We start from the raw sequence: 57,671 nt of genomic DNA, 5'->3' as shown, positions 1-57,671 counted from the left end.
ATGTTGCAGACGCTGGATACATTGTGGAAAGAGCATTTGGCTGCAATGGATCACCTTCGTCAGGGTATCCACCTTCGCGGCTATGCGCAGAAGAACCCGAAGCAAGAGTACAAGCGTGAGTCGTTCGAACTGTTTGAAGAGCTTCTACAGTCACTGAAATCAGACGTTGTACTGACGCTGAGTAAGGTGCGTGTTCAGCAGCCAGAAGAAATCGACAGAATGGAAGAACAACGTCGCGCACAAGCAGAAGAAGCAGCGCGTCGTCAGCAAATGAGCCATGCCAATGCTGAAAACCCATTGGCTGATGGCCAGACGGGTGAAGGTACCGTGACTCGTGACGCCCGCAAGGTTGGTCGTAATGAGCCCTGTCCGTGTGGTTCAGGCAAGAAGTTTAAGCAATGCCACGGCAAAATCGGCTAAGTAATATAACATTCAAAGAAAAAAGGCCGCTAAGCGGCCTTTTTTATGGCAAGTAAATGACAAAGGACAAGAACATGGAAAAGAAACGTGTTCATATTGCTGCAGGTATCATTCTAAACGCCGATGCGACACAGGTGTTTATTACCCAGCGAGAGGCAAAGGCACATAAAGGTGGCTTTTGGGAGTTTCCTGGCGGCAAAGTCGAAGAGAACGAGAGTGCAGAACAAGCAGTTATTCGTGAGTTGGAAGAGGAAGTTGGGATCAAGGTATCAGCACCCGAGTTATTCCTTTCCATGAGTCACGATTACCCGGAGAAGGCACTGAGTTTTGATTTCTATTTAATTCAACACTTTGAAGGTAAACCTTTCGGCAATGAGGGACAAAAAGGCGAGTGGACAGAGCTCTCGTCACTTCCCTCTTACGACTTTCCTGAAGCCAATCAGGTCGTGTTAGAAAAACTGTTAGCGCGATTTCAGTGAGACTTGAAAATAAATAACGGAGGCCTCGCCTCCGTTTTTCTATGAACGACTCGCTGAGCTAGTGATCTTCAGACCAGCCGTCACTGTCCGACATATCCGGTGCGCCTGCAATGCGCTTTTCTTCTTCAGCCCATTCTCCCAGATCAATAAGCTGGCAGCGTTTACTGCAAAAAGGTCGATAAGGGCTGACTTCGCCCCATACAACAGCATTACTGCAAGTTGGGCATTTTACGATTGTCGGTGGTGGGTTGTTATTGCTCACGATACGTCTCAACAGATAGCTATTTTTAATGCCATATTCTCTGCAACTTCCACGGTTTCGTCAAACGGCATAAAGCGCATTGCAAATCGACTTTTATGTGCGGAAATCAACGGATAACATTGATGCTCCGGTGATATGAAAATTCGCAACAAACTCGCATTTTCAATATCTTGCTGGAAAAAACCATTTCGGACATTGCTACTTATAGGCCCTACACTCTCTCGAGTAATCGATAACCACAAGCCAAGCGCATTTTTTAATGAGCGTAAGCTATCTTGCCATCGTTGGGTGTCTGATTGCCTTTGCACCAGCGGCAGGCTTTGCCAGTGATGCAGTATCGGCAGGTCAAAGCTGCATGTGCCGCCCGGTATATTAAAGCGTTGACGAATACCAGAGAGAAACTTATCGGCTTTCAGTGATTGTCCTAATCGAGGGCTTTGCAGCAGACTTTGCTGCAATTGCGCTGTGCGGGTGATCAAAATGTCCAAACGTTCACGGTCAACACCAGGCACGCCTGCCCAGTTTTCGAGTTTGATTTTTAGCTTGTCGAGATCTTTTGCCAGATCGCCTTTGATTTGCACCTGCTCAAGGATTTCCATCAGATCGAACAGACTTTTAAAAAAGACATAGGCATCGTGAGGAGACAACATTTCGCCTGCTTGATCGAGTTGATTAAGCAGGTGCTCAAGGCGCAGGTAAACGCGTACCTGCTCATTTAAGGGATGTTCGTAAAGAGTATCGCTGCTCATTATTGACCGTCTTCCTGTGTGGCGAGTGTCAAATACTTGTTATGCAAAACAACGACTTGCTCTTTGAGTGTATCACTGTTGTCTTCATTTGTAATAAGGTCATCGGCCGCTTTTTTTCTTGCGTCACGGCTCGCTTGCGAGGCGAGAATATTTTCGACCTGTTGGCGTGAAACGCCATCGCGCTGCACGGTACGTTTTATTTGGGTTTCTTCGCTTACATCAACAACCAGCAAGCGATCAATAAGCGAAATAAGATTATTCTCAACCAGCAAAGGCACCACGAGCAAGCAGTATGGCGAGGTTGCCTGCTGGCAATCGTCTTTCATCTTTTGGCGGATTATTGGGTGCAATAACTGATTCAGCCATTCTTTATCCTCAGGGTGAGAAAAAATGTGCTCTCTCAGTGCTGAGCGATTCAATGTGCCTTCATCGGTGAGCATGCCGCTACCAAACTTATCGGCGATTTTATTCAGGCCTTCGGTGCCGGGTTCTACCACCTGACGGGCAATAATATCAGCGTCAACAACATCTACGCCCTGTTCTGCAAACAAGTCAGATACGGTTGTTTTCCCGCTACCAATACCGCCAGTCAGGCCAATTACGTATGTCATTTTACAGGCCAATATAGTTATTCAGATACCAATCGATTATTTCAGTTCCCCACAATAACGATATCCACCCCGCTACCGCAAGATAGGGGCCGAAAGAAAAAGGCTGATCTTTTCCTTTGCCTGAAACCCGCATCATAATTATTCCGCCGATAGCACCAGCGAAAGAGGCAGAAGAATCACCAATGGTAGCGGTTGCCAGCCAAGCCATGCGCCCAGCGCGGCAAGCAGTTTGAAATCGCCAAAGCCCATGCCCTCTTTACCTGTAATGAGTCTGAATATTTGATACACAGACCACAGCGAAAGGTAGCCTGCCATTGCGCCAATCACTGCACTCTCGAGGGAAACCGGTGAGTAGCCGAGCAGCGCCATCAAAATACCTGCCACATCAAGGGGAGGGTTATCTGGTCGGGCAGCAGCATGGTGTCAAAATCAATAAAGAACAGGGCAATCAAAGCAAATGTGGCAAACACAACCGCCAAAGACCACCATGAACCGGGAATCACCCATGCTGTAACACCAACAGTAGCAGCGGTTAAAAGTTCAATCATCGGATAGCGAGCGCTTATCTTGGCGCTGCAATGTTTGCACTTACCACGAAGCAGTAGCCAACTTAATACCGGAACATTGTCGATTGGCTTCACAGGCTTTTTGCAGGATGGACAATGCGAGCCGGGGATGCTGAGGTTAAATGCTTTTTGCTCAGTGGGCGCTGGAAACTCCTCGAAACATTCATGGCATTCTTGTTTCCACTGTTGTTCAAGCATTTTTGGCAGGCGGTAAATGACTACATTGAGGAAACTGCCCACGATCAGGCCGAATAGCGCGATGATGCCGATATAAAGACCGTGAGATTGAAAAAGAAAATCCATGAGATTGTCCGGTTTAAGAGATTGACGTCATGATAACGCCAACCGTTGGTGTCGACTATGGGCAGGCTTCGCTTTTGTTGATTATCCGATCACGCTCATCAGATCAAAGATAGGCAGATACATACCGATAACCAGTGAGCCTATTACGCCACCTAATACGAGAATAATCATGGGTTCAATGATCTTGCCAAGGTTGTCGACTGTGTTATCGACGTCTTCTTCGTAAATGGCCGCGACTTTGTTGAGCATGTCGTCTAGCGAACCTGATTCTTCACCGATCATCACCATCTGGGTCAATAGCTCTGGAAACTCGCCGCTTTCGCGAATCGCTATGTGCATAGGCTGACCCGCCGCAGTTTTCTTTTGAATATCTTCAACCACGCGCTGCAAATGAAGGTTACCCGCCGTTTTCGCAGAAGACTGAAGCCCCGTTAACAAGGGGATACCTGCACTAAACGTAGTGGCAAGCGTGCGAGAAAAACGGGAAATACTGGCCTTAGTGAAGATATCGCCGAATATCGGTATCTTTAATGAAAAGTGACTGATTTTGAGCCTAAAGTGCATGTACTTGACGTATGCTTGTCGAAATAAAAGTACCGCAACTAAAGATAGCAGTCCGACAGCAACGCCGTGCTGAGTAATGAAGTCAGAGGCTTTTAGAATTTGTAAGGTAAACCATGGAAGTTCTGTATCAAACGATGAGAAAACCTCTTCAAATTTAGGGATAACAAAGATCAGCATGAAAATTGTGACCCCCAGAGCGATGAAGGATACGATGCTTGGATAGATCATCGCTTTTTTGACTTTGCGGCGCATGTCTTCCTGTTTCTCACGTTGAAGACTAATGCGGCCAAAAACTTTATCAAGCTGACCTGTCATTTCGCCAGTAAACACCAAATCACAAAAAAACTCATCGAATAGCGGCGAGCTGGTGCGCAAAGCCTGAGAAAATGACGAACCCGCTTCAATTTGCTGGCAGACCTGCGAGATGATGTGTTTCATCCCTGCTTTCTTGCAGCTGCTGCGCACCAGTTGCATTGCCTGAATCAGTGGGACACCAGCGGTCAGCATGGTGCACATCTGGCGGCTGAATAAGGTAATATCTTCTGGCTTTGCTGTATGTTGACGAAGTTGTAAGGAGGATGCGCCGCGCTTGCGGATTTTCTGGATTTTGATTTGTTGATCAGCAAGCGCTGCGCGAACAACAGATTCTTCCATGGCCAGCATCTGGCCTTTGACTTTTTTACCTTTGAGTGTGGTGCCACGCCAATGAAAGGCGCTGAGCTTCTGCTTCTTATTGTCGTCTTTCATTGTTGTGCTCCTACAACTGGGTGACCCGCATCAGTTCACTGAGGCTGGTGACACCAAGGTTCACTTTGGTAATACCAGACTGGATGAGACTATCCATGCCCTGTTGGCAAGCTTTGTCTTCAAGGTTGAGGGCGCCTTCCCCTTCTTCAATGGCAATACGAAGCTCTCTACTGACAGGCATGACTTCATAAATACCGACACGGCCAAGGTAGCCATGGTTACAATGGTCACAGCCATCGGGATTAGCCTGCTGTGCTTTGCTTATATCGATTGAGGGATAGTGACGTAGCAAGCCTTCAATTGTCGGGTCGCTGGTTTGTTGAGGCTGCTTACAATGATTACACAGCCGCCTCGCTAAGCGCTGAGCGATAATCAGCGATAACGATGCTGACAAGTTATATCTTGCTACGCCCATGTTTGCGAGGCGAGTGATGGCTTCGGCTGCGGAGTTGGTGTGCAAGGTGGACAGCACAAGGTGGCCTGTTTGCGAGGCCTTGATCCCGATTTCAGCGGTTTCAAGGTCACGTATTTCGCCCACCATCACTACGTCTGGATCCTGACGTAAAAATGAGCGCAGGGCAGTGGAAAAGTCGAGTCCGATATCGTTGTTTATGTTGACCTGATTAATGCCCTGTAGGTTTATCTCCACCGGGTCCTCGGCAGTTGAGATGTTGCGCTCTGTGGTATTGAGGTATTTAAGACCAGTATAAAGAGAGACCGTTTTACCACTGCCTGTTGGTCCGGTGACCAGTATCATTCCCTGCGGCTTGTCCAGCGCTCTCAGGTAATGCTTTTGCTGAATCACATCAAAGCCAAGCTCGCTGATATCAAGTGCGATATTCCCACTGTCGAGCAGACGGAGTACCACTTTTTCTCCCCACAATGTTGGTAGGGTGGAAATCCGCATATCAATACTTTGTCCGTTACCGATATCGAGTTTCATTCGGCCATCCTGAGGCAAGCGGCGCTCTGCGATATTCAGCTTGGCGAGAATTTTTATCCGTGTTGATAAGCGACGAGATATACCGACGGGTGGTGTGCTATAGAGTTGCAAAATACCATCTAGACGAAAGCGAATCTGATAGCTGTCTTCAAAGGGTTCAAAATGAATATCAGAGGCGTTTTTACGCACTGCATCCATCAAGGTGCGTTGAATATAGCGGCTTACGGGCGCGTCGTCATTCAGTGCGGTTTCCGATTCGTTGCTTTCATCAATTGCAGCGAGTTCTGCCAGCTCATCTTCACTGACACTAGCTGAGGAACTTTGTTGCGCTATCGCGTTACCATAGAGTTTCCTGATAGCTCCCATTAGCTGGGAGTGATCAACGAGTATCGGCTTTATTAATCGGCCAGTTGCGAAGCGGAAATCGTCTTGGGCTTCTAGGTTGGTTGGGTCACTTATCGCAAGTGTTACTAGGGTGTCTGTCTGCTCAAGAGGAAGTATTTCATGCCGAAGTACTAAGTCTTGTCTATCTATACTTTGCACAGTTTTTTCGTAGGCAAAGTCCTCAATAGAGTAAACCTTTTGATTGTAAACTTGGCTTATAAATTCTGTAAGACTTGAAGGCGTGACAGCGCCTACATGGAGATTTGAGGTAAGGCATGAGTTACCACTTTTCTCCATGTAGACTTGTATCGCCGTTGTTTGCTCCGAAGTTATAAAGCCATTTTCGTTCAGAGCATTTAGGCAATCAAACTGCACGCTTAAGGTCTTGCTGAACAGCCATCAATCGTAACGCCAGTGATTGTTTTGTCGTAGTCACACTTCCAAATAGTGCCAGCTTGAGAATATTTGATATCTTTTCCAGAAAAAGTACCGTCTGAAATTACTATTTTTATTCCCGGGACATTACCAGCCGTTGCATCTTGGATTGTACCTATACCATTTATAACAAGTGTTGTTGATGCAGTCCCATCAAGGCCAGTGACGTATGAGGCCACTGTCTGTCCTTCATGAACAGCCAGTGTTGCACCAGCCAGCAAACTTTTTAATGATGCCATTGCTGCCGCCACATCTGACTTATCTTTTTGTGCAGTATAAGCCGGTACTGCAATGGCTGCGAGAGTTCCGATGATTGCCACCACGATAAGCAGCTCAATCAAACTAAATCCTTGTTGCTTCCTCATTACTATCTCCTAGGTATAAACACGTAAACAGTGTGTGGCGTCAATTTACTGGCAGTGAAGAAATCTAGACAGTAAAGAAACTGTGAACTTCGAGTAGTAAACAAGAAATGCAAGTAATTGATTAGGTGGTTAGTTTCATTGTGAGAGTGAATTAGCAAAGAAATGTTCAGCGGCGCGAAGTGCGCCGCAAATGCTATCACTTCAAGCGCATAGAGAGGTCCATGGCGCGGATATGCTTGGTAAGTGCACCGACCGAAATATAATCAACACCAGTTTCGGCAAACTCGCGTAGCGTTTTTATTGTGACATTACCCGAGACCTCTAGTGCAACCTTACCTTTGTTAAGGTCAACAGCTTGACGCATCATGTCTGTAGAGAAGTTGTCGAGCATCACAATATCGGCACCGGCCGTGATCGCTTGCTGAAGCTCATCCAGCGACTCCGTTTCAACCTCTACAGGTTTACCGGGGTTGAGTGATTTAGCGGTCTCGACGGTTTGCTTAATGCCGCCACAGGCGATGATGTGGTTTTCTTTGATCAGGTAGGCATCATACACACCGATGCGATGGTTGAAGCCACCACCACAGGCCACGGCATATTTCAGGGCATTACGCAGGCCGGGAATAGTTTTTCGGGTATCCAGCAGGCGGGTGTTAGTACCTTCCAGCTCAGTCACATAGCGCGCGGTTTCGGTGGCGCAGCCAGACAGGGTCTGGATAAAGTTCATCGCATTACGCTCACCAGTTAACAGAGTGCGTGCAGGGCCAGAGAGTTCGCACAATACCTGATTGGCACTCACTTTATCGCCGTCTTCAACCTGCCATGTGATAGTCACTTCGCCACCGAGCTGGCGGAACACTTCGTCAGCAAACAACTTGCCACAGAACACACCGTCTTCACGGGTAATGATGGTCGCGGTTGCCTGATTATCAGCCGGTATGAGGCTAGCTGTGATGTCAGCGGCTGCATCCAGTGTGCCACCAAGATCCTCTTTCAGGGTGTCTGTTACGCAGCGTATTACATCATCTGCCAGTTGCGCTTTCAGCGCGGTAAGGCGGGCTTCACTGTCGTGTACGCGGGGTGTCGGTTGTTCTGTCATTGTCATTCCGTCACAGGTCAAGCGATAAAGGACCAGTCGTAACTGGCGCGAATGAGCAAGATTTTACCTTTTGGCCACGTCAGGTGCCAGAGAAAGGAGGGATTAGCATCGCACAGAGGCTCTTAAGGGGTTATTCTTGCTGTAGGCCACAATCAATTGAACCTTAAAATGGATATAACCCGTCACCTTTTGCAGTGTGCACAATATATACCTTCCCCCCATTGTGATGATCGTGAAGAAGACGATATTTCGCTTCTGGTGATCCACAACATCAGTCTGCCGCCGGGTAAATTTGGTGGCCCTTTTATCACTGACTTTTTTCTTGGTCAGTTAGAGAGTGATGAAGATCCCTTTTTTGATACAATCCGAGCGGTTAAAGTTTCGGCACACTGTCTTATACGACGTGATGGAAGTGTGACCCAATATGTTCCCTTTCATAAGCGCGCGTGGCATGCAGGCGTTTCGTGTTTTGATGGACGAAGTAAATGCAACGACTTTTCGATCGGTATCGAGCTGGAAGGCACGGACGACTTACCTTACACCGATCAGCAGTATCAGGCGTTACAGCAAGTAACCAAAGCACTGATGGCGCACTATCCGGCGATCACGCCGGCGCGGATTGCCGGGCACCAAGAGATTTCACCCGGCAGAAAAACTGACCCAGGACCGTCATTTAACTGGAACAAATATCGCGCATTATTGGAATAGCTGTTTTTTTGACCTAAATTCCAATGGTCAGACCAATGAGCATTTGTCGTGTAATTCTTCATTGGTACGTCAGAATATTGTCAATACCCGGTACCAAGTAAAAGTGGACAAATTCGCCTCTGTCTGGTAACTTTTTCCACGTATTCTATAATTGGTATTACCAATTTACCGATGTAGTGCGTTCTGGTTGTCAGGCGCCAAAAATAAAATAAGAAAAGATGGCATATCAACGGATTCGTCAACCCAAGCTTTCAGATGTGATTGAGAAGGAATTGGAGAGTCTGATTCTTGAGGGGAGCCTTTCACCGGGGCAGAAATTGCCACCGGAGAGAGAACTGGCAAAACAGTTCGATGTTTCCCGGCCTTCCATACGGGAGGCGATTCAAAAGCTGGAAGCCAAGAAATTGCTGAACCGTCGACAGGGAGGCGGTACCTTCGTCAGCGATAAGTTATGGCAGCGATTTTCAGACCCATTGTTTGATTTGCTGTCAGAACACCCTGAATCCCAACTCGATTTGTTGGAAACCCGTCACGCACTGGAGGGGATCTCTGCATACTTTGCGGCGCTGCGTGGAACGGATGAAGATTTTGAACGAATTTGCCGTTTTCACGACCAGATTCGTCAGGCACAACAACAAGGTGATTTAAAAGCTGAAGCCGAAGCCGTGATGCATTATCTGATTGCGGTGACTGAAGCGTCTCACAATGTTGTGCTGCTGCATATTATTCGCAGCCTTGCTCCGTTGCTGGAGCAAAACATTTTAAAGAACTTTGAATTACTTAATCGCCGCCCGCAGGTGGTGGATAAGGTGAGTAAACATAGGGCCGATATTGTAGAGGCGATTACTGCCGGAGAGCCAGAACAGGCTCGGCAAGCGTCGCACGCACATCTGGCTTTTATCGAGGAAACCCTGTTGGACCTTGGCAGAGAGGAGAGCCGAAGAGAGCGCTCTTTACGCCGAATTCAACAGCGCAAGGACTAGTTGCAATTGGCGCGTCCTGATAGCTTGCAGAAGCTGTCGGGATGCGCTTTTTCAGCTGCAAAAAATTTTTGTTTTGTATGAGTCAATCAACGAAAGGATAGATCGCCATGTCTGAAGTCATGAAAAATGACGTGGACGCACTTGAAACCCAAGAGTGGCTAGAAGCTCTGGAATCAGTCGTTCGTGAAGAAGGTGTAGAACGTGCACAGTTCCTGCTTGAGCAAGTCATGGAGCAAGCGCGCCTTGAAGGTGTTGATATGCCAACCGGCATCACCACCAACTATGTAAATACCATCCCAGCTGATAAAGAACCGGCTTACCCAGGTGATGTAAACCTGGAGCGTCGTATCCGCTCTATCATTCGTTGGAACGCGATCATGATCGTGTTGCGCGCCTCGAAAAAAGACCTTGAGCTGGGTGGCCACATGGCGTCATTCCAGTCCTCTGCTGCTTTCTACGAGACTTGCTTCAACCATTTCTTCCGTGCGCCTAACGAGGTGGACGGCGGTGACTTGGTTTATTATCAAGGTCACATCTCTCCGGGTATCTACTCGCGTGCTTTCGTTGAAGGCCGTTTGACTAAAGAGCAACTCGACAACTTCCGTCAGGAAGTAGACGGTAAAGGTCTGCCTTCTTACCCGCACCCGAAATTGATGCCTGAATTCTGGCAATTCCCAACTGTTTCTATGGGGCTTGGTCCTATTTCAGCTATTTATCAGGCGCGTTTCCTGAAATATCTTGATGGCCGAGGTCTTAAGCAGACGTCTAACCAGCGTGTTTACGCCTTCTTGGGTGATGGCGAGATGGATGAGCCAGAATCACGCGGCGCGATCTCTTTCGCTGCTCGTGAGAAGCTGGATAACCTGTGCTTCCTCATTAACTGTAACCTGCAGCGTCTTGATGGCCCTGTGATGGGTAACGGTAAGATCATCCAAGAACTGGAAGGTCTGTTCAAAGGCGCTGGCTGGAACGTTATCAAGGTGGTTTGGGGCAGCGGTTGGGACAAACTGCTGGCGAAAGACACCTCAGGTAAACTGCTGCAGCTGATGAACGAAACCGTTGACGGTGATTACCAAACGTTGAAAGCGAAAGATGGTGCCTACGTTCGTGAGCACTTCTTCAGTAAATACCCTGAGACAGCTGCACTGGTTGCAGACATGACTGACGACGAGATCTGGGCACTGAAACGTGGTGGTCACGAGCCGTCTAAACTGTACGCTGCATTCAAGAGCGCGCAGGAAACCTCTGACCGCCCAACTGTTATCCTGGCGAAAACCGTTAAAGGTTACGGCATGGGGGCAGCGGCAGAAGGTAAGAACATTGCGCACCAGGTGAAGAAGATGGACATGAGCCATGTTCAGCATCTGCGTGACCGTCTTGGCCTGCAAGATCTGGTTTCTGACGAAGACATGGTTAACCTGCCTTACCTGAAACTGGAAGAAGGTTCTGCTGAGCACAAGTACCTGCATGCCCGTCGTGACGCGCTGCACGGTTACACGCCACAGCGTCTGCCTAAGTTCACTGATGAGCTGACTTTGCCTGAGCTGGATAGCTTCAAGCCTCTGCTGGAAGAGCAGAAGCGTGATATCTCGACCACCATGGCATTTGTCCGTGCCCTGAACGTGCTGCTGAAAGACAAAGGCGTTGGTAAGAACATCGTTCCTATCATTGCTGACGAAGCACGTACTTTCGGTATGGAAGGTCTGTTCCGCCAAATCGGCATTTACTGCCCGCATGGCCAGAACTACACGCCAGAAGACCGCGGTGTAGTTTCTTACTACAAAGAGTCGACGTCTGGTCAGGTACTGCAAGAAGGTATCAACGAACTGGGTGCGATGTCTTCATGGGTTGCTGCTGCGACGTCTTACAGCACCAACAACCTGCCAATGATCCCGTTCTACATCTACTATTCTATGTTCGGTTTCCAACGTGTTGGCGACATGGCATGGATGGCGGGTGACCAACAAGCGCGCGGCTTCCTGCTGGGTGCAACGGCTGGTCGTACAACGCTGAACGGTGAAGGTCTACAACACGAAGACGGTCACTCACACGTTCAGGCAGGTACTATTCCTAACTGTATCTCTTACGATCCAACCTTCGCATTCGAAGTTGCTGTGATCATGCAAGACGGTATCCGTCGCATGTACGGCCCTGATCAAGAGAACGTGTTCTACTACCTGACGCTGATGAACGAGAACTACGCACAGCCGGCAATGCCTGAAGGCGCTGAAGAAGGTATCCGTAAGGGTATCTACAAGCTGGAAACTGTAGGTTCAGCACGTCGTAAGAAGAAAGTTCAGCTGATGGGCTCTGGTACCATCCTGAATGAAGTTCGCAAAGCAGCAGAAATTCTGGATGCTGACTTCGGTATCACTTCAGACGTATACAGCGTGACCTCATTCAATGAGCTGACTCGCGATGGTCAGGATTGTGACCGTCACAACATGCTGAACCCAATGGATGAAGCGAAAGTTCCATACATTGCACAAGTCATGGGTACAGAGCCTGCTATCGTTGCTACTGACTATATGAAGAACTACGCCGAGCAAGTGCGCGCGTTCGTTCCTGCTGAGTCTTTCCGTGTACTGGGTACTGATGGTTTCGGCCGTTCTGATAGCCGTGAAAACCTGCGTCGTCACTTCGAAGTTAACGCTGGCTACGTGGTTGTAGCAACGCTGACTGAGTTGGCGAAGCGTGGTGATGTTGAGAAGTCTGTGGTAGTTGAAGCTATCAAGAAATTCGACATCGACACTCAGAAAGTGAACCCACTGTACGCGTAAGAGGCAATTAGACATGGCTATTGAAATTAATGTTCCTGACATCGGTGCAGATGAGGTTGAAGTTACTGAGATCCTCGTCAGTGTTGGTGACAAAGTAGAAGAAGAACAGTCGCTGATTAATGTTGAAGGCGACAAAGCATCAATGGAAGTGCCTGCTTCTCAAGCGGGTATTGTTAAAGAGATCAAAGTAGCGGAAGGCGACAAAGTGTCGACTGGCTCTTTGATCATGATCTTTGAGGCTGAGGGTGCTGCGGAAGCGGCACCTGCTCCAGCAGCAGAAGCGCCTGCCGCTGCGCCTGCGCCAGCTGCTGCCGCTGAACTGAAAGAAGTTCACGTGCCAGATATCGGCGATGACGAAGTGAAGTGACTGAAATCATGGTTGCTATTGGTGACAGCATCGAAGAAGAGCAATCTCTGATCACTGTTGAAGGCGACAAGGCTTCAATGGAAGTGCCAGCGCCATTCGCGGGTGTGCTGAAAGAGCTGAAAGTGAACGCGGGTGACAAAGTGTCTACCGGTTCTCTGATCATGGTCTTCGAAGTAGCGGGTTCTGGCGCTGCGCCAGCGGCTGCTCCGGCTCCTGCAGCTGCACCAGCGGCTTCTGCAGCAAAAGACGTTAACGTTCCTGATATCGGTGGTGACGAAGTAGAAGTTACCGAAATCATGGTAGCGGTTGGCGACACGGTTGAAGAAGAGCAATCTCTGATCACTGTTGAAGGCGATAAGGCTTCAATGGAAGTACCAGCACCATTTACAGGTACTGTGAAAGAAATCAAAGTAGCAGCGGGCGATAAAGTATCGACTGGCTCTCTGATCATGGTATTCGAGGTAGCGGGTGCTGCACCTGCCGCGGCGCCTGCGCCAGCAGCAGCTGCTCCGGCGTCATCTGCGCCAGCTAAAGCGGCGGCTCCAGCGGCGTCTGCACCAGCAGCGACTGGTGAGTTTGAAGAAAACAACGAGTACGCACACGCGTCTCCGGTTGTTCGCCGTCTGGCTCGTGAGTTTGGTGTTAATCTTGCCAAAGTGAAAGGCACTGGCCGTAAAGGTCGTGTCGTGAAAGAAGACGTTCAAAACTTCGTGAAAGATGCGCTTAAGCGTCTTGAATCAGGTTCTGCTGGCGCGGCTGCATCTGGTAAAGATGACGGCGCTGCCCTGGGTCTTCTGCCTTGGCCGAAAGTTGATTTCAGCAAGTTCGGTGAAACAGAAGTTAAGCCTCTGTCTCGCATCAAGAAGATTTCTGGCGCGAACCTGCATCGTAACTGGGTAATGATCCCGCACGTAACGCAGTGGGATAACGCTGACATCACTGAAGTGGAAGCATTCCGTAAAGAACAGAATGCAATTGAAGCGAAGAAAGACTCAGGCATGAAGATCACCCCGCTGGTGTTCATCATGAAAGCAGCAGCGAAAGCGCTTGAAGCCTTTCCTTCGTTCAACTCTTCACTGTCTGAAGACGGTGAGAGCCTGATCCTGAAGAAATACGTGAACATCGGTATCGCTGTCGATACACCAAACGGTCTGGTTGTTCCTGTATTCCGTGACGTGAACAAGAAAGGCATCCATGAGCTGTCTCTTGAGCTGATGGAAGTCTCGAAGAAGGCCCGTGCTGGTAAGCTGACTGCGTCTGACATGCAAGGCGGCTGCTTCACTATCTCAAGCCTGGGCGGCTTGGGTGGTACTGCATTTACACCAATCGTGAATGCACCGGAAGTAGGTATCCTTGGTGTGTCTAAGTCTGAAATGAAACCAGTATGGAACGGTAAAGACTTCGAACCACGTCTGATGCTGCCTCTGTCTCTGTCTTACGATCACCGCGTGATCGACGGTGCAGAGGGTGCGCGTTTTATTACTTACCTGAATGGCGTAATGTCTGACATTCGTCGTCTGGTACTGTAACGCACCACCCGTTTGCGCCAGTGGCAAGCCTGCGACAGCGTTTCAGGTTTGCTAAGACCGGGGGTCTAACTGGCGCGAATTGATGTATTGGTCACAGGCTAACTGGATTAACATTTTCTGCTCGCACTGTCGGCGCTAGAATGACGGCCCCAACTGGGATAGCCCTCATAACGGCACTCGGCACAATAAGCAGCAAATCAAAGCATAAAATCCGTGATTAGCCTGTTAGGGACAAAAGATTACAATGAGGTCAGAATGAGTAAAGAAATCAAAACCCAGGTCGTTGTCGTGGGTTCAGGCCCTGCTGGTTACTCAGCGGCTTTCCGTTGTGCCGATTTAGGTCTGGAAACCGTACTTATCGAGAAATTCAGCACACTGGGTGGTGTTTGTCTGAACGTGGGTTGTATCCCATCGAAGGCCCTGCTGCACGTTGCAAAAGTTATCGAAGAAGCGAAAGCAATGGCCGAGCATGGTGTTGTTTTTGGCGAACCACAAACTGATCTGAGCAAGATCCGCGTATGGAAAGAGAAGGTTGTTAATCAACTGACTGGCGGTCTTGGTGGCATGGCGAAGATGCGTAAAGTTAGCGTAGTTAACGGTTACGGCAAATTCACTGGCTCTAACACCATCGTGGTTGAAGGCGAAGACGGTCAGACAACTGTTAACTTCGACAACGCGATCATCGCAGCGGGTTCACGTCCTCTTGAACTGCCATTTATTCCGCATGAAGACCCACGTATCTGGGACTCAACTGATGCGCTGGAACTGAAAGAAGTGCCAGAGAAGCTGTTGGTTATGGGTGGCGGTATCATCGGTCTGGAAATGGGTACCGTTTACCACGCGCTGGGTTCTGATATCGACGTTGTTGAGATGTTCGATCAGGTTATTCCAGCGGCAGATAAAGACATCATCAAAGTCTTCACTAAGCGCATCAATAAGAAATTCAACCTGATGCTGGAAACGAAAGTGACCACGGTTGAAGCGAAAGAAGATGGTATCTACGTGACGATGGAAGGCAAGAAAGCACCTGCTGAGCCTGTTCGTTATGACGCTGTTCTGGTATCAATCGGCCGTATCCCTAACGGTAAGCTGCTTGACGCTGAAAAAGCGGGTGTTGAAGTTGATGAGCGTGGCTTTATCAACGTTGACAAGCAACTACGTACTAACGTACCGCACATCCACGCTGTGGGTGATATTGTTGGCCAACCAATGCTGGCACACAAAGGTGTGCACGAAGCGCACGTAGCGGCAGAGGTTATCTCTGGTAAGAAGCACTACTTCGATCCTAAAGTGATCCCTTCAATTGCATACACTGAGCCAGAAGTTGCATGGGTTGGTAAGACTGAGAAAGAAGCGAAAGCAGAAGGTCTGAACTACGAAGTGGCGACATTCCCATGGGCAGCATCTGGCCGTGCAATCGCGTCTGATTGTGCTGATGGTTTGACGAAGATCATCTTCGACAAAGAGACTCACCGTGTAATCGGTGGTGCTATCGTTGGTACTAACGGTGGTGAACTGCTGGGTGAAATCGGTCTGGCGATCGAGATGGGCTGTGATGCAGAAGACATCGCACTGACTATCCACGCTCACCCGACTCTGCACGAGTCTGTTGGTCTGGCTGCTGAAGTGTTTGAAGGTTCAATCACTGACCTGCCAAACAAAAAAGCGGTGAAGAAGAAGTAATTCTTCTGGCTGATTTAGCACCGTAAGAAAAGCGTCCAGTTGGGCGCTTTTTTTTTATGCCCAACGATCGCGCGTGCAACCTTTGGTTGCTTGCAGAATATCTCTCCCTCTCAAAAGTTTCAGTTGCAGCGCTGAGTTGCTTTATAGTCATTGGTAGTGACTTAGCGTTCGCTCGGTACTTATCTTTTCCATATTCTCAGCAGGTTGGCTTTCATGGGATGTGCTTTCTCTTTCAGCAAACGATTGGCAGTGATGCTGGCACTGATGTCTCTTTTATTTTCGTTATCGTCTTTCGCCGATGACTTTCCGCAGAGACCCAAGATAGGGCTGGCCCTGAGTGGTGGAGGTGCAAAAGGCGCGGCCCATGTCGGTGTGCTGAAAGCGCTAGAAGAGATGCATATTCCGGTTGACTACATTGCGGGCACCAGCATGGGGGCTTATGTGGGAGGGCTTTATGCCTCTGGGATGACTGCTGATGATATCGAAGTGCTTATTGAATCCATCGAGTGGACTGAGGGTTATCAGGATAGAGCAGAGCGTGGAATGCGTCGGGTTAATACGAAGGCCTCTGATGACAAGTACAATCTCAGGGTCAATATTGGCTTTGATGGAACGGAAATAAAGACCCCGCAGGGTATCGTGCAGGGGCAATATATGAAGCGTATTCTGCGTGAATCGACAGGATCGCTTCCTGAATTCACCTCATTCGATGAATTGGTCTTGCCGTTCCGTGCTGTTGCGACAGATATCGAAAACCTCACCCCTGTGATCCTTGACCGAGGAATATTGAGTAAAGCTATGTTTGCCAGTATGGCCATTCCCGGTGTGCTGCCCGCTGCAAATGTTGATGGCACCCTCTTGGTGGATGGTGGACCCGTGAATAATATGCCTGTCGATGTGTTGAAAGACATGGGCGCTGACATTGTTATTGCAGTTGATATTGGTACCGATTATGCCAAGGCAGACAAGTTAAAGAGCTTCTACCAAGTTACCAATCAATTGATCAATTACATGGTAAGAAGTAGCACAGAGGCTCAAATTGCCAATATGTCTCTAAAGGATGTGCTTTTGACCCCCGATATTGGTGATATGGAAACGGCTGATTTTGAACGCATGCCAGAAGCTCTTCAGAAAGGCTACCAAATCACTTTGCTATCAGATGCCACACTCTCTCCGTTGGTCGTGTCGTCCGCTGAATATCAGGCTTATGTTGAGAGGAAGCAGCAACGCAGAAAGCAACTTGTTTATGCCGATCAGGTTGAGGTGGCAAAGGTGACGATCAGCAATAACTCGCCATACTCTGAACATTTGCTGAAAGAAAAGTTGGGTATAGAAAGCGGAAAAATAGATACGCGTGATCTTGAGGCCGCGATTGAGAATCTAAATGCCCTTGACCGTTTTGAATCGATTGAATACGACCTTCATCAAACAGATGAAGGGAATGAATTACACCTTGAAGTACGTGAACGAAGTTGGGGGCCTAACTTTGTAGATTTTCGTTTTTCGATTGAGGACGATTTCAACGACAACGCGTTTTACACCACGGGCCTGCGAATAATCAACACGGGTTTGAGTGAGTATGGCGCAGAGTTAAGCACTGAGCTAGAGATGGGTAACAACCGTGCCGTAGGAGTAGGCCTATTTGTGCCTTTGGGTCCATCCCAGAAATTTACCAGTCGTTTTTGGGGCAAATACTCAGCGACACAAGCGACTGAATTTTTCCAACCTGGTGATGAGCCGAGCCTAGATTCCGACGATATTTACAAGGATACGTTTGTAATAGAGCGCAAGGAACAATGGAGCATGGGGGGAGAGCTTAGCTGGCAACCCACGCTTTGGAGTGAGCTCAGCATTGGTTATGAGTATCGGGTTGGAGAGCTCAACCAGTTAAATTTATTTAAGCGCAATTTCTCGCGTGAAAGGCCCTATGTGAGATACACCATGGATACTCTCGATGACAGGGTTTTTCCGTCAAAAGGCAGTTATCTGTCAGCAATGTATAGTTGGGTATCTGACAGTTTAACCGCCGAAGCGATTCTTGGGCCGACAGACATAAAGTCGAAGCAATTAGATGTTGAGCTACTCCATGCGGCGAGTTATGACAAACACACGTTATCTGGGAAACTAACCTATTCTGGAACCGCAAATATTCTTGATGTTACTGAGGTCTCGGCGTTTGGTAGCTATAAACAGACCAACCTCCTTATTGAGCCTCGTGAGTTGGGTGGCTTTTCAATCTATCGGGATTGCCCAGAGGTCGCCTGATTGGTAACAACAGCGTACTTGGATCGCTGATATACAGGTATCGCCTTCAGGATAATGATTTCGGGTTATTCAAAACGCCTTTATATGTGGGGGCTTCTATTGAACGTGCAGCAATATGGAATGGCGCAGGCTTGTCGTTTGACGACATCCCTTTCTATAACGCAGGCAGTGTCTTTGCTGGCATGGATACGATAATTGGGCCGGTACTATTGGCGTATGGATTGACCGAAAAAGGATATGATTCTGTTTACTTGAGCCTGGGTACGCAATTCTGACTTGATTCGTCATTAACCGTTCACCAGTTACCTACAAAAAAGCCGCGTCATTGAAACGCGGCTTTTATATCTATTGTGGCTTAAAGTTTGAAACGCCCAACCAAGCCATCAAGCTGGGTGGATAAATGGTGCAGTTCTTTACTCGATTCCGACATCAGTGCAGCAGTTTCAGCGGTACGCAGTGTCGTTTCATTGATGTCTTCAATGTTCCGGTTGATATCATTGACCACGGTTGACTGTTCTTCGGTGGCGGCAGCCACTGTGGTGTTGATGTCCGAAATTAAAATGATCTGTTGATTGATTTGTGCCAGTGCGCCGGAGGCATTATCAGCGGCTGTGACCCCTTCGCCTGTCAGGGCCTGAGAGTGCTCCATCGCAATGACCGCATTTTGCGCTTCTTGCTGCAATTGGTCGATCATCGTCTGAATCTCATTGGTCGACTCTGCCGTGCGGCTGGCAAGGCTTCTTACTTCGTCGGCAACAACCGCAAAACCGCGACCTTGTTCACCAGCACGCGCCGCTTCAATGGCTGCATTGAGTGCCAGCAGATTTGTTTGCTCAGAAACACCACGAATAACCTCGAGAATGCTGCCGATTGCGTTGGTATTCTCAGCCAGATTCCGAATAACCTCTGCCATTTTGTCCATATCTCTGGCGAGCTGGTTAACGGTGTCTCGGCCAGTGACAACAACTTGCTGACCCGTCGAGGTTTCCGTTGCGGCTTGATTTGCAGAGTCTGCGGCATGCGCTGCGTTAGAGGCAATCTCATTGACAGTCGCACCCATTTCGTTGATGGCAGCGACGACCTGAATGGTGCGATCGCGTTGGCTTGTGCTGTTGTCTTCGGTTGTTTTCGCCTGATAAGACACAGTTTCTGCCGCGCGATTCAATGACTGGCTAGTGTCTGATACGTCAGTGATCAGGCGATGTATCTGGCTGACAAAGCTGTTAAAGCCTTGCGCCAGTTTCCCGATTTCGTCGTTACTTTCGACCGGAATGCGTTGGCGCAAATCTCCCTGTCCTTCACCGATGTCTTTAAACACATCTGCGAGCTGGGTGATCGGACGGACAATGCTGGCGGCAACAAACACGGCAACAGTAGCAAAGATCAGGCAGACGATGATTGCGATGAAAATGAGGCTCTGACCTGTGGTGTAAAGTTGCTCGAAGACTTCTTTTTCGGGGACTTGTGCGACAAGAAACCAGTCAAGCGCGGGCACGTATTCTGATGCCAGAACCATGTCTTCGCCATCGACCTGAACGGTTGTCAGGTTAATGCCACCTTTCCTCAGCAACGAGCTGGTGTCGCCTTGATAAAGGTTACGAATGTTGCTGCTTCCTATTAAGCGGCTGTTTTTATGAAGTTTGATTTGACCGTCGCCAGACGCCAGATAGACGAAGCCAGTTTTCTCAATGGTGAATTGGTTCAGCATATCTACCATGCTGTCCATGGAGCGAGATAACCCAGCCAGTGTTTGTCCGTTGGTGAGCTGATAATTAACAAACAGCTTCATATCACCGTTGGCTTCACGGAAAAGGTGCGTCATTTCGGGTTTGGCTGAATCACGGAAGTCATAAAACCAACCATCCTGACCACGGTTCAATTGACGGAGGAAGCCATTTTGATTCCAGTAATGCGCAGTTGTGCGGTTCGCGATGGAGGCATCTGTCAGCTTGTACTGTTGCTTCAGTTTTCTCAGAGACTCAACGATCATCTGCTGATTTTCATCAACGTCGGGGTTTGAAACGGCTTTTATCATCATTGGGTTATTCGCCAGTGTCTCTGCGGCATGTTCAAGTGCAAATACGTCTGCCTCGAGTTGCTGACTGATACTGTCCAGTGTCATAGGCAACTCCCGTTCCATCAGGCGCTGTTTGATAATGCTGTATGATTTAAAGAGGCTAAGCGAGCACAATATAAGGGTGGTGGTTATCACGCTGATACTAACGCCATGATAAGCTTTTGCTTTATAGTCAGATGCATAAACTTCATGTTTCTCTCCGAGAACCGCCAAGGGGCGCGGCTACGTTGTAGTGAATTTTTATAAGTAGGAAAAACGCGGAGCAACTTCGAATGGTTTTTGAGTGTTCATTGAGAAGAATTTTTACCGCTGCAGTTCTTTTGTCGGCAATTTTCTCCTCAACTTTAACCTTTGCAGAAGAAAAGTCTGAAAGACCTAAAATCGGCCTTGCCCTCAGTGGCGGTGGTGCGAAAGGTGCTGCGCATGTTGGCGTATTAAAAGCGTTAGAAGAAATGCATATTCCTGTCGATTATATTGCAGGCACCAGTATGGGCGCCTACGTTGGTGGGTTATATGCTGCAGGCATGAGTGCAGATGAAATTGAAGTATTGATAGACACGATTGAGTGGAATCAGGGATATCAGGATAGAGAGAGCAGGGCGGACCGCCGTGTTCATTCGAAAGCCTCTGACGATAGGTACAATATACAGGCCAGCATTGGCTACGAAGGCACCGAGATAAAGACACCGCAGGGGATTGTTCAGGGACAATACATGAAGCGCATTCTGCGTGAGTCGACAGGAACACTGCCAGCGTTGGAGTCCTTCGACGATTTAGTGATTCCTTTCCGCGCCGTGGCAACAGACATTGAAAACCTCGGTACCGTGGTGATTGATAAAGGTGTGTTGACGAAGGCGATGCTCGCAAGTATGTCGGTGCCCGGCGCATTACCACCGGTTAAGTTAGATGGGAAGTTGCTGGTGGATGGTGGCTCAGTGAACAATATGCCCGTGGACATCGTTAAGGCGATGGGGGCAGATATCGTCATCGCCGTTGATATCAGCACTGACTACGCGAAAGCGGACAACCTAAAAACCTTTTATCAGTCAGTAATCAGCTCATTAACTTTCTCGTTCGCAACACCACAAAGGCGCAGATTGCTAATTTATCAGACAAGGATGTGCTACTGACACCCGCTGTTGGTGACATGGAAACGGCTGATTTCGACAGAATGCCGGAAGCACTCCAAAAGGGTTATCAAATAACTCGTCTCTCAGAAGCATCGCTTAAGCCACTGAAAGTCGACTCTGCGGTCTATCAGGATTATGTTGAACGCAAACAGGCGCGTAGAAAGCTTCTTGAATTTGGCGATCAGATGACGATTTCTGATGTTGTTATCAATAACAACACGTCCCTGTCTGATGAGGTGTTAAAAGACCGCCTTGATGTCGATCTCGGTCTTCTCGATACTGCAAAACTGGAAGAGAGTATTTCCAACCTCAATGCGTTGGATCGCTTTGAGTCAGTTGATTTTGAAATACATAAAAATGACGGCAGTAATGCTCTGTTTCTCGATGTCGAAGAAAGAAGTTGGGGCCCGAGTTTTCTCGATTTTCGCGTCAATATTGAGGATGATTTCAGTACCAGCACCCTTTATTCTGCGGGGGTCAGAATCACCAATACTGGCCTCAGCGAATACGGTGCGGAGCTGATGACTGAGCTTGAGTTAGGTAATCGAAAAGTGGCGGGTGTAGAACTGTTCGCGCCTCTCGTTGCGTCACAGGAATTTTTTATTCGTCCATGGGGTAAATATATCGCTGAGCAAGTGACGCAGTACGATCTGACGGATGACGAGAAAAAAATTGATGAACAGGAAAGCGTTATCATTCTGACCTCAAGAACGAAAGAATGGAGAATGGGCGCTGAATTGGGCTGGCAACCAGAACTTTGGAGCCAGTTTAGCGTCGGTGCTGACTTTGTGGTGGGGGAAGAAACAAGAGGCGGTGCTCTGTTTCGCCGTGAGTTTAGCCAAGACAAGCAGTATATCAGTATTACACTTGATACCCTTGATAACCGAGTATTTCCGTCATCAGGAAGTTACTTCCATGCTCAGCTGAGCTCAGTCAGAGATACCGTTCTTGATAACCAACTCTTTGAGAAAGTCATCGACTCCAATCAAGTGGAAGTCGAATTATCACATGCTCAAAGCATTGGACGTCATACTCTCTTTGGAGAGTTAAGTTATCAGGGGACGGATGTTGACAGGGCTGCTGCTATCACAAGTTTTGGTTTTGATACTGGGGAGCTTGTTGTGAGGCTTCGCGAGCTTGGTGGCTTATTTAACTTATCAGGCCTCCCTCAAGGCAGGCTGCGTGGCGATAACTCAGCCTTTGGCTCATTGATCTACAGGTATCGCCTTCAAGATAACGATTTTGGTCTTTTTAAAACGCCTGTCTATGTGGGTGCCTCTATTGAGCGAGGATCAGTGTGGAATAACCCTGACTTTTCGATAAAAGACATACCATTTTACAATGCTGGCAGTATATTTGCGGGGGTAGATACGATTATTGGTCCGGTGTTGGTTGCTTATGGCATTACCGACTCGGAACATGATTCTTTCTATCTCAGTTTGGGTACGCAGTTTTAACGTTTAACGGGCTCTGGCAACACTATATCGCTGTACTTTCAACATACTGGCGGTGACTTGTTGTGTTCTGGGGCCTTATTTTAAATTTTGGTTAAAAAGTGCTAACATGCCCGCTCGGTCGCACAGGCACCCAGCTTTTGCGTTGGCGGCTTTCATTATTTGCCAGCCTGGTAAGCCGAGATATATTCCAAGGATGTCTGGTGCAATAGCCAGACGCAATGATGAGGAAACAGTCGTGCTTGAAGCCTACCGTAAACACGTCGAAGAACGTGCTGCTCAGGGGATTGCCCCAAAACCTCTGGACGCAGAGCAAACAGCCAATCTGGTTGAATTGTTAAAAAATCCAATAGCCGGAGAAGAAGAAACTCTGGTCGACCTGTTGGAAAATCGTATTCCACCAGGCGTTGATGAAGCTGCATATGTTAAAGCGGGCTTTCTTGCTGCTGTTGCAAAAGGAGAGTGCGCATCTCCTTTAGTGTCAAAAGAAAAAGCGGTTCAACTGCTTGGCACCATGCAAGGCGGTTACAACATCGAACCTTTAGTGTCACTGCTTGATGATGACACTCTGGCACCACTTTCAGTTAAAGCACTTTCGCACACATTGCTGATGTTTGATGCATTCTATGATGTTGAAGAAAAAGCGAAAGCTGGCAACGCACACGCACAAACTGTGCTTCAGTCATGGGCTGATGCTGAATGGTTCTTGTCCAAGCCAGACGTGCCTGAAAAAGTCACCATGACTGTTTTCAAAGTCACTGGCGAAACAAATACTGATGACCTGTCACCTGCACCAGATGCATGGTCGCGTCCTGATATCCCGCTGCATGCGCTGGCAATGCTGAAGAATGCCCGTGAAGGCATCGAACCGGATCAGGCAGGCGTTATTGGTCCAATCAAACAAATCGAAGCACTGAAAGAAAAAGGCCATCAACTGGTTTACGTCGGTGATGTTGTGGGTACGGGTTCTTCACGTAAGTCTGCGACTAACTCTGTGCTTTGGTTCATGGGCGACGATATCCCGTTCGTGCCAAACAAGCGCGCTGGCGGTTTCTGTCTAGGTGGTAAAATCGCACCAATCTTCTTCAACACCATGGAAGATGCGGGTGCACTGCCAATCGAGCTGGATGTATCCAAGCTCAACATGGGTGATGTGATTGACATTTACCCACACAAAGGCGAAGTTCGCAGCAACGGCAGCGACGACCTTCTTTCGACCTTCTCTTTAAAAACAGATGTGCTTTATGACGAAGTTCGTGCTGGTGGTCGTATTCCACTTATCATCGGCCGTGGCCTGACAGAGAAAGCGCGCGAATCACTGGGCTTGCCAGCGACTGATACGTTCCGTCGCCCGCAGTCTGTTGCTGATACAGGTAAAGGCTATACCTTAGGCCAGAAGATGGTAGGTAAAGCCTGTGGCGTTGAAGGTATTCGCCCAGGCACATACTGTGAGCCTAAGATGACTACAGTGGGCTCTCAGGATACCACGGGCCCAATGACTCGTGATGAGCTGAAAGACCTTGCTTGTCTTGGCTTCTCAGCTGACCTGACAATGCAGTCATTCTGTCACACCTCAGCGTATCCAAAGCCTGTTGATGTCAACACGCACCATACATTGCCTGATTTCATTATGAACCGTGGCGGTGTGTCACTGCGTCCGGGTGATGGTGTTATCCACTCATGGCTGAACCGTATGCTGCTGCCTGATACCGTTGGTACAGGTGGTGACTCACATACACGTTTCCCTCTGGGTATTTCGTTCCCAGCGGGTTCAGGTCTGGTTGCATTCGCAGCAGCAACGGGTGTTATGCACTGGATATGCCTGAGTCAATTCTGGTTCGCTTTAAAGGTGATATGCAGCCGGGCATCACGCTGCGTGATCTTGTTCATGCCATCCCTTATTACGCGATCAAGCAAGGTCTTCTGACTGTTGAGAAAGCAGGTAAGATCAATGCATTCTCTGGTCGTATCCTCGAGATAGAGGGTGTTGATCACCTGACCGTTGAGCAAGCATTTGAGCTGTCTGATGCATCGGCTGAGCGTTCAGCGGCTGGCTGTACGGTTAAGTTGTCTCAGGATTCTGTCTCTGAGTATCTGCAATCAAACATCGTGATGTTGAAGTGGATGATCAGCGAAGGTTACGGCGATCGTCGTACCATCGAGCGTCGTATTTCTGCTATGGAAGCATGGCTTGAAAACCCAGAGCTGATGGAAGCGGATGCGGATGCGGAATACGCGGAAGTGATTGAAATCGACTTGGCTGACATCAAAGAGCCAATCCTGTGTGCGCCGAACGACCCAGATGATGCACGCCTTCTTTCTGACGTTGCAGGCGACAAAGTTGATGAAGTCTTCATCGGTAGTTGTATGACCAACATCGGCCACTTCCGTGCTGCTGGTAAGCTACTTGATAAGTCTGGCTCTGTGCTTTCTACCCGTATGTGGGTAGCACCACCAACGAAGATGGACCGTGACCAGCTAACTGAAGAAGGTTACTACGGTATCTATGGCCGTGCTGGTGTGCGTATTGAAACGCCGGGATGTTCGCTGTGTATGGGTAACCAAGCACGTGTTGCTGACGGTGCGACCGTACTTTCGACATCTACCCGTAACTTCCCTAACCGTTTAGGTACAGGCGCGAATGTTTACCTGTCTTCTGCTGAACTGGCAGCGGTGGGTGCGATGCTGGGTAAAATCCCATCGGTTGCAGAGTATCTGGAGTATGCTGAGCAGATCAATGCGACTGCGGCAGATACATACCGTTACCTCAACTTCCATCGTATGGATGAGTACACCAAAAAAGCAGATGACGTGATTATTCAGGCTGCTGTCTGATAGTCTCTTCATGCTTGAGAAGCCCTCGATATTATCGGGGGCTTTTTTTATGCCTGCTATTCGGGAAATTAGCGCGCAGTGCTAGCTTTGATACGCTGGCCTGCTGCGACGGTCCCTATACTGTTGTATAAGAAATAAGTCGACCAATTTACTGGCTTTGCAAAGAGGTAGATTGGCTTGCATCTGTGTCAGTTTTGCTGAAAATGGGCAGCTTTGACCGTTTAGAACCGAGGAATACACATGGATTATGAATTTCGCCGCAACACGTTGGATGGCAGTTTCCATGCAGAACTTTCCATGGGGCATGAAGCACTTGGCCGCTGGTTGGTCGATGAGGTGAGTACCAACCTTGAAGAAATATCCGAGGTGCTTTCTGCTTCACAGCACATCTCTGTGTCTGGTGGTGAGTGGCAACGTGCGGGTAAAGAGCTCCACCTTACCCTGAGCCGTGAAGAGGCCTTGGTGCAGACAAATGCTGTCGTTGAGAGAGAGTTGTCTTCCGAAATCAGTAATGACAGCCATGAACAAGGTGATGATCTCAGAGACTATGATGAAGAAAGCGTCTCTTTGTGTGGGCTTGAAGACTTCAATCAGGTCTTGAATGCATGGCAGGACTTTATCAAGCGCTACGGTGCAAGATAGAGCAAATCAAACAACATACACCTCGCTCTACCCCTTCTCAAATAAGGTTGCATTGCGTCATTGTGGTGCGCCTTCTTCAAAAGATGAATCTGCTTGGTATTGGTGAAATGCATGCACCGACTTGGTGCGTTGATTGTGCGTGTAAATTCATCAATGATTATAACCTAATGATTTAATTGAGATAAAAAAACTGGCACGCCCCTTGTTATATGTCTGTACAACAAAGAACAAAAATGACTCAAGGAGAGGGGTAATGAAACTGATTAATGCGATCATCAAACCTTTTAAGTTAGACGATGTCCGTGAAGCACTTGCCGAAGTGGGTGTTGATGGCATGACTGTCAGCGAAGTAAAAGGATTTGGCAGACAGAAAGGACACACAGAGCTTTACCGCGGTGCCGAGTATCAGGTGGATTTCCTGCCGAAGGTTAAACTCGAGATTGCTGTAAACACAGAGAACGTTGACGAAGTTGTCGAGGCGATTACCAAAGCGGCACATACCGGAAAAATCGGTGATGGAAAAATCTTTGTGTACGACCTGCAGCAAGCGCTGCGAATTCGTACAGGCGAAATGGACGCTGAAGCGCTTTAAGGCTTGGGGGATTAAAAAATGGAATTATCAACAACAGTAACAGAATTACGTTATGCCTTGGACACCTTTTTCTTCTTGATGTCAGGCGCATTGGTTATGTGGATGGCTGCGGGCTTCGCTATGTTAGAGGCAGGTCTTGTTCGCTCTAAAAACGCAACCGAAATACTGACAAAGAATATCTGCTTGTACGCGATTGCATGCACCGTTTATCTGGTTGTCGGGTACAATATTATGTACGTCGATAACGCTGAGGCAGGCTGGTTACCCTCTTTCGGCACCTTGATTGGAACCCAATCAGAAGGCGCTGATCACTCTTTAGAGTCTGACTTTTTCTTCCAGGTTGTGTTCGTAGCAACAGCGATGTCTGTCGTTTCTGGTGCTGTCGCAGAGCGCATGAAACTTTGGTCATTCTTGCTGTTCTCAATTGTGATGACCTCTGTTATCTACCCAGTTGAGGGCTACTGGACATGGGGGGGGCTTCTTGTCAGACATGGGCTTCAGCGACTTCGCAGGTTCAGGTATTGTTCACATGGCCGGCGCTGCCGCAGCACTTGCAGGTGTTCTGTTACTGGGTGCACGTAAAGGTAAATACGGCAAAATGGTCAGATTTATCCAATCCCGGGTTCAAACCTTCCGCTCGCAACCTTGGGTACATTTATCCTTTGGTTCGGTTGGTTCGGCTTCAACGGTGGTTCACAGCTTGCAGTTTCTAACTTCGAAAACGCAACTGCAGTTGGTCAAATTTTCTTGAACACAAACGCAGCGGCAGCGGCTGGCGCGATTGCTGCACTTGGGTTCTGTAAGATGACCTGGGGCAAAGCTGACCTGACTATGGTGCTGAACGGTGCACTGGCTGGTTTGGTTGCGATTACGGCAGACCCACTCTCACCATCTCCACTGGCAGCAGTACTTATCGGTGCAGTAAGTGGTGCCTTGGTTGTTGTCAGTATTGTTGGTCTCGACAAGCTGAAAATTGATGATCCGGTCGGTGCTATCTCGGTACACGGAACCTGTGGTCTGTTTGGTCTGATGGTTGTTCCATTCAGCAATGGTGATGCAAGCTTCGTGACACAGTTGATTGGCGCAGCGGTTATCTTCGCATGGGTATTTGGTGCTAGCCTGTTGGTATGGTCAATTTTGAAAGCAACTGTGGGCATCCGCGTCTCAGAAGAGGAAGAGATGGCAGGCATGGATATTCACGATTGTGGTGTCGATGCATACCCTGAGTTTGTTAGCGTTAAATAATCAAACCAATCTCACCACTGATATAAATATGAAAATTCTCACCAACAGGTGAGAATTTTTTTGTTTCTCCCCCACAGCTTTTATTCACAATCTTGCTATCAAAAATTATAAATGTATACTTTAATGTAAGTGATAACTGTTCTTATTAACATTACCAGCAAGGAACGTGTAGGGATGAAAAAGGTTGTTTTGAGCACCGCCATTTTGGCAACACTCTTTGGCGCAGGACCTGCGGCAGCAGCGGAAGAAGTTAATGTTTACTCTTACCGTCAGCCGTTTCTGATTGAGCCAATGCTTAACGAATTCACCAAGCAAACCGGAATCAAGGTAAACGTGAAGTTTGCTAAGAAAGGTATGGCTGAGAAAGTCCAACAAGAAGGTGAATACAGCCCAGCCGATGTCCTGCTGACTGTTGATATTTCACGCCTGAGCGAGCTTGTAGACAAAGGCGTTGTTCAGAAAGTTGATAGCAAAGTGATTGACGGAAACGTGCCTGCACAATTCCGCGACTCAGATGAAGAGTGGTTCGCACTGACGACACGTTCTCGTGCGGTTTACTCTTCTCGTGACCGTGTTGGTAAGCTTGGTGATGACTTTGACTACCTTGATCTGGCCAAGCCTGAGTTCAAAGGTAAGATTTGTACTCGCTCTGGTAAGCACCCATATAATGTTTCTCTGGTAGCATCGATTATTGCTAACCACGGTGAAGCAGAAGCGAAAGAATGGCTGAAAGGTGTTAAAGCGAACTTGGCGCGTAAGCCACAGGGTAACGACCGCGCACAAGTGAAAGCCATTTCTGAAGGTCTGTGTGACGTATCTTTGGGTAACAGCTACTACCTAGGCAAAATGCTTGCAGATAAAGAGCAAAAAGCATGGGCTGACAGTGTTTACCTTAACTACCCAGGCCAAAATGCAAACGGTACTCACGTAAACATTAGCGGCATGGCGTTGGCTAAGTTCTCACCGAACAAAGAAAATGCAATCAAACTGATGGAATTCCTGACATCTGATTTTGCACAAGGCATGTACGCAGAAGTGAACTATGAAGAGCCAGTCAAGAAAGGCGTAGCGAGCTCGAAGCTTGTTTCTTCATGGGGTAGCTACAAAGCAGATGACTTGCCTCTGACGACAATTGCTGACAACTACGCCAAAGCGGTGAAGTTGATTGATGAAGTGCAGTTTGACCTGTAACCATTGATAAAATAGGGAGGATTGATATCCTCCCTAATTAGTTTTGTTTTTAGTGTGGTTGTAAATGCACGAAAAAAGTCGATTTTTTGAAACCAGTAGCTGGCTAATATCCTTGCTGCTGGTTTTTCCTATTCTGGCTATTTTTTACACGGCCATGGGTGGTGATAACGAAATATTCGGTCACCTCATGGCGACAGTGATGGGGACATATACCTACAACACTGCCGTTATTGTTTTAGGCACAGTAATACTGTCTATTTTAATGGGCATTCCGACGGCTTGGATCATGGCAAACTGTGACATCCCGGGTGGGCGATGGCTTCAATGGGCATTGGTGTTACCTGCTGCGATGCCGGGTTACATTGTCGGTTATATTTACACTGACTGGTTTGATTACGCTGGTCCGATTCAGATTCTACTCCGTGACATTATGGGTTGGACTTCTCCGGCTCACTACTGGTTTCCTGATCTGCGAACGCTCCCAGGGGCCTGTTTCGTCCTCTCTCTCGTTTTATACCCTTATATATATTTGCTCGCCCGTGCATCGTTTATGGAACAGAGTGTAACTCTTTCACAATCGGCAAGATTACTTGGCTGTTCACCGTTACAGGCCTTTTGGCGCGTTTCTTTGCCTTTAGCACGTCCCGCAATCGCTGTGGGTGCTTCTCTGGTTGCTATGGAAGCGTTGGGTGACTTTGGTACGGTGAGTTACTTTGCTGTAAACACATTGACCACAGCGGTTTATGACACATGGCTCGGCTACTCTAATCTCAATGCAGCAGCAAAAATTTCAGCGATTATGCTGGTCGTTATTTTTATTTTGATTTCGAGTGAAAGGTATAGCCGACGAAAACAGCAGCTGTTTAGCCAAACAGTGAGTGCTGACAAAATTGAAAAGGTAAAACTCAGAGGCAAATTCAAGATTGCAGCGACCGTTTTTTGCTGGGGATTATTTGCCGCAGCCTTTGCCGCACCTCTTGTGCAGCTCATTATTTTTGCGCTGGGTTACCTGTCTTCAAGCTCGGTCATCGATTTTGTTCAATATAGTTTGAACAGCCTGTATGTATCAGGTATTGCCGCTGTTGCTGCTCTGGGTGTCGCCCTTCTCGTCAACTTTTACCGTCGCCTCTCTGGAAAGTCAGTCTCCGCAGCACCATCAAGGATTGCATCTTTAGGATATGCTGTTCCGGGTACTATTCTTGCGATTGGTGTACTGATATTCCTCACTCGTGGCGATCACCTTATCAACGACGTTGCAAAATACTTCGATTTAGGCCGTCCAGGCTTGGTGCTCTCAGGGACTATGTTTGCAATGATCACTGCGTTTGTCGTGCGTTTCAGCGGCGTGGCAATAGGCAGTGTTGAGTCGAGTTTACAGAAAGTTGCTCCCTCATTGGACATGGCTGCCCGCACATTGGGTTGCTCTGCAAAAAGCATGATAAAGCGCGTGCAGTTACCTCTCATTCGCCGAGGTTGCCTTATAGCAATGTTGCTGGTCTTTATCGAGTCAATGAAGGAGTTAAATGCAGCCATTTTGCTCAGGCCATTTAATTTCGAAACATTAGCAACATACGTCTTTAATTATGCCTCCGATGAGCAGCTCGAACTCGCTGCAATGCCTGCTGTTCTACTGGTATTTGTAGGACTCATCCCACTTATTCTGATCAACCGTTCTTTAGAGCGAGGCCACGCATGACTGATGCCCTTACCGTAAACAACCTCATATGCCGCTATAACGGCCAAGCCGTTCTCGACGATTTAACGTTTAATGTTGAGAAAGGCGAGATTGTTTGTTTGCTTGGTGCAAGTGGCTGCGGCAAAACCACATTGTTAAAGTCTATCGCCGGATTGCTTCCGCTGGATGACGGAAGAATGACGATTAATGGTCGTACTATTGTTGATGACAAAATGAATGTGCCGCCAGAGCAACGTAACATTGGAATGATCTTCCAAGACTATGCCTTGTTTCCACACCTGACCGTGGCGAAGAATATATCCTTCGGACTCAAAAGAGAGAGTCAGGCCGATACCAAAAGCCGTGTTACCGAAATGCTGGCGCTTGTAAAACTTGATGGCTTGGAAAGCCGTTATCCACATCAGCTCTCTGGCGGTCAGCAGCAACGTGTGGCAATAGCGCGTGCATTAGCAAGCAAGCCTGATTTACTTTTGTTAGACGAGCCCTTCTCAAACATTGATACCCAAGTTCGTCATAGCTTAATCAAAGAAATTCGTAAGATATTCAAAGAACAGGGCGTAACGTCCATTTTTGTCACGCACAGTCGTGAGGAAGCATTCGCGTTTGCCGACAAACTGGCGGTCATGAACCAAGGTATTATTGAGCAGTATGGCTCTACGTCCGAGCTTTACTATCATCCTCGTAGTCGTTTTGTCGCTGACTTTTTGGGGCACGGCTCCTATGTACCCGTTACTGTCAATGGAAGCGCAAAAATGACGACACCGCTTGGTGATTGGTCTCTGGACGAAAAACCTGATAGTGGTGATTTATCGTGGCTCATCAGGCCGCAAAACCTGAAAATTATCCCTGACGCATCCGGTGATGGCGTGATCAGCGATGTCCAGTTTATGGGCGACAATTGTCGTTATCAGGTAGATATTAAAGGCCAATCACTGATGGTGTACTCGAACGAAGTGCTTGGATACGGTGATAAGGTTAACGTTGATATTCGGCCACACGCCCCTGTGCTTTTTCGAAGCTAATAAATAAAAAAACCGACGTTAAGTCGGTTTTTTTATTATTCGATTTTGACCGATTAGGCTTCGAGTAACACGTTGATGTATGACTGAGCTTTACCGGTAAGTTGCTCTTTATCCGCGTGTTGGTTGGCCTGAAGGTAGAGCATATAAATGACACCGTTCACCATGTTGGCAAGGTCAGCAGGGCTATGTTCAGTGTTGAGCTCATTGCGCGCCAGTCCTGCCTGAAATTGTTCAGCAAGCTTATCGATAAACTTCTGGTTAGTTTTGGCAAACTGTGGCCAGATATTTTCACGGATAGAGGTGCTCCACTCAAACCAAATCTTCAACCAGTCTTGCTCGTCAAGTGCCGCATCAATTACTTCAGCAGTGACACGGTTAAGCGCTGCTCGCAGTGAATTGGGCTCTTCTGAAACGCTGTTGCTCAGTATCGCCGTGAACTCACGCTCAGCTTCAGCTAAGACAGCATCAACCAGCTCATCGCGAGTTGGGAAGTAATTAAAAACGGTCGCAACGGAAACGTTTGCTACGTCAGCAATATCAGCATGACCTGCACGTGCAATACCTCTTCTCGAGAAGGCACTGAGTGCACAATTTAGTAACTGTTCCTTGCGTTGTTTGGGGGATAATCGTGTACGAACTCGTCCGTTAGATGTCGTCATTTTAGTTCCTGCCAACTAATTTATGCCTATATGTATTTGATTTATAAATTTATTTTTATTGCGCAGAAAGTGTACACCAGCAATTCGTCGCGTTACAACGACCGCCAAGTCGATCTATGCCGAAAAAACAGCAATTAGTAGTTATAGGAACATCGCATGGCGGGTGCTAGAATATGCCACCTTGAATAAATAGGTAGCTATGGCGGTACACCGTCGGGGTTTATTATGAAACATACCGTAGAAGTCTTAATTTCGGAACAGGAAGTACAAAAAAGAATTCAGCAATTGGGAGCTGAGATCACAAAATTTTATGAAGGTTCTGAAGATCTTGTGATGGTAGGTCTGTTACGTGGCTCATTTGTCTTTATGGCAGATTTGGCTCGTGCGATTGAAATACCGCACTCAGTTGACTTTATGACGGCTTCCAGTTACGGCAATGCGATGGAAAGCACTCGTGATGTGCGGATCCTGAAAGATTTAGATGATGACATCAAAGGAAAAGACATTCTTTTGGTGGAAGATATTATCGATACGGGGAATACGCTGAGTAAAGTGTGTGAAATCCTAAGACTTCGTGAGCCAAAATCAGTGCGAATTTGTACGCTGCTCGACAAGCCTGAGCGCCGTGAAGTGGAAGTTGATGTGAATTGGTATGGCTTCCGGATCCCTGATGAGTTTGTTGTGGGGGTGGGTATTGATTATGCGCAGAAATATCGCCACCTCCCGTTTATAGGAAAAGTTGTTCCGCTCGAAGACTAAGCTTACCTGTATGTCATAAAAAAAGCGGTCGATGACCGCTTTTTTCCTCTCCAAGATTCACTTACCGTTTATTGGCTTTTCACGGTAAGCCGCGACATGCTGGTCGCGTAGTTTTCTTCAAGGCTTTTTTTGTCAGTCGCTGTCACACCTAAATCACGCAAGATCCCATCATTTAAGTCATAGAACCAGCCGTGCAGTTTGACTTCCTGACCACGTTCCCATGCTGAGCGGAGAATGGTGGAGTTACCCAAGTTGTAGACTTGTTCTGCGACATTAATTTCACACAACAAATTCGCCTGCTCGTCTTCTGGTTTGGTTTCCAGAAAGTCTTTGTGTTTTAGGTATAAATCTCGAATGTGTAAAAGCCAGTTGTTGATCAGACCAAGTTGAGGATTATCAATTGAGGCTTTTACACCGCCACAGCCATAGTGGCCGCAGACAATAACATGTTTAACCTTGAGCACATCAACCGCGTACTGGATCACTGACAAACAATTGAGGTCAGTATGAATAACTTGGTTAGCAACGTTCCTGTGAACGAATAATTCCCCAGAGTCGAGCCCGGTGAGACGCTCGGCCGGAACACGGCTGTCCGCACAACCAATCCAAAGGTATTCTGGATGTTGCTCCTTGGCAAGCTCCGCGAAGTAAGCTGGGTCATTGTCCTTAATTGATTTTGACCATTCGAGGTTGTTAGCAAATAACTGCTTAATTTGTGCCATAACGGTTACCTATTTACTCTTTTGCCCTTACTATACAGTACTTTTCGTCGGAAGATGTCCGACAACTTTTTACTAATAGTAAGCAAACATTTTATTACCATGTATGCATTAGAGATAGATAACTTAATTAAGGTTTACGGCACAGAAGTAAAGGCATTAAAAGGAATCAGCCTCACTGTATCTGAAGGCGATTTCTATGCGTTACTTGGTCCAAACGGCGCAGGTAAATCGACAACCATTGGCATTATTTGTTCTTTGGTCAATAAAACGTCCGGCTCAGTAAAGGTTTTTGGCCACTGTATTGATAAAGATCTGGTCACTGCTAAGCGCCAGATCGGTCTTGTACCCCAAGAGTTTAATTTCAACCAGTTCGAGACTGTCGAGCAGGTCGTTATTAATCAGGCGGGCTACTACGGTGTTGAACGCGAAGAAGCAAAAGTTCGTGCCAAGAAGTACCTCAGTCAGCTAGAGCTTTGGGATAAACGCAAGGAGCGCTCCCGAAACCTTTCTGGTGGTATGAAGCGCCGACTGATGATTGCTCGTGCTCTTATGCATGAGCCTCGCTTATTGATCCTTGATGAGCCTACCGCGGGGGTCGATATTGAGCTGCGGCGTTCAATGTGGGTATTCCTCGAAGAGCTCAACAAGCAGGGTATTACGATCATTCTCACCACGCACTACCTTGAGGAAGCTGAGATGTTGTGCCGCAATATTGGCATCATTAATCAGGGTGAGCTGGCTGAAAATACGTCGATGAAAAAACTCCTTAGTAAGCTTGATTTGGAGACCTTCATTTTGGACCTTGCCCCCGGCAGCGAGGTGAAGTCTCTGACAGGTGTGAAGTGGGAACAGTGTGATGACCATACACTGGAAGTTGAGGTTCATAAAAATGTTGGCCTGAATGAAGTCTTTACACAGCTTTCTGAGCAAGGCATTCAGGTCTTATCAATGCGAAATAAGGCAAACCGTCTCGAAGAGCTCTTTGTCAATTTAGTGGGCGAGAGCATGGAGGCCGGCTCGTGAACAAGTTGTATTGGGTGGCGTTAAAAAGTCTCCTCACGAAAGAAATTACCCGTTTTACGCGGATTTGGATACAAACGCTGATACCGCCGATTGTCACGATGAGCCTGTATTTTGTGATTTTTGGTAACCTCATCGGCAGTCGGATTGGTGAGATGGGTGGCTTTGATTACATGACCTACATCGTGCCGGGCTTGATTATGATGTCGGTGATCACCAACTCATACTCCAATGTTGCGTCATCTTTCTTCAGTGCCAAGTACCAACGTAACCTCGAAGAGTTGTTGGTTGCGCCCGTGCCAAACTATATCATCATTGCTGGCTACGTTGGCGGTGGCGTCGGCCGAGGTTTGGCGGTTGGCTTCCTGGTGTCTTTGGTGTCTTTGCTATTCGTTGACCTCAAAATTGCCCATTTTGGTATTATTGTCGCCACGGTATTTTTGACTTCGGTACTCTTCTCTCTTGGTGGTCTGATCAATGCGATATTCGCCCGAGGTTTTGATGATGTCAGTATCATTCCGACGTTTGTGCTGACGCCTCTAACCTATTTAGGAGGTGTCTTTTATTCGTTGTCTTTACTCCCTGAGTTTTGGCAAGGCGTGTCCAAGCTGAACCCTATCGTCTATATGGTGAATGCATTTCGCTATGGTTTTCTTGGGATTTCTGATGTCAGTATTACGACGTCATTTGGCGTATTGCTGATGTTTATCGCAGGACTCTATACGGTTGCTTGGTATCTGATAAGCCGAGGCGTCGGTTTACGGAGTTAATTGATACGGAAATAAAAAACGCCAGCATTTGCTGGCGTTTTTTATTCCTGAGGCTAGTGATGACTCGGACTAGCTTGCTTCAGGCACTGACTCCACAGTCGGTGCCATATCGACAATCAGATTATCGATGAGTCTTACCTGACCAAGAAACGCAGCGGCCAGAATCACTAACTGTGATGTGGTATCTGTTGGCATTTGCAATGTGGCTGCATCACGAATGAATATTTCATCCGGCTCAAGCCCGGCAGCTCTTAGCTGATCGTGGGCATCAAGCACCAGGTCGTTAAAGTCACTGCGGCCACCACGTAGTTGGCTGCTGATCCAACGAAGTGTTTTCGCTAAAACGGGTGCGCGCTGTCTTTCATCAACAGTTAGGCGGCTGTTACGCGAACTCATGGCAAGACCGTCCATTTCACGAACAGTCGGTAGACCTATGATCTCAATCGGCAGAGCCAGATCGTCAGTCATTTTTTTGATCAACGCTAACTGTTGGAAGTCTTTCTCACCAAAACAGGCCACATCGGGTTGAACAATGTTGAACAGTTTGGTGACCACTGTGGAGACGCCCCGAAAGTGCCCCGGTCTTGAGTGGCCTTCAAGGATCGAAGAGAGGACAGGCACATCAACCGATGTGTGTTGCTCGAGACCTTGTGGGTACATAATGTCAGGCGTCGGAGTGAAGATAAGCTCTACGCCCTCGTTGTTAAGAAGGGCTGTGTCTTCTTCCAGTGTACGAGGGTAGTTCACCAAATCATCCGCTTTATCGAATTGCATTGGGTTAACGAAAATACTGACAACCACATGGTCAGCCAGCTCTCTGGCCTTTCTGACCAAAGACAAATGCCCTTCATGAAGGTGGCCCATTGTTGGAACGAAAGCGACTTTTTTACCGTCACGACGCCACTTCACTACTTGTTCTCTGATTGGAGAGATATCCGCGACAACTTGCATACGGCAAAGAACCCTTAATTAAACGTGTGGTCTGGACCGGGAAACTCGCCACTTTCTACTTCAGCGATATAACGCGAAACGGCTTTGCGCATATCACCCGTGTCAGTGAGGTAGTTTTTTGAAAAGCGTGGCATGTAGTTGGCAGAGATACCAAACATATCGTGCATCACCAGGATCTGACCGTCAGTAACATTACCAGCACCGATACCGATGACAGGAACATGCACAGACTGGGTGATTTTTTCAGCCAAGGAGGCTGGCACGCATTCCAGCAAAATGATTTGTGCGCCCGCTTTTTCGAGTGCAATGGCGTCTGCCAGCATTTTATCCGCTGCGGCTTGATCGCGACCTTGCACTTTATAGCCACCGAAGACGTTGACGGATTGAGGCGTCAGGCCAAGGTGAGCACATACAGGGACGGCTCGCTCAGTCAGCATTTTGATGGTATCTACCAGCCAGTCACCGCCCTCAAGCTTGACCATGTTTGCACCCGCCTTGATGACTTCAGCTGCACTGAGGCAAGCTTGCTCAGGCGTGGCGTATGTCATAAATGGCATGTCTGCCATCAAAAAGCAATTTGGGCTTCCCGCACGCACAGCTTTGGTGTGGTAGGCAATATCACTCAGGGAAACAGACAAGGTATCGCTGTTACCTTGCAGGACCATACCGAGTGAGTCACCAACCAGCAGGACCGGCATTTCCTGTTGTTCAAACAGTTGGGCAAAGCTTGCATCATAAGCGGTCGCCGAAGCGAATTTCCGCCCTTCCTGCTTCCATGCTAATAAGGTATTAATTGTTACTTTTTTCATCATCTCTCCCTACGCCTGCTTACACGTTGTTTCGGTGATCAGCCAATGACTGTCAGCCCATTTTTATCGGTTACTTCCACCAGTTGGTGAAGAGCACTGCCATCTGGCAGGTGTAAGTCAGGAGCAATTTCGGCGAGTGGATAAAGAACGAATTCTCGCTCCCTCATTCCGTAGTGTGGAACGGTTAACCTGGGATCGTCAATGTTCTCATTCCCGTAAAGCAGGATATCCAAATCCAGCGTACGGGGACCCCAGCGTTCCGCTTTTCTTTCCCGGCCATACTCAAGCTCGATGGCCTGTGTATGGTCCAGCAAGGTGTGAGGAGGCAGCCGTGTGTCCATTGCCACTACTGCATTCACGTAATCTGGTTGGTCGGCAGGGCCCATAGGTTTACTGCTGTAAAGCGATGAACTTGCGACCCATGTAGAGTCTGGTAATAGCTGCAGTGCGCTGATGGCCGACTGCGCTTTCTTTACCGGATCGCCGAGGTTACTGCCAATGGCGATATACACTCTTTTCATGCTTCTTTATTTGCCTGTGGATTTCGGCGGCGCGTTGGACCGCGGCGGCGACGTGGCTTTTTCTTGTTACCTGATGCTTTATTCAGATCTTGAAGCATGGTTTTGCGGCTGTCATTGCCTGCACTTTGGAAAACTCGCCACCAATTCGCCAGCTCTTCCGGCTGGCCACCTTCGACTTCGCCACGCATTTCAAGAAAATCGAATGCGGCACGGAATTTAGGTAGCTCCAACAATTTGAAGGCCCGGTTTCCTGTTCGGCGACCGAGACGCAGTTGCAGTAACCAAATATCACGGATCATTGCAGTGAAACGACGTGGAATTGCCAGCGTTTTCACCTGCTCGTCGATGATGTCGTTTGATGCCACCATAAAGGCATCGTAATAGCTCAGGCCACTCTCGAACGAAATCTCTTCTGCACGAATGGTGACCGGATACCAAAGCATGGCAGCAAACAAGAACGCAGGATTAATACGCTGACCTGATTCAATACGCTTGTCTGTTGAACGCAGGACGATTTCCAGCATTTGTTCTGTTTTGCTGCTCATGTCTTCCGTGAAGTGTTCACAAAGAAGCGGGAACATCGGCTCGAACAAGTCGAGTTCTCTGAGAAGCAAATACGTATTAAGCCCCTGACCGGATTGCAACAGTTTGAGGCTTTCCTCAAACAGGCGGGCCGCGGGAATATCTTTCAGTAAGTGTGCTAGATGCTGGATTGGCGCTTCAGTCTCTTTGCTAATGGTCATATCCAGCTTGGCGGCAAATCTTGCGGCACGCAGCATACGCACCGGGTCTTCACGGTAACGCGTTTCGGGGTCGCCAATCAACCTAACAATACCGTCTTTAAGGTCGGCGACACCGCCTGCATAGTCTCTCACTGCGAAGTCATCAACACCGTAGTACAGGGCGTTGATAGTGAAATCGCGGCGTTGAGCATCTTCTTCAATTGACCCGTACACGTTGTCACGCAGCAACATGCCATCGCTTGATGTCGACGACGTATTTTTTTCTGCATCTGACTGGTGGTGACCTCTGAAGGTTGCCACTTCGATGATCTCGCGGCCAAAAAGAATGTGCGCTAGACGAAAACGGCGGCCAATTAGACGACAATTTCGAAACAGCTTTCGGACTTCTTCCGGTGTCGCATTGGTCGCGATATCGAAGTCTTTTGGCTCTTTATCGAGCAAGAGATCGCGAACACCACCACCAACAAGATATGCCTTGTAGCCGTTTTTATTTAAACGATAGAGCACCTTCAGCGCATTTTCGCTGATATCTTTACGTGATATACCGTGCTCATCGCGAGGGAGCACCAATGGTACAAGCTCACTGAAATTACGCTCATTGTCTTTCAGATTTAGAACCTTGCGGCAAAAGCTGGTAACTCGATTAAAGATAACTCACCTCGTTTATGACAGGTCAGGCAATAAAATGACGGCATATAGTACATCAAGCCGCCACATTTTAGAATGCCGTGATAACTTCGGTCTCAGTTGGTAGTTGAGACGGGTCCCAATGTTGTATGGCCAATTGTAAAAGTTCACTGGCTGGCGCACCCGTTAATGCAGCGGGAATTGGCACATTTAAGAATGCCAATGCTGCTTCAAGTGCAGGCCCGGGATTCTCATCATTGATGGCCGGTGCATGATTTTGCTTGGAAAGTTTGCAGCCTTTACTGTTTAGGGCCAATGGCAAATGAAGATAGCTGACATTATTAGCATTGAGCTTTTGATAGAGTGAAAGCTGCCTGCCTGTCGGCTCAATCATGTCAGCCCCCCTAACGACTTCGGTGATGCCTTGCTCAATGTCGTCAAGCACCACTGCCAAGTTGTAAGCAAAAAGATTATCTCTGCGCTTAATGATGAAGTCTTCCGTAGCAAATTCAGCGTCGAGCTGTATTTCGCCGTGGCGAAGATCAGTAAACGCGGTCACAGGCGTATCGATTTGGATGCGAACACCAGAGCCTTCAGGCCCCAGAGTGCGATGACGGCAGGTACCGCGATAAATACCACCGCTATCACGTATCTGACGGCGCGTGCACTGGCAATAATAAGCATCGCCAGAAGACAGCCATTGATCTATCTGGCTTTGATATGCCTCGGATCGGGAGCTTTGATACATGACACGGCCATCCCAGTGAAGCTGATAGGCCTCAAGGGTGCGTAATATCGCATCGGCGGAGCCGGGGACTTCACGGGGCGGGTCTATGTCTTCAACGCGCACCAGCCATTTACCGCCACAGGATTTGGCCTGCAGGTAACTGCCCAGTGCAGCGACCAGAGATCCAAAGTGAAGTGGGCCAGACGGCGATGGCGCAAAGCGTCCGATATAATGACTTTTCTTCATAGCTATTTAACAGAAAAGGGAGCGACAGCTCCCTTTTGTATTCACTCGCGATATAGCGTGGCTGTTAGCCTGCCATTTGTTTTTCTTTGATTTCGGCCAGCGTTTTACAGTCGATACAAAGATCAGCTGTTGGGCGCGCTTCCAGTCGGCGAACGCCGATTTCGACGCCGCAAGAGTCGCAGAATCCAAAATCATCATCTTCGAGGCGCTGAAGCGTCTTATCAATTTTCTTGATCAGCTTGCGCTCACGATCGCGGTTACGTAATTCAAGGCTGAACTCTTCTTCCTGAGCAGCACGGTCTACAGGGTCAGGAAAGTTGGCCGCTTCATCCTGCATATGGTGAACGGTTCTATCTACTTCTTCCCTGAGCTGATTGCGCCACGCCTGGAGGATCTTACGGAAATGCTCGACCTGCTGGTCGTTCATGTATTCCTCGCCCGCCTTTTCCTGATAGGGTTCTAACCCGGCAATTGCCAGGATGCCCAGCGATTTCTTTACTTTGCTTTCTGGCATTCAGCGTTCTCCTAAATACACTTTGACCTACTCGGTCAAAAGAGGGCGGTATCTATATCAGAAAGCCTATGGGTAGGCAATCTTTGTTTTGTGCTTATCAGACCCAGCGTGAGCATAATTGCAAGATTCTCAAAAATGAGAGAATGGCACGACGGATTTTATGCTCATCTTTTGGGATGTAAGCTCGGCCTTGCAGCAGATTATCTCAACACCTGTTTGCTCTGCCTCTATAAGCAACTGATTATAGACCGCATCTATATGTTTTGCCGCAGAAACCCGATTTATTCCAGAATGAAGTACTGCAAAAACGAGTACTGCACGTTTACCTTCCGTCACGAGCGCGGCGAGCTCGCGGAGGTGTTTCTGGCCTCGGGTTGTCACTGCATCTGGGAAATATCCCTGACCATTGTGCTCCAGAAGCGTGACACTTTTTACCTCAATATAGCAGTCTTTACGGCCTTTAGACTTTAGCAAGATGTCTATACGGCTATTTTCCTGTCCATATCGAACTTCAGTGTGTAACTCTTCGTAGCCGTTGAGGCCCTCAATGCGTTGCGCTTTTATGGCTTCCATCATGAGCTGATTGGCTCTGACGGTATTAACGCAAATCATTTGTCCCTCATGGGTCTCAGTTAGTTCCCAACTGTTCGGGTATTTTCTTTTTTTGTTGTCAGACGTCGAAAACCAGACGGTATCACCGGGCTCTGCACATCCGGTCATGGCACCTGTATTGGCGCAGTGAATGGTTCTCGTACTGTTATCAGGTAGTTGTATGTCTGCAAGGAAGCGTTTATATCGGCATAGTAAAATTGCAGATTCGAGCGGTGGATCAAATTTCACCAATGTGTCCTTCGTTCAATGGCCAGTGCTGAAGACACTGGTAACGTGCCCCTTTCCTTTCTGGATCAGGCTCTGACACAAATAAGCCAAAGCGTCTGAAGGTCAGGGAAAGCGGTTTAACAGAAATGGGTTGAGGTGTTGATGCGTTCCTCAAAAGTGTAATGTGCGGTACGTAAGCCTGTTCAAATTGTTGGCCCGTGATAGATGCACTCAATGATTGTAAGGTGTCTGCGAGCGACGTGAGACCGGGGGCGGGATCAAGACCCAGCCACACCGCACCTGGTTTGTCGAAATACCCCACCTGGCTGGTCATTGTTTCAATGATACCTGCTTTGATGGATGTCGCCTGTTTTCGCAGACGACTTGTGTGCTGTGCGCTGACATTTCCGAGAAAGGCGAGTGTGAGGTGGAGGTTATTATCTTGAACCGGCTTCCCTGCCTCGGATAACTGAGCTTTGAGAGCTACGATCTCTTTTCTGGCGCTCAGATTTTGCTTCTCTGCCAGATCCAGTGCAAAGAATAATCTTGGCATGCGCTGCCCCATTCCGTTGTGATTTTGTTTAAAATACCCATCGTTAAGTTTTACACAAAGGCGCACACATTGTCACAACTGCCCATAGAAACCGTGTTGGATGATCTCTTTCAGGGGATAACAAAGCGAGACAGACTCATTGTTAAGGCACCTCCCGGTGCAGGAAAGTCAACAAGACTTCCTCTTGCGCTTCTTGAGCGCGATCTTGTGGCGGGGAAAATTCTGATGTTAGAGCCTCGTCGTCTGGCCGCGAGAAATATCGCAAATTACCTCGCTTCACAACGCGGTGAGTCACTGGGTGAGACCGTGGGTTTGCGGGTGAGGGGAGAAAGCCGCACCAGCAAACAAACACGGCTTGAAGTTGTAACAGAGGGGGTGCTGACAAGAATGGTACAGGACGACCCGGAGCTGGACGGCGTGTCGCTGATCATCTTTGATGAATTTCATGAACGAAGTATTCAGGCGGATGTATCACTGGCGTTAGTACTCGATGTACAGCAAGGGTTGCGTGATGACCTCAAAGTGATGTTGATGTCAGCAACGCTGGACGACGATGCATTGCTATCTTTGTTGCCTGATGCTGCAGTCATTACCTCAGAGGGGCGCTGTCATCCCGTCACCTATGACTACATGCCAGTGTCTCGTCAAAGAGGAATCGGCTCACCAAGTTATGAATCGCTGGTGGCTGCAGAGGTCAGTAAATTGATGCTCGCCCAATCTGGCTCTGCATTGGTGTTTCTTCCCGGCGTCGCTGAAATTAAGCGTACGGCGGATGAGCTCAAAACTCGTGTGTCAGAAGATGTGTTGATTTGTCCGCTCTATGGCCAGCTATCGCCGAAAGAACAGCAACAGGCGATTGCACCGTGCGAGAGTGGAAAGCGTAAAATTGTGCTGGCGACTAATATTGCCGAAACCAGTCTGACCATCGAGGGAATTCGCTTGGTCGTTGACTCTGGCCTCGAACGTGTGGCGAGGTTCAACCGCAAAACGGGGATCACCCGATTGGAAACCGTGCAGATTGCCCGTTCTTCCGCCATTCAGCGCGCGGGTCGAGCAGGGCGTATTGAAGCAGGCCACTGTTTGAGGCTCTACGGCGAAGATAACTTTCAGCGCATGCGTGCAGTGCCAGAGCCTGAGATCGTGACCAGTGATTTAACGTCGACAGTGCTCGAACTGGCACAATGGGGTGCAACGCCAGATGAGTTATTATGGCTTGATTCTCCGCCTGAGTTGCATTGGACACAAGCCAGCGCGTTATTGGTACAGCTTGGCCTGCTTCAGGAAAACCAAACACTCACAGCAATGGGGCGAGCGGCGCATGCATTCGGCACAGAACCAAGATTGGCTGCCATGCTGGCATTTGCGAAAAAATGCGATGATAAGGCTGCACAATCCACTGCGTGCTGGCTGGCCGCATGGTCAGAAGAGCCTTTACGTGGTTTCCGTGAACCTGATTTAGCCAAGCACCTTGTTGCTGTTTCACGCCAGAAGGGTAATCAAGCCCGTCGTGCAAGATATTTTGCAGAGAAACTGGGTTGTTCATTGTCATCAGATATGGCCTTTTATTGGTTGCCTGTACTGGCTTCCGTGGCATGGCCTGACCGAGTTGCCAAAGCAAGAGGTAACGATGGTCGATATCAACTTAGCAATGGTCATGGCGCTGAACTTGAACCTGACCATCCCATGACGGGCGCTGACTATCTTGTTGTTGCCGATTTGATGACAGTCAAACAGGGTAACAGTAAAATTTTCGTGGCGGCTGAACTTGATATCAGTGAGCTTGAAAATGAACGCAGTGAACTGTTTACGGATTTTGAATGGGTCGACTGGGATGACAACAAAGGGCGAATCATTGCCGAGCGACAGCGACGATTAGGTCGGCTAGTTGTTGATAAGACGGCGATAGCTTCACCGGATCAGAGCCGGATAACCGACGCCTTGCTTTCAGCGGTGAGGCGAAAAGGGCTCTCGTCACTTTCGTGGAATACCAAAAGCGAAAGTCTGTTGACGCGAGCACGCTGCGCTATGAACTGGTGTATTGGCCCGGATCTGCCTGATATCAGTGACGATGGACTGCTTGCTCAGTTGGAGACATGGCTTGCGCCCTTCATGGTCTCTGTGACGCGTTGGTCCCAGATGAATAAGATTGATTTGAATGCCGCGCTTGAGGCGTATATCGGCTGGGAAGCGGCAAAAGACATTGACCGACTGCTCCCTGAAACGTACAAGGTACCGACAGGATCTGGCTACCGGATACGCTATCAAGTAGGACAAAAGCCCGTGCTGGCCGTCAGAATGCAGGAAGTTTTTGGTGAGGCGACGTCTCCCACCATCGCGGACGGTAAAGTCACATTGGTGTTGGAATTATTGAGCCCCGCGCAACGCCCCCTGCAAATCACTCAAGACTTGGCGGGTTTCTGGCAAGGTGCCTATCGTGAAGTGCAAAAAGAAATGAAAGGACGTTACCCCAAGCATGTCTGGCCTGATGATCCGGCAAACCATGTCGCGACCAATAAAACCAAGAGACATTTTAAGCAGTAGCCACTTTGAATTAAGCAGTGTAAATGTTGACAATTTTTAAGCATACCGCCCCCGGAACAACGGGAAGAGGCAAGAGTGGAAGTGGAAAAACAGGTGCCAAAAAAGCACCTCGAACTACCAAGAAGAAAACGACCACCAAGAAAACAAGCCGTAGAAAAACGACCAAGAAAACACCGTCAACTGGCAGACGCTGGTTCAAGCGACTCGCGCTGCTGAGCGTCAAACTTGGTTTATGTGTCTTTGCCGTGATGGCGCTGTTTGGTATTTATCTCGATAGCAAAATTAAGGCCCGTTTTGAGGGGCAATTGTGGTCGTTACCTGCCGTTGTTTACGGGCGTGTCCTGCATCTTGAGGCCGGGGATGCGGTTAGTATTGCCAATTTGAAACAAGAGCTCGGCCTACTCAATTATCAGCGTGTTTCCACGCCGGTAAAGCCCGGACAATACTCGGCTTCTTCAACCCGTATAGAAATTATCCGCCGCCCCTTTGCCTTTGAAGAAGGGGCTGATCCTGCCCGTCATGTGATGATCAACTTTGATCAGCAAAGTGTTTCCTCTTTGAAAGACATGAAGTCTGGTAAGCAGCTTGGTTTTTTAAATATTGAACCGAGATTACTTGGCATGATGAACACCAAAGGGGAAGAGCAACGCTTATTTGTTCCCCGCGAGGGTATTCCCGAGTTTCTGGTTGATGCTTTGCTGACAACGGAAGATCGTGATTTTTATCATCATGGCGGTGTATCTCCTGTTGCTATCGCGCGGGCGATGGTCGCTAACCTGAAATCGGGACGCACGGTGCAGGGAGGTTCAACCCTGACCCAGCAACTTGCAAAGAACATCTTCCTGACGCGTGAAAGAACCCTGTGGCGTAAGATTCAGGAAGCCTACATTGCTGTCATTCTTGATTACCGCTACAGCAAAGACCGGATACTTGAGGCCTACATGAACGAGGTATATCTTGGGCAGGCGGGTGGCAATGCGGTGCATGGCTTCCCGCTTGGGGCGAGACTGTATTTCGGCAGACCCATCAATGAGTTGAGTATCGGTCAGCTAGCGATGCTGGTGGGCATGGTAAAAGGCCCGTCCTATTACAATCCGAGACGTTATCCCGAACGCGCTATCAAGCGACGCGATCTGGTTTTGAAATTGATGATGGAGCAGGGGATCATCACTGCAAAAGACTACGAAGTCGCTGCATCGCGTAAGCTCGGTATCGAGAAAGAGGTGGGGATCACACGTAAACAGCCTGCTTATTTCGAGTTGTTACGCCATGAAATCAATGAGCGTGTCGGTAACCAGTTTACGCCCGGTGTCGGTTTAAGGGTGTTCACCACTCTGGATCCACTATCACAGCAGCTTATCGAGCAATCTGTCGTCAGCACGGTTTCCAAACTGAAGAAAAAGGCAGGGAAAAACTTACAAGCTGCGGCTGTTATCGCTGACAGGCAAAGCGGTGAAATTCGCGCTATGGTTGGTGGAAGTCGTCCCGGGTATGCAGGGTTCAACCGAGCCTTGAACGGTAGCCGTCAAATTGGCTCACTGGCTAAGCCGCCAGTGTTTCTCGCGGCCTTGTCCGAGCCGGACAAATACAACCTGATGACACCACTGGATGATAACCCTCTGAGCCTCAACAGCGATGGCACAGTATGGGAGCCCAGAAACTACGACCGTAAGTTCCGCGGACAGGTTCCACTGATTACAGCGTTAGAGAAATCCTACAATATTCCAACAGTCAATCTTGGGCTGGATATCGGTTTGAACAAGGTGATCAGCACCATGGCAGATTTGGGTGTTGATCCAGACCAAATCACCCGGGTTCCTTCTTTGCTGTTGGGGGCTTTCACTTTAACGCCGATGGAAGTCACTCAGATGTATCAGACCATTGGCAGTGGCGGTCGCAAAGCGCCACTGACGGCCTTACGTTCTGTGGTGACACAAGAAGGGGATGTGCTATATCGCCACTGGCCCAAGTCGCAGCAGGTTGTGCCGTCTCAGGCGAGTTGGCTCACCGTCTATGCGATGAAAAAAGTGGTGACATCGGGGACTGCGCGAAAACTGAATGGATCACTTGGCTGGGCGGCGCTGGCAGGTAAAACAGGGACTACAGACAACAACCGTGACAGTTGGTATGTCGGTATTGACGGGCGTGAAGTGGTGACTGTCTGGTTAGGGCGGGATGATAACAAATCAACGGGGTTGACAGGATCGTCGGGGGCGTTGCCCGTATACGCCGACTACATTAAACGCCGTGAGCCACAGCCCCTGGCCTTAACTTGGCCAAGTCAGTTGACGACGACGCTTACCATGTTGAAAAAGGAACCTATGTGCCGGACTGCGACAGTCAGTTAACGCTTCCGGTATGGGATGCTGAGGGCAAATGGAAAAGTTATTGTAAAGGCGGGCCTGTTGGCTGGCTTGAACGTCTCTTCAGTGGGTAAGTCGTTGTTAATAAGGAGCCTCGCGTCAGCGGGGCTTTTTTTCACCTTGGCAAACCGCAGCTGTTTTCAGTCGAATTGATTCCAGTAAACTCGCTTCTTTAAATCATCGCCTTCAGGTAACCCATCTTAGTCGGCCCCATGGCTCTCGATTTGACATCGCGAACAAGTTTGGGTGCTGTCGGCTGTATTTACGTCGTTTTGTTAAATAACAATATCGATGATTCCTTTTCACTTTCGCTCCTAAAGTACGGCGTCTACACGACTGGATAACGACGTTATTTGCATCTCCAGTTGCATCTCTAAAAAGCAACAGAAAAACAGTTCATTCAAAAAAGAAACATTTTGCTCACAATTGCTACACTTTACAAAAGCGTGAGGTTGACAATTCATTTTTTAATTCTTCGGGAAGCATACAAATGAGCGTGTCTTTGGGCGATCAGGTAGACATTTCACAGGTGTTGGCCTTGAAGGAACGTTTTCAAAACGAATTGAGTGAAAACAGTCGCGGTCTGACAGTTGTCGGTGGAGAGGTGGTCCGGGTAGACACCCCAGGGCTTCAACTCCTGCTCTCAGTAAAACGTCACTGTGAACAGAATAACGTCGATTGGCAATGGGAGTCGGTGTCCGATGAACTTGTTCATGCAGCAGGAATACTGGGACTGACTGAAACGTTAGCGATGAATGGCTTTCAATAGTGATAACTATTTCAGGGTGAGTATATGCAAAAAATATTAGCGGCGGATGATTCAGTCTCGATCCGTCAAATGGTCAGCCACACATTAAAAGAAGCCGGCTATGTTGTCGAAACTGCCAATGATGGCGCTGATGCTCTGACCAAAGCCAAAGCTAGTCAGTACGACGTAATTATTTCTGACGTAAACATGCCAAATATGAGTGGTCTTGAGTTCGTCAAAGAAGTCCGGACTGTTCCTCAGTACAAATTCACACCAATTCTAATGCTCACTACCGAATCATCCGTGGAAAAGAAATCTATGGGTAAAGCGGCCGGGGCAACAGGCTGGATAGTGAAGCCATTTAACCCTGAAACCTTGTTGAAGACTCTGCAAAGAGTTCTCTAATTGCCTGTGGAATAGGAGTTAGTCATGGCTTTGGACATGGACCAGCTACGCAAGATTTTCTATCAGGAATGTCGGGAAAATCTTGAAACCTTGGAGCATGAACTGCTGGCTCTGGACCCAGATTCTGAACTGGATTCCGAGGCCATCAACTCGATCTTCCGCGCTGCACACTCTATCAAGGGTGGCGGTGCCACTTTTAACTTAAATGAAATCAGTATATTTACCCATGATATGGAAACATTGCTTGATGAGGCGAGGGAGGGTAAACGGAAACTTGACGCCTATTCGATAGACCTGCTGTTGAAAGGAGGTGACTGCATACACAGTATGTTGGTCGCCTACGAGACTGATACTGATTTCGACCATGAACTGAGCGCTTCGCTCACCAAGCAATTTGAAGAACTGCTCGCTGGTGAGTCGCATTCAGATGAGGACGCAGCAAGCAATGCCAGCATCGATGCATCGGTTAATGAAGAAAGCTTAGAGAACTCGAGTGGTGATTGGGTGATCCTGTTCAAGCCGGAAAAAGACATGTTCTTTACCGGCAATGATCCCGTTCGCATCCTGAGAGAGTTTTTTGATCTTGGCGCAGACTGCACCATTGAGTGTATTGCTGATGAGCTGGTGGATTTTGCCGAACTTGAACCCGAGATGTCTTATCTCTCTTGGAGGGTGACGCTTGAGGGGCATATCGACGAGGCCAGTATTCATGAGATTTTTGAGTGGGTAGAGGACGAGTGTGAATTATCGATCACCAGAGAATCTGGTGGCGATAGCGCACCAAGTTGTCAGGAGTCAGATGTCATGCCTGAGAATCAACAGTCGGACAGTCAACACGCAGAGGGCGCAGTAACCAATGACGCGCCAGGGAAAGAAGCCAAAGCCGAGGTAATGACAGAGGCTGCGGCCAGTGATACTAAGCGCAGCAAAGCGCCGGCAAAAGCTGACGCTGTGTCGTCAATACGGGTAGAAATCGACAAAGTTGATAACTTGATCAACTTAGTTGGACAGCTGGTGATCACCCAATCCATGTTGACCGAGCTTGGCCAGAATTTTAACGAGAATAAGCTTGAACGTTTGCAACTTGGGCTGGAGCAACTTTTGCAGAACACTAAAGAGCTCCAGGAGAGTGTGTTCAACATCAGAATGTTGCCGATCAGTTTCGCGTTCAACCGTTTTCCTCGCCTTGTCAGAGATCTCTCCTCACAGTTAGGCAAGTCGGTTGACCTTGTTGTCGAAGGTGAAAAAACAGAGCTGGATAAAACGGTCCTTGAGCGGATCACTGATCCTCTTGTGCATTTAGTCAGAAACGCCATCGACCATGGACTTGAGCCGCCAGATGTCAGAAAAGAAAAAGGTAAACCGGAAGAAGGAAAGGTCTCGCTTAATGCTTACCACCAAGGCAGCTCAATCATCATCGAAGTAAACGATGACGGCGCTGGGCTAAATAAAGAAAAAATTTGGCAAAAAGCTCGCGATAAAGGCCTGCTCAGTGCTGATATTCAGCTCAGTGACGTGTCGGACAACCAAGTTCATAACCTGATTTTCGCTCCCGGATTTTCAACTGCAGAAGTCATCTCTGATGTTTCAGGCCGTGGTGTGGGCATGGATGTGGTGAAACGAAACATCGAGGAGCTGGGCGGTCACATCGCGGTTACTTCTGTTCCTGATGAAGGCAGCACGTTCCGCATCAGTCTTCCATTAACACTGGCAATACTTGATGGCCAACTCGTCAAACTGGGCGATGAGGTGTACGTGGTGCCACTTATCTCAATCATCGAATCGCTGCAGATTGAACCCAAACGCGTCAAGGTCGCCACGGGAGGCGTCGAACTCTATCGTCTGCGTGACGAGAACATTCCTATCCTGCGATTGAAAGAGGAATTCGGGCTCGGGGAGAGTGGCGATCTTGATCATCAACTTCTCTGTCTGGTTGAAGCAGGTGGCACACGCATTGGCCTATTGCTCGATGAGATGCTTGGGCAACAACAGGTGGTGATCAAAAGTCTCGAGTCTAATTACGCCAGAGTCAGTGGTATTTCTGGCGCAACGATCCTTGGTGATGGCTCGGTAGCGCTTATTTTAGATGTTCAGGGGCTGATGACAGGTTTTCTGAATAGGGTGAAAGACATAGCTGCATAGGTGAAAACATGACTGAACAAGCTGTAGCGGACCCGGAAGTTGAAGAGTCAGTAAAAAGCGATGAGGTTCGTCTTCAGGGATCCGATTTCCTGAGTTTTGATTTAGCTCATGAGCTATACGGCGTCGATATTCAGGCCGTTGTGGAAATTCGGGTCTGGGAGCACCCAACACCATTGCCAAATTCGCCGGACTTTATCTGCGGCGTGATCAATCTGCGTGGAATGATCGTTCCCGTGATGGATTTGCGCCTCCGTTTTCACGTCGGTAGCGCCGATTATTTGCCAACCACTGTCGTGCTTGTACTGAAAACAGGTGATGAAAACGGCGAAAAGATCATGGGTATTGTGGTTGATGCCGTGTCAGATGTCGTGGATCTCGGGGAAGACAACCTTTTACCGCCGATAGGTGATTCAGAAGTGATGCCTTTCGTTAGCGGCTTACTGAATGTAGATAGCCAGGTGATGAGTCTGCTGGATGTAGACGCCCTGCTCAATATCGATGGTTTGATTTAATAAGGAGGCACCCATGGCTGAGGTTGCCAAAGAGTATCTGAGCTTTTTGATTGACGAGGACGAGTATGGTGTCCACATCCTTGATGTAAAAGAAGTTCGGGGTTGGTCAGCAGAGGTCAGGAGCCTACCAAATACAGCCAGCTATATGCTGGGTGTTCTTGAATTACGTGGCGAATATATCCCCATCGTTGATTTGAGGCAACGACTGGGTATGACGGCTGCGGTACTCAATAACACCACGGTCGTGGTGATTGTGAAGAATGAAGAAGAGCAGTCGTTGGGCATCATTGTTGATGCTGTGGCTGAGGTATATCAACTGACGTCAGAGCAAATAAAGTCGGCACCTGGCTACGTAAAGATCGACCAAAAGCTCATTGACGGCATTGCATCTGTTAACGGGCGTCATGTGGTGTTAATTCACCTTGATCAATTGTTTGATTTTGACGAGCTACATAGTGTGGCTCAACCGGATATGAGTGCAACCTAACTCAACCCGTGGGGGAACTGAGAATGTCGTGGTGGAACAATAATTCAAAAAAAGAAGATGATGCAGGCGAACTGTCTAAACATCTCGCGTCTGCATTAAATGGTGCTCAGACGGCTCTGATGATGGTCGACAGAGATTTAAAGGTTTTTTATGTAAATGAAAAATCTGTAGAGTTGCTTGCGATACATGAAGAGCTTTTTCAAACGCTGGACCCTTCATTTCGCGCATCGCGTGAGTGGATCATTGGTCAGTGTATTGACATTTTTCACAAGAATCCGGCGCATCAGCGCGGGATTTTGGCTGATCCCAATAACATGCCCTATGAAACTGAGATCAACGTGAAAGACGTCAAACTGCATTTGGTCGTAGGTGCGATAAAGGACGAGCAGGGCAATTACATCGGCAATACCTCGAGTGGGAAGACGTCACTGAACAGCGGGTGCGTGATGGTGAGCGGGCCCGTCTGCAGGCAGCCATTGATCAGTCATTAACAGCGATGGTGATGATCAACCGTGATTTTGAAATCACGTATATGAACCAAGAAACCCTGAAGCTGTTCGAACTTCATGAAAGCGCATTCCGTAAAATTTGGTCAGGTTTCAGAGCGACGCCAGACTGGTTGATGGGTCGCTGTATTGATGAATTCCACACCAATCCAGCCCATCAGCGTGAGTTGATGTCGAACCCTGCCAACTTGCCATACAGAACCGATATCACCATCGGCGAGCTGATTGTTGAACTCAACGTATCGGCGATTGTTGACAGTGCGGGTAATTATCTCGGCAATGGCCTTGAGTGGCGTGACGTGACAGATGTGCGAGCACAAGAGACCAAGGTGGGTCGGCTTGTCTCCGCAGTAGAGGGGATGACGACCAATATTATGATGGCCGATAAAAACGGCATCATTCAATACTCTAATCCTTCACTGAGAAATATGTTGAAGAGCCGGGAGAGTGATCTACAGAAACTCTTTCCCGGGTTTAATGCCGACAAACTTGAAGGCGTTAACGTTGATATTTTTCACAAAAACCCCGCGCACCAACGTGAAATCTTTTCTAGCCCAGAGCGCATGCCGTTCACTTCTCATATCGCTGTCGGTGGCCTTGAGTTTGATCTTACCTGTATCGCGATGTACGACGCCTCAGGTACATATCTAGGACCTGCACTTCAATGGGAAGACGTTACACAGCAAAATGCAGGCCAACGTGATGTGCAAAAACTGATAGCCGATGCATCGTCCGGTGTCCTTGATTCTCGTATTGATACAAGCAAGTACACGGGCTTTATGCAGAATTTAGGTGAAGCCATTAATGGGCTGATTGATAGCATTGTTGAGCCGCTTAATCAGTGTCAGGGCGTGATGAGTAAAGTCGCTGAGGGCGATTTAAAAGTCGAGATGCCTGATAACTACCAAGGTGATTTCAAAGCCCTGAGTAATGCGGTGAACAGCTCGATCAACAATTTGCGTGACATGGTTGGCAAGATCACGGCTTCCTCGACAAAAGTTGCCTCGGCATCAAATGAAATTGCGGAAGGTAATGGTGACCTTAGTGAGCGCACCGAAGAGCAGGCTGCGAGTCTAGAAGAAACCGCGGCAAGCATGGAAGAGATGACAGCGACGGTCAAGCAAAATGCTGACAGTGCCGAAGCTGCCAATAAACTTTCTGACAATGCCAGCACCAAAGCTCAGAAGGGCGGAGAGGTTGTCAGTCAGGCTGTTTCTGCGATGGGTGAAATCAATCAGGCCAGTAAGAAAATTGCTGACATCATTGGTGTGATAGATGAGATCGCTTTCCAAACCAATCTGTTAGCGCTTAATGCGGCAGTGGAGGCAGCGCGAGCGGGCGATCAGGCCGTGGTTTTGCTGTGGTTGCAGGCGAAGTACGTAGCTTGGCGCAACGAAGTGCGGGTGCTGCAAAAGAAATCAAAGATCTCATTAAAGACAGTGTTGAGAAAGTGTCTGAGGGATCGCGTCTTGTTGATGAGTCGGGTGAAGTACTCAACCAAATTGTTGATGCGGTTGCCGAAGTGTCCACATTGATTTCAAACATCAATTCTGCGAGTAAAGAGCAAGCAACGGGCATCGACGAAATTTCGAAAGCCATTGAAAAAATGGACGAAATGACGCAACAAAATGCGGCCTTAGTAGAGGAAGCGACGGCAGCGAGCCAGTCCTTGAGAGAAGAAGGTAAAGAGCTCCTTAACCTGATTAATTTCTTCCAAGTCGATGAATCTGCTGCGATGTCGGAAGAAATCCGCACGCCCTCGATCAGGAAGCGCGACACCTCCTCAAAAGCGACTAAACCGCCAGCAAAAAGAAAAGTCTCAGCCAAAAGAAAAGAAGAGCTGGAAAACAAGGCTGAGCTAAATGAAAGGCGGAAAAAAGCGGCTGATAGAGCAGAGGCTGCGCGTAGTAAGGCGAAGGTCAAACGGGTGGCTAACAGTGACATTGTCCAGAATGAACACCCCGATGACGAGTGGGAGGAGTTCTGACTTTGAGCCTATTGAAATCACTTAATCGTTCAGAAAATAACAGAGAAGTCAGGGAGTTTTCTTTTTCTGAAGCTGATTTTGATTTCATTAAGCAATTCATGCTCAAAGAAACGGGTATCAGTTTAGCGGATCGAAAGTATTCTATGGTTTACGGGCGCCTCGCCAGACGGTTAAGGCGCCACGGTTTTTTTAACTTCAAAGACTATCTTCGTCTGGTAGAAACTGACCCTGAGGAACGAGTCGCCTTTATTAATGCGTTGACCACCAACAAAACGCAATTTTTCCGTGAAAGGCACCATTTCGATTTTATTACCAATCATCTGATCCCCCAGTGGCAAGATCAAAACCAACGTCATGTCCGAATTTGGTCAGCAGGTTGCTCTACAGGCGAAGAGGCGTATTCCATCGCGATCACTCTCGCTCTTTCAGATATTGGTGACACTGCAGAATGCCGGGTAATGGCGACAGATTTAGATACCCACGTGCTGGGGACAGCCAGAGATGGGATGTACAATGTCGAGGCATCGCGATCCATTTCGATTGATGCGCTAAAAGTGGGCTTTCAGCGAGGTACAGGCAGTAAACAGGACTTGATGAGAATCAAACCTGATGTGAAGCGACTGGTGACGTTTAAACAATTGAACCTAATGACAAAATGGGACCATAAAAACAAGATGGACGTTATCTTCTTTCGTAACGTCATGATTTATTTTGATCGGAAGGTTCAGCAGCAACTCCTACAGCGCTTTTATGAACAACTCCGACCCGGTGGCGTTCTGCTCATCGGTCACTCAGAGAATATCGGCGATATGGGGCAGTACTTTGAAAACCTCGGCCAGACAATCTATCGCAAGCTCTAACACAGGCATTTTCATTGTGAATGTAACTATTTATGCATAAGGTTCTCGAACTAAGAGGCCACCCCAAAGGGGCGAGTGTATCCCGCTATTTCTACCCTAGTCTCCAGAAAATGATGGTGAAAATTCACCCGGGTGAAGTGTACGTGACATCAGATGATGAGTTGATAGGGACGGGGCTAGGTTCATGCATTTCCGCGTGTATTTGGGACCCGGAAATCGGTATTGGCGGTATGAACCACTTTATGCTGCCTCTCGGTACCAGCGAAGATATTGCTGAATGGACGCCTACACAGTGGCGCTCCCGAGCGGCGCGCTATGGCAATTATGCGATGGAGTTACTGATTAACACCTTGATACAGCAGGGTGCAGAAAAACACAGATTACAGGTAAAACTTTTCGGTGGCGGTGTGGTAATGGGGCAGTGTACTGCCGTTGGGGAAAAGAACATTGCGTTTGCCATTGACTATGTCACAAGCGAAGGTCTGGTATTGGTGAGTAATGACCTCGGTGATGATTTTCCAAGAAAGCTGATTTTTGAGCCTAAGACGGGCAAAGCCTGGGTAAAAAAGATGCGAAGTTACAAAGGTGACGTCCAAAGGTTTGATAAAAAATACCAGCGTACTTTGCAGAGTCCGAAAGTGGATTCGGGCGACTCGGAGCTTTTCTGATGACAAGAAAGCGTAAACTCAAAGTACTGGTTGTTGATGATTCCGCTTTATTCCGCGCGTTGCTGACGGAGATATTGGATAGCGATCCCACCATTCGGGTCGTGGGGGCTGCCGAACATCCCTATGAAGCCCGTGAGATGATAAAAAAGCTCAAACCGGATGTCATCACCCTGGACGTTGAAATGCCAAAGATGGACGGGGTTCAGTTTCTTCGCAACCTGATGCGCTTGCACCCGTTGCCTGTGGTCATGATTTCCACACTGACAAATCATGGTGCGGATGTCACCCTCGCAGCCCTTGAGATTGGGGCCGTCGATTACCTTCCCAAGCCAAAGAAGAATGTTGCTGGAGAGCTTGAAGGTTACCGTGATGTATTGATTGAGAAAGTGAAAACAGCAGCAGGGGCCAACCTTGACGCTTACCATACAGGCCGTGGTGCTCAACCTACTAACCTAGATGTTTCTCGTCGCCGTTTTGATGTCAACGGTGTTGATGTGATTGCTATCGGTGCATCAACAGGCGGCACGGAAGCTGTGAAAGTGTTACTGGAAAATATGCCGGCAAAAATGCCACCTATTGTGGTAACCCAACACATCAAATCGGTGTTCAGTCGTTCGTTTGCAGAGAGGTTGGACAAAGAGTCCGATCTTCACGTCGAAGAACTGACAGCCAAGCAAGCCCCCTTGGTGCAAGGTAGGGTTTATGTTGCACCGGGCGACAAGCACATTGAGGTTATCAAAAAAGGTAAGCGGTACTACTGTCGTCAGAATGATGACCCGCCTGTGATGAGGCATAAGCTTCTGTCGATATTCTTTTCAGTTCTATCGCAAAAGCGGCAGGGGAAAGAGCCATTGGGATTTTACTCACCGGAATGGGAAAAGACGGCGCATCAGGCATGCAGATGATGCATGAAAAAGGTGCATTAACGATCGCACAAGATGAAGCCTCTTCCGTCGTGTGGGGAATGCCAAAGGTTGCTATTGAGTTAGGCGCGGTCGACCACGTCTTGCCACTGAAAAAAATCACTCCATTTTTGGTCGAGCAGTTTTACTGTTGAAACCGTTCATCCCAGTATTCGATGGTCTGCTCAGGAGAAGCCGCTTAGGTAGAACCGCTGAGGCAGGGCAATCGGGGTAGGGGCATAAGGTGGAACCGCCCAGGTGGGGACGCCGAGGTCAGCGACATATTGATGCCTTGCATCAACCATTCAATTTATTAGGCAGCAGAAAGAAAAAAGCCCCGGTCTTTTGATCAGGGCTAGAAAAGTGGCTCCCCCTGCTGGGCTTAACGGGGCCGCCGAGGTCAGCGACATATTGATGCCTCGCATCAACCATTCAATTTATTAAGCAGCAGAAAGAAAAAAGCCCCGGTCTTTTGACCAGGGCTAGAAAAGTGGCTCCCCCTGCTGGACTTGAACCAGCGACATACGGATTAACAGTCCGCCGTTCTACCAACTGAACTAAGGGGGAACAGTAAGCTTTTGTAAGCTTAGTTGTCATTTTTGTTTTCACTCAATAAGAGCGGCATGTTCCTGACAACGGAGCGAATTAAAACGGTTTTCGCGTTTTTAGTCAATCCGTTTTTTGATAAAAAATGTTTGTTTGTTCTCTTTTTGACTGATTTGCCTCGTTTTTCATCATTTTATTCCTCAACGTCGCTTTGGCACTGGAAATAGCAGTCTAAATATTCTTTCAGGCGGGTGCGGTCTGGAGGAACTTCGCTTTGTGTTTTTGTAGAGAGAGCATGAAAAGGTGAATCGAGGATTGGCACCGGACGTTAACATCAAAAGCCAGAAACGAAAAAGCCCCAGTCTTTCGACTAGGGCTTAAATAGTGGCTCCCCCTGCTGGACTTGAACCAGCGACATACGGATTAACAGTCCGCCGT

General features: G+C 48.2%; 42 protein-coding genes, 1 tRNA gene and 10 pseudogenes (1 of these 53 running past the window's edge). 33 read left to right on the top strand and 20 right to left on the bottom strand.

What is annotated here, in order from left to right; genetic code table 11:
- On the top strand, positions 1-420 hold the end of the coding sequence (gene secA, locus CS022_RS15455; protein ID WP_129123054.1) for a preprotein translocase subunit SecA. 2,298 nt of this gene lie to the left of the window's left edge; 420 of the gene's 2,718 nt are visible here — the last part of the coding sequence; its start codon lies off the left edge, out of view; it ends in the stop codon at positions 418-420.
- 74 nt (positions 421-494) lie between these two features.
- Positions 495-899, top strand: a complete 405-nt coding sequence (mutT, locus tag CS022_RS15450) for an 8-oxo-dGTP diphosphatase MutT (protein ID WP_129123053.1) — start codon at positions 495-497, stop codon at positions 897-899.
- A 58-nt stretch (positions 900-957) separates the two neighbouring features.
- Here the strand turns inward: mutT and yacG are convergent, their stop codons facing one another.
- The 8 genes and pseudogenes from yacG to nadC form a co-directional block, all read right to left on the bottom strand.
- Entirely contained in the window at positions 958-1,161 is a 204-nt protein-coding gene (gene yacG / locus CS022_RS15445; protein WP_129123052.1) for a DNA gyrase inhibitor YacG, read from the bottom strand.
- A gap of 8 nt (positions 1,162-1,169) precedes the next feature.
- The gene (zapD, locus tag CS022_RS15440; RefSeq protein WP_129123051.1) at positions 1,170-1,910 is read right to left on the bottom strand and encodes a cell division protein ZapD; all 741 of its coding nucleotides are present in this window, start codon (positions 1,908-1,910) and stop codon (positions 1,170-1,172) included.
- A complete protein-coding gene (gene coaE / locus CS022_RS15435; RefSeq protein ID WP_129123050.1) occupies positions 1,910-2,521 on the bottom strand; it encodes a dephospho-CoA kinase in 612 nt (203 codons plus the stop codon). Before coaE ends, zapD begins: the two co-directional genes overlap by 1 nt.
- Position 2,522: 1 nt before the next feature.
- Positions 2,523-3,390 (bottom strand): annotated as a pseudogene (locus tag CS022_RS15430) (prepilin peptidase).
- A gap of 81 nt (positions 3,391-3,471) precedes the next feature.
- Positions 3,472-4,701 carry a type II secretion system F family protein gene (locus CS022_RS15425; protein ID WP_129123049.1) on the bottom strand — a complete coding sequence of 410 codons (1,230 nt, stop codon included), beginning with the start codon at positions 4,699-4,701 and terminating at the stop codon, positions 3,472-3,474.
- Positions 4,702-4,711: 10 nt separating this feature from the next.
- The gene (pilB, locus tag CS022_RS15420) at positions 4,712-6,403 is read right to left on the bottom strand and encodes a type IV-A pilus assembly ATPase PilB (RefSeq protein WP_201746296.1); all 1,692 of its coding nucleotides are present in this window, start codon (positions 6,401-6,403) and stop codon (positions 4,712-4,714) included.
- 2 nt (positions 6,404-6,405) lie between these two features.
- Positions 6,406-6,828, bottom strand: coding sequence for a type IV pilin protein (locus CS022_RS27755; protein ID WP_129123048.1), 423 nt, complete (start codon positions 6,826-6,828; stop codon positions 6,406-6,408).
- A gap of 196 nt (positions 6,829-7,024) precedes the next feature.
- Positions 7,025-7,927: a carboxylating nicotinate-nucleotide diphosphorylase gene (gene nadC, locus CS022_RS15410; protein WP_129123047.1), complete on the bottom strand. Its 903-nt coding sequence runs from the start codon at positions 7,925-7,927 to the stop codon at positions 7,025-7,027.
- A gap of 168 nt (positions 7,928-8,095) precedes the next feature.
- On the opposite strand from nadC, the gene ampD reads away from it, so the two are divergent.
- The 7 genes and pseudogenes from ampD (at position 8,096) to CS022_RS26490 (ending at position 18,517) form a co-directional block, all read left to right on the top strand.
- Entirely contained in the window at positions 8,096-8,635 is a 540-nt protein-coding gene (ampD, locus tag CS022_RS15405; protein WP_129123046.1) for a 1,6-anhydro-N-acetylmuramyl-L-alanine amidase AmpD, read from the top strand.
- A 218-nt stretch (positions 8,636-8,853) separates the two neighbouring features.
- Positions 8,854-9,618, top strand: coding sequence for a pyruvate dehydrogenase complex transcriptional repressor PdhR (pdhR, locus tag CS022_RS15400; protein WP_129123045.1), 765 nt, complete (start codon positions 8,854-8,856; stop codon positions 9,616-9,618).
- Between the two features lie 107 nt (positions 9,619-9,725).
- Positions 9,726-12,398: a pyruvate dehydrogenase (acetyl-transferring), homodimeric type gene (gene aceE / locus CS022_RS15395; protein WP_129123044.1), complete on the top strand. Its 2,673-nt coding sequence runs from the start codon at positions 9,726-9,728 to the stop codon at positions 12,396-12,398.
- A 13-nt stretch (positions 12,399-12,411) separates the two neighbouring features.
- A pseudogene (gene aceF / locus CS022_RS15390) lies at positions 12,412-14,294 on the top strand (pyruvate dehydrogenase complex dihydrolipoyllysine-residue acetyltransferase).
- Between the two features lie 255 nt (positions 14,295-14,549).
- Positions 14,550-15,977 (top strand): dihydrolipoyl dehydrogenase, encoded by a 1,428-nt coding sequence (lpdA, locus tag CS022_RS15385; protein WP_129123043.1) that lies wholly within the window; start codon positions 14,550-14,552, stop codon positions 15,975-15,977.
- Between the two features lie 213 nt (positions 15,978-16,190).
- On the top strand, positions 16,191-18,242 hold the full coding sequence (locus CS022_RS15380; RefSeq protein WP_235869545.1) for a patatin-like phospholipase family protein: 2,052 nt from the start codon (positions 16,191-16,193) through the stop codon (positions 18,240-18,242).
- Positions 18,224-18,517 (top strand): hypothetical protein, encoded by a 294-nt coding sequence (locus CS022_RS26490; protein ID WP_235869544.1) that lies wholly within the window; start codon positions 18,224-18,226, stop codon positions 18,515-18,517. The genes CS022_RS15380 and CS022_RS26490 overlap by 19 nt, the downstream gene beginning before the upstream one ends.
- 80 nt (positions 18,518-18,597) lie before the next feature.
- On the opposite strand, the pseudogene CS022_RS15375 reads toward CS022_RS26490, so the two are convergent.
- Positions 18,598-20,510: pseudogene (locus CS022_RS15375) on the bottom strand (methyl-accepting chemotaxis protein).
- A gap of 81 nt (positions 20,511-20,591) precedes the next feature.
- Between CS022_RS15375 and CS022_RS28175 the strand changes: the two are divergent.
- The 10 genes and pseudogenes from CS022_RS28175 (at position 20,592) to CS022_RS15335 (ending at position 32,126) form a co-directional block, all read left to right on the top strand.
- Positions 20,592-22,906 (top strand): annotated as a pseudogene (locus CS022_RS28175) (patatin-like phospholipase family protein).
- Positions 22,907-23,141: 235 nt separating this feature from the next.
- Positions 23,142-25,738: pseudogene (gene acnB / locus CS022_RS15365) on the top strand (bifunctional aconitate hydratase 2/2-methylisocitrate dehydratase).
- Between the two features lie 240 nt (positions 25,739-25,978).
- Positions 25,979-26,380, top strand: a complete 402-nt coding sequence (locus tag CS022_RS15360) for a YacL family protein (RefSeq protein ID WP_129123042.1) — start codon at positions 25,979-25,981, stop codon at positions 26,378-26,380.
- Positions 26,381-26,633: 253 nt separating this feature from the next.
- Positions 26,634-26,972 carry a P-II family nitrogen regulator gene (gene glnK / locus CS022_RS15355; RefSeq protein ID WP_129123041.1) on the top strand — a complete coding sequence of 113 codons (339 nt, stop codon included), beginning with the start codon at positions 26,634-26,636 and terminating at the stop codon, positions 26,970-26,972.
- Between the two features lie 18 nt (positions 26,973-26,990).
- A pseudogene (locus tag CS022_RS28170) lies at positions 26,991-27,449 on the top strand (ammonium transporter); the annotation flags it as partial.
- Between the two features lie 13 nt (positions 27,450-27,462).
- Positions 27,463-27,528, top strand: a pseudogene (locus CS022_RS28165) (hypothetical protein); the annotation flags it as partial.
- Positions 27,529-27,560: 32 nt separating this feature from the next.
- A complete protein-coding gene (locus CS022_RS28160; protein ID WP_408057252.1) occupies positions 27,561-28,217 on the top strand; it encodes an ammonium transporter family protein in 657 nt (218 codons plus the stop codon).
- A 174-nt stretch (positions 28,218-28,391) separates the two neighbouring features.
- Positions 28,392-29,408 (top strand): Fe(3+) ABC transporter substrate-binding protein, encoded by a 1,017-nt coding sequence (locus CS022_RS15345; protein WP_129123040.1) that lies wholly within the window; start codon positions 28,392-28,394, stop codon positions 29,406-29,408.
- A gap of 64 nt (positions 29,409-29,472) precedes the next feature.
- On the top strand, positions 29,473-31,104 hold the full coding sequence (locus CS022_RS15340) for an ABC transporter permease (protein WP_129123039.1): 1,632 nt from the start codon (positions 29,473-29,475) through the stop codon (positions 31,102-31,104).
- Positions 31,101-32,126, top strand: a complete 1,026-nt coding sequence (locus CS022_RS15335) for an ABC transporter ATP-binding protein (protein WP_129123038.1) — start codon at positions 31,101-31,103, stop codon at positions 32,124-32,126. Before CS022_RS15340 ends, CS022_RS15335 begins: the two co-directional genes overlap by 4 nt.
- A gap of 53 nt (positions 32,127-32,179) precedes the next feature.
- Here the strand turns inward: CS022_RS15335 and CS022_RS15330 are convergent, their stop codons facing one another.
- Complete coding sequence (locus CS022_RS15330) at positions 32,180-32,785, bottom strand: TetR/AcrR family transcriptional regulator (protein ID WP_129123037.1); 606 nt, start codon at positions 32,783-32,785, stop codon at positions 32,180-32,182.
- A gap of 225 nt (positions 32,786-33,010) precedes the next feature.
- Between CS022_RS15330 and hpt the strand changes: the two genes are divergently transcribed.
- Positions 33,011-33,544 (top strand): hypoxanthine phosphoribosyltransferase, encoded by a 534-nt coding sequence (gene hpt, locus CS022_RS15325; RefSeq protein WP_129123036.1) that lies wholly within the window; start codon positions 33,011-33,013, stop codon positions 33,542-33,544.
- A gap of 68 nt (positions 33,545-33,612) precedes the next feature.
- Here hpt and can read toward each other — a convergent pair whose 3' ends face one another.
- A complete protein-coding gene (gene can / locus CS022_RS15320; protein ID WP_129123035.1) occupies positions 33,613-34,266 on the bottom strand; it encodes a carbonate dehydratase in 654 nt (217 codons plus the stop codon).
- Between the two features lie 99 nt (positions 34,267-34,365).
- Between can and CS022_RS15315 the strand changes: the two genes are divergently transcribed.
- Both CS022_RS15315 and CS022_RS15310 read left to right on the top strand, forming a co-directional pair.
- Positions 34,366-35,289, top strand: a complete 924-nt coding sequence (locus CS022_RS15315; RefSeq protein ID WP_129123034.1) for an ABC transporter ATP-binding protein — start codon at positions 34,366-34,368, stop codon at positions 35,287-35,289.
- Entirely contained in the window at positions 35,286-36,056 is a 771-nt protein-coding gene (locus CS022_RS15310) for an ABC transporter permease (RefSeq protein ID WP_129123033.1), read from the top strand. Before CS022_RS15315 ends, CS022_RS15310 begins: the two co-directional genes overlap by 4 nt.
- A gap of 69 nt (positions 36,057-36,125) precedes the next feature.
- Here the strand turns inward: CS022_RS15310 and panC are convergent, their stop codons facing one another.
- From panC to thpR, 8 genes are all read right to left on the bottom strand, one after another.
- Entirely contained in the window at positions 36,126-37,007 is an 882-nt protein-coding gene (panC, locus tag CS022_RS15305) for a pantoate--beta-alanine ligase (protein WP_129123032.1), read from the bottom strand.
- Positions 37,008-37,021: 14 nt separating this feature from the next.
- Complete coding sequence (panB, locus tag CS022_RS15300) at positions 37,022-37,816, bottom strand: 3-methyl-2-oxobutanoate hydroxymethyltransferase (RefSeq protein WP_129123031.1); 795 nt, start codon at positions 37,814-37,816, stop codon at positions 37,022-37,024.
- Positions 37,817-37,854: 38 nt separating this feature from the next.
- Positions 37,855-38,337, bottom strand: coding sequence for a 2-amino-4-hydroxy-6-hydroxymethyldihydropteridine diphosphokinase (gene folK / locus CS022_RS15295; protein ID WP_129123030.1), 483 nt, complete (start codon positions 38,335-38,337; stop codon positions 37,855-37,857).
- Positions 38,334-39,731, bottom strand: coding sequence for a polynucleotide adenylyltransferase PcnB (gene pcnB / locus CS022_RS15290; protein ID WP_129123029.1), 1,398 nt, complete (start codon positions 39,729-39,731; stop codon positions 38,334-38,336). Before pcnB ends, folK begins: the two co-directional genes overlap by 4 nt.
- A gap of 67 nt (positions 39,732-39,798) precedes the next feature.
- The gene (gluQRS, locus tag CS022_RS15285; protein ID WP_129123028.1) at positions 39,799-40,680 is read right to left on the bottom strand and encodes a tRNA glutamyl-Q(34) synthetase GluQRS; all 882 of its coding nucleotides are present in this window, start codon (positions 40,678-40,680) and stop codon (positions 39,799-39,801) included.
- Between the two features lie 64 nt (positions 40,681-40,744).
- Positions 40,745-41,194 carry an RNA polymerase-binding protein DksA gene (gene dksA / locus CS022_RS15280; RefSeq protein WP_129123027.1) on the bottom strand — a complete coding sequence of 150 codons (450 nt, stop codon included), beginning with the start codon at positions 41,192-41,194 and terminating at the stop codon, positions 40,745-40,747.
- Positions 41,195-41,323: 129 nt separating this feature from the next.
- A complete protein-coding gene (sfsA, locus tag CS022_RS15275) occupies positions 41,324-42,034 on the bottom strand; it encodes a DNA/RNA nuclease SfsA (protein ID WP_129123026.1) in 711 nt (236 codons plus the stop codon).
- On the bottom strand, positions 42,024-42,566 hold the full coding sequence (thpR, locus tag CS022_RS15270; RefSeq protein ID WP_161569651.1) for an RNA 2',3'-cyclic phosphodiesterase: 543 nt from the start codon (positions 42,564-42,566) through the stop codon (positions 42,024-42,026). Before thpR ends, sfsA begins: the two co-directional genes overlap by 11 nt.
- Positions 42,567-42,635: 69 nt before the next feature.
- On the opposite strand from thpR, the gene hrpB reads away from it, so the two are divergent.
- The 11 genes and pseudogenes from hrpB to CS022_RS15210 all read left to right on the top strand — a co-directional run bounded on the left by hrpB (position 42,636) and on the right by CS022_RS15210 (position 56,842).
- On the top strand, positions 42,636-45,107 hold the full coding sequence (gene hrpB / locus CS022_RS15265) for an ATP-dependent helicase HrpB (RefSeq protein WP_129123024.1): 2,472 nt from the start codon (positions 42,636-42,638) through the stop codon (positions 45,105-45,107).
- A 23-nt stretch (positions 45,108-45,130) separates the two neighbouring features.
- Positions 45,131-47,544, top strand: a pseudogene (mrcB, locus tag CS022_RS15260) (penicillin-binding protein 1B).
- Positions 47,545-47,960: 416 nt separating this feature from the next.
- Positions 47,961-48,239 carry an STAS domain-containing protein gene (locus CS022_RS15255; RefSeq protein ID WP_129123023.1) on the top strand — a complete coding sequence of 93 codons (279 nt, stop codon included), beginning with the start codon at positions 47,961-47,963 and terminating at the stop codon, positions 48,237-48,239.
- A gap of 24 nt (positions 48,240-48,263) precedes the next feature.
- Positions 48,264-48,623, top strand: coding sequence for a response regulator (locus CS022_RS15250; protein ID WP_129123022.1), 360 nt, complete (start codon positions 48,264-48,266; stop codon positions 48,621-48,623).
- Positions 48,624-48,647: 24 nt separating this feature from the next.
- Positions 48,648-50,765, top strand: coding sequence for a chemotaxis protein CheA (locus tag CS022_RS15245; protein WP_129123021.1), 2,118 nt, complete (start codon positions 48,648-48,650; stop codon positions 50,763-50,765).
- Positions 50,766-50,773: 8 nt separating this feature from the next.
- Positions 50,774-51,277 carry a chemotaxis protein CheW gene (locus CS022_RS15240; RefSeq protein WP_129123020.1) on the top strand — a complete coding sequence of 168 codons (504 nt, stop codon included), beginning with the start codon at positions 50,774-50,776 and terminating at the stop codon, positions 51,275-51,277.
- 13 nt (positions 51,278-51,290) lie between these two features.
- Positions 51,291-51,764, top strand: a complete 474-nt coding sequence (locus tag CS022_RS15235) for a chemotaxis protein CheW (protein ID WP_129123019.1) — start codon at positions 51,291-51,293, stop codon at positions 51,762-51,764.
- A 23-nt stretch (positions 51,765-51,787) separates the two neighbouring features.
- A pseudogene (aer2, locus tag CS022_RS15225) lies at positions 51,788-54,029 on the top strand (aerotaxis transducer Aer2); the annotation flags it as partial.
- Between the two features lie 230 nt (positions 54,030-54,259).
- The gene (locus CS022_RS15220) at positions 54,260-55,117 is read left to right on the top strand and encodes a CheR family methyltransferase (protein WP_129123017.1); all 858 of its coding nucleotides are present in this window, start codon (positions 54,260-54,262) and stop codon (positions 55,115-55,117) included.
- Positions 55,118-55,149: 32 nt separating this feature from the next.
- Complete coding sequence (locus CS022_RS15215; RefSeq protein ID WP_129123016.1) at positions 55,150-55,785, top strand: chemotaxis protein CheD; 636 nt, start codon at positions 55,150-55,152, stop codon at positions 55,783-55,785.
- Positions 55,785-56,842, top strand: a pseudogene (locus CS022_RS15210) (protein-glutamate methylesterase/protein-glutamine glutaminase). Before CS022_RS15215 ends, CS022_RS15210 begins: the two are co-directional and overlap by 1 nt.
- Positions 56,843-57,178: 336 nt before the next feature.
- On the opposite strand, the gene CS022_RS15205 reads toward CS022_RS15210, so the two are convergent.
- Positions 57,179-57,254 (bottom strand) — tRNA-Asn (locus CS022_RS15205).
- Positions 57,255-57,671 lie beyond the last annotated feature (417 nt).

Source organism: Veronia nyctiphanis (assembly GCF_004116385.1).
GTDB lineage: Bacteria > Pseudomonadota > Gammaproteobacteria > Enterobacterales > Vibrionaceae > Veronia > Veronia nyctiphanis.
This window is presented reverse-complemented; position numbering and strand designations above follow the sequence as displayed.

Coding starts and splice junctions, on each gene's coding strand:
- mutT (WP_129123053.1), top strand. CDS start 495: ATGGAAAAGAAACGTGTTCATATTGCTGCAGGTATCATTCTAAACGCC.
- zapD (WP_129123051.1), bottom strand. CDS start 1,910: ATGAGCAGCGATACTCTTTACGAACATCCCTTAAATGAGCAGGTACGC.
- coaE (WP_129123050.1), bottom strand. CDS start 2,521: ATGACATACGTAATTGGCCTGACTGGCGGTATTGGTAGCGGGAAAACA.
- CS022_RS15425 (WP_129123049.1), bottom strand. CDS start 4,701: ATGAAAGACGACAATAAGAAGCAGAAGCTCAGCGCCTTTCATTGGCGT.
- CS022_RS27755 (WP_129123048.1), bottom strand. CDS start 6,828: ATGAGGAAGCAACAAGGATTTAGTTTGATTGAGCTGCTTATCGTGGTG.
- nadC (WP_129123047.1), bottom strand. CDS start 7,927: ATGACAGAACAACCGACACCCCGCGTACACGACAGTGAAGCCCGCCTT.
- ampD (WP_129123046.1), top strand. CDS start 8,096: ATGGATATAACCCGTCACCTTTTGCAGTGTGCACAATATATACCTTCC.
- pdhR (WP_129123045.1), top strand. CDS start 8,854: ATGGCATATCAACGGATTCGTCAACCCAAGCTTTCAGATGTGATTGAG.
- aceE (WP_129123044.1), top strand. CDS start 9,726: ATGTCTGAAGTCATGAAAAATGACGTGGACGCACTTGAAACCCAAGAG.
- lpdA (WP_129123043.1), top strand. CDS start 14,550: ATGAGTAAAGAAATCAAAACCCAGGTCGTTGTCGTGGGTTCAGGCCCT.
- CS022_RS15380 (WP_235869545.1), top strand. CDS start 16,191: ATGGGATGTGCTTTCTCTTTCAGCAAACGATTGGCAGTGATGCTGGCA.
- CS022_RS15360 (WP_129123042.1), top strand. CDS start 25,979: ATGGATTATGAATTTCGCCGCAACACGTTGGATGGCAGTTTCCATGCA.
- glnK (WP_129123041.1), top strand. CDS start 26,634: ATGAAACTGATTAATGCGATCATCAAACCTTTTAAGTTAGACGATGTC.
- CS022_RS15345 (WP_129123040.1), top strand. CDS start 28,392: ATGAAAAAGGTTGTTTTGAGCACCGCCATTTTGGCAACACTCTTTGGC.
- CS022_RS15340 (WP_129123039.1), top strand. CDS start 29,473: ATGCACGAAAAAAGTCGATTTTTTGAAACCAGTAGCTGGCTAATATCC.
- CS022_RS15335 (WP_129123038.1), top strand. CDS start 31,101: ATGACTGATGCCCTTACCGTAAACAACCTCATATGCCGCTATAACGGC.
- CS022_RS15330 (WP_129123037.1), bottom strand. CDS start 32,785: ATGACGACATCTAACGGACGAGTTCGTACACGATTATCCCCCAAACAA.
- hpt (WP_129123036.1), top strand. CDS start 33,011: ATGAAACATACCGTAGAAGTCTTAATTTCGGAACAGGAAGTACAAAAA.
- can (WP_129123035.1), bottom strand. CDS start 34,266: ATGGCACAAATTAAGCAGTTATTTGCTAACAACCTCGAATGGTCAAAA.
- CS022_RS15315 (WP_129123034.1), top strand. CDS start 34,366: ATGTATGCATTAGAGATAGATAACTTAATTAAGGTTTACGGCACAGAA.
- panC (WP_129123032.1), bottom strand. CDS start 37,007: ATGCAAGTTGTCGCGGATATCTCTCCAATCAGAGAACAAGTAGTGAAG.
- panB (WP_129123031.1), bottom strand. CDS start 37,816: ATGAAAAAAGTAACAATTAATACCTTATTAGCATGGAAGCAGGAAGGG.
- folK (WP_129123030.1), bottom strand. CDS start 38,337: ATGAAAAGAGTGTATATCGCCATTGGCAGTAACCTCGGCGATCCGGTA.
- gluQRS (WP_129123028.1), bottom strand. CDS start 40,680: ATGAAGAAAAGTCATTATATCGGACGCTTTGCGCCATCGCCGTCTGGC.
- dksA (WP_129123027.1), bottom strand. CDS start 41,194: ATGCCAGAAAGCAAAGTAAAGAAATCGCTGGGCATCCTGGCAATTGCC.
- thpR (WP_161569651.1), bottom strand. CDS start 42,566: ATGCCAAGATTATTCTTTGCACTGGATCTGGCAGAGAAGCAAAATCTG.
- CS022_RS15255 (WP_129123023.1), top strand. CDS start 47,961: ATGAGCGTGTCTTTGGGCGATCAGGTAGACATTTCACAGGTGTTGGCC.
- CS022_RS15250 (WP_129123022.1), top strand. CDS start 48,264: ATGCAAAAAATATTAGCGGCGGATGATTCAGTCTCGATCCGTCAAATG.
- CS022_RS15245 (WP_129123021.1), top strand. CDS start 48,648: ATGGCTTTGGACATGGACCAGCTACGCAAGATTTTCTATCAGGAATGT.
- CS022_RS15240 (WP_129123020.1), top strand. CDS start 50,774: ATGACTGAACAAGCTGTAGCGGACCCGGAAGTTGAAGAGTCAGTAAAA.
- CS022_RS15235 (WP_129123019.1), top strand. CDS start 51,291: ATGGCTGAGGTTGCCAAAGAGTATCTGAGCTTTTTGATTGACGAGGAC.
- CS022_RS15215 (WP_129123016.1), top strand. CDS start 55,150: ATGCATAAGGTTCTCGAACTAAGAGGCCACCCCAAAGGGGCGAGTGTA.